Genomic DNA, 56571 nt, shown 5'->3' on the forward strand with positions numbered 1-56571 from the left:
AGTCGGTCGCCGCCAGGTCTGCAAATCGCAAGCGTGATAACTTCACAACAAACAATCAGCACACATCGCCATATCAACGAACGCCCCCGTCCTAAAAACGGGGGCGTTCGTGCGTCCGGATTCTGGAAATTAGCCGTGCCTGTGTCATGCGCGGCGGACAGCCGAGACCGGGCGAGGGCTCGGCTGCGGCGGTGTCGGTTCGGACGTCTGGCGAAGCCGACTCGTACAGCGGCGGCCGCCGTGTCGCCTGCCACTCTCAAGACTGCCGCGGTAACTGGGGCAGCGACGCACCCTGCCTGAAGAGGACTGATGGTTGCGGTGCGATCCGGGCCGCCACGCCGTGCCCGATCGGCCGCTGGCGCGCTTGCGGGCGGGTTTCTCGATTGACGTAAACGGAAACCATTGTCGTTCGCGTGCCGGTTCGGTTATCCCTAGCCTTCAAAACGGGAGGATAGAACCACATGGACAAACCCTGGCTGCAGCATTATCCCGCCGGCGTTCCCGCGGAGCTGCCGGCGTTCCCCTACCATTCGCTGGCCGAGCTTCTGGACGAGGCTTTCGCCAAGAACCGCGACAAGCCGGCTTTTCACTTTCTCGGCGCAACGATGAGCTTCGGCGAGATCGACGAAGCCTCCCGTGTCTTCGCCGCCTATCTGCAGTCGCTGGGGTTGAAGAAGGGCGACCGGGTCTCGCTGATGATGCCGAACGTCTTCCAGTACCCGGTCGCCGTGGCAGGGGTGCTGAGGGCCGGCATGGTGGTGGTGAACACCAATCCGCTCTACACGCCGCGCGAACTCGCGCACCAGCTCAGCGATTCCGGCGCCAAGGCGCTGGTGATCCTCGAGAACATGGCCAGGACCTTCCAGACGTGCCGGGCCGAGACCCCGGTCGAGCACGTCGTCGTGGCCTCGATGGGGGACATGCTGCCGAGGCTCAAGGGCCACATCGTCAATTTCGTGGTTCGCCGCGTGCGCAAGATGGTGCCGGCCTATGACCTGCCGAGCGCTGTAACGTTCAAGCAGGCGATGGCGAAGGGGCGCGCTGCCACCTTCCGGCCCGAACGGAGCGAGCTCAGCGATGTCGCGGTGCTGCAATATACCGGCGGGACGACGGGCGTCGCCAAGGGTGCTACGCTCACCCACGGCAATATCGTCGCCAATGTCCTGCAGTCGGAATTGTGGAACCAGCCGGCACTGCGCGGCCTGAAGCCGGGCGAGCAGCAGCTGACGGTCTGCGCGCTGCCGCTCTACCATATCTTCGGATTCACCGTGAACATGATGCTGTCGATGCGCAACGGCGGCTGCAACATCCTGATTCCCAATCCCCGGGACATCAAGGCGACGCTGAAGGAGCTGAAGAAGCATCGCTTCCACTCCTTCCCGGCGGTCAACACGCTGTTCGGCGCGATCGCCCGGCATCCCGATGCCAAGGATGTCGACTGGTCGGGGCTGAAGCTCTCCGTCGGCGGCGGCATGGCGGTGCAGGCGGCAACGGCCGAGCTGTGGCGCAAGACCACCGGGAGCTCGATCTGCGAAGGCTACGGCCTGTCGGAAACCTCGCCCTCGGCGAGCTGCAACCCGACCGATGCGACGGAGTTTTCCGGGACGATCGGCATGCCGCTGCCGTCCACCGAATTCCGCATCATCGACGACGCGGGCAACGATCTGCCAATGGGCGAACGCGGTGAGATCGCCATCAGGGGGCCGCAGGTGATGGTCGGGTACTGGAACCGGCCGGACGAGACCGCGCAGGTGATGACCCGCGACGGCTTCTTCCGCACCGGCGATGTCGGCATCATGGACGAGCGGGGCTGCTTCAAGATCGTCGATCGCAAGAAGGACATGATCAACGTCTCCGGCTTCAACGTCTATCCGAACGAGATCGAGGAAGTCGCGACGCGCATGCCCGGCATCGTCGAGGCCGCGGCGATCGCCGTCATGGACGCCAACTCCGGCGAAGCGGTGAAGCTGTTCGTCGTCGCCAGCGATCCGGCGATCACCGAGGACGCGGTGAAGGCGTTCTGCAAGGACAATCTCACCGGCTACAAGCGGCCCCGCGAGGTGGTGTTCCGGGACGAGCTGCCGAAAAGCGGCGTCGGCAAGGTGTTGCGGCGCGAATTGCGGGATTAAGGCGGCGACGCACGGCGCGGCGCGGCGCGGCGGCCGGGCGCTTCTCAGCCGAAGGAGGTTCTGCTAGCCTTCGCGCGTGCGATGACAGATCGGCTTGCGCGTCCGCTGGCCGAAGGAACGTTTTTGTTCCGGGTTTCGGCGAAGCCCCCCTTTTCATTCATCGTGCTGTCGCATATATCCCTCTCACCGGCGGCGCATTGAGTCGCACGGTCGTGACGCGGGGTGGAGCAGCCCGGTAGCTCGTCAGGCTCATAACCTGAAGGTCACAGGTTCAAATCCTGTCCCCGCAACCAAAATCGCCCGTGAAGCCCTTGGCTTCGCGGGCGTTTTCGTTTGTTGCGACAGGCGTCCTCGGCCCCTGGCATTTCGTCGTCTTTATGTCCCTCCTGCCGCCCACTTGGTGGCTCTGGTGGCTCGGCCTGGATATTTGGGTCAGGCCCAAGGAGGGCGCGGCTTGGAAGCGGATCGCCTGCGTCATGCCGGGGTCGTGAAGCAGCCCATGGCGGCGAAAGCTTCGCCTTGGCCACTCGTCAGGTGCGGCCAGCCGTGGCGCCAGACGCTCATCGCGCCCCTGAAGGCGTGAGTCCCATTTCCCAAGCCATCGAGCCGCGTCTCACCCGTTCGGAGCAGGCACCAGTTGCGGCACCAGCCACAGATAGACCAGCATGCCGAAGAGCTCGACGAGCGACTGGAAGACGATGACAACGGTCGCGGTCTGCCACTGTGGGGCCAGCGCCAGAGCCAGGGGCAGGACGAGAAACGAGTTCCGGGTGCCGAGGCTGAAGATCAAAGCGCGGCTGGCGGGGGCAGAGAGGCGCGCGAGGCGGCCGAGCGCCAGCCCGATCAGCAGGGCCGCGACGAGGAAGGCCAGAAAGGCGCCGAGCACCTGGCCAAGGACCGGCGTCGCGGCAAAGACAGCGTCGACCTGCGAGGCCGCGATCATGAACAGCACCAGCGCCAGCAGCGGCACAGGCAGCCAGCCGGTTGCCGCGATGCGCCCGGCACGCGATGCCTTGCGCCCGGCCCAGACTTCGGTGAGCCAAGCGGCCAGCAGCGGCAGGAGCAGCAGCGTGGCGAAGACTGTCGCGATCCGGTCCGCCGCCAGCAGATCGAGGAAGGTCTCGCCCATGAAGAGCCAGAGATAGGCAGGCAGGAGCAGGAGCTGGAGGATCAGGTTCACCGGCGTGACCGCGATGGCGCGGGGCGTGTCGCCGCCGCCGAGATGGGTGAAGGTGACGTACCAGTCGGTGCAGGGCATCAGCAGCACCAGGACGACGCCGAGCCGGATCGCCGGGTCGTCCGGGACGACCAGAAGCAGGCTCCAGACAAGAAGCGGGATCAGGACGAAATTGCCGGCCAGCACAGCGCCGATGAAGCGGCCATCGCGGAACCCGCGGGAAATTCCGGTGAGCGGCACCTGGGTGAAGGTGGTGTAGAGCAGGAATCCCAGGGCCGGCCAGAGCGTGGTTTCCAGGAACGGGGCGACGGCCGGTGCCGCGGTCCCGGCGCCGAGTCCCGTGATGATCGCGGCGAGATAGAGCCAGACCTGGTGCCGTTCGAGCTGCTGCCTTGTCACGTCACCAACTTCGCCTGCTTTCCTGCCTTCGAGCCCGAACCCGGCCGAACCTGGCGGATCAGGCCTTGCCGGCAAGCAGCGCCAGGCGCAACTGCTTTTCGACCTCGATGACGGCGAAGAAGACGATCCCGATCCCGACGATCAGTATGCCGTCCAGCGGCGACACGGCAACCGTGCCGAACGCGTCTTGCATGAAGGGCACATAGGTGAAGGCGAACTGGGCGGCGGTGACGCCGAGCACCGTCGCCCAGACCATCTTGGTGCCGCGCACCGCGGCCCAGGTCAGTGAGGTGCCGTAGAGGTTGCGGATGAAGAACAGGTGGAAGATCTCGAGAACCACGATCGTGTTGACCGCCATGGTACGGGCCAGGACGTCGGAATGGCCCTGGTCGATCGCGTAGGCATAGATGCCGAAGACACCGGCGAGGAACAGCAGCGAAACGAGGACGATGTGCCATGTCAGACCGGCGGAAAGCAGCGATTCGCCGCGCGGACGCGGCGGGCGGCGCATGGTGTTCTCCTCCGTCGGCTCGAAGGCGAGCGCGATTCCGAGCGTGATGCTGGTGACGAGATTGATCCAGAGGATCTGGATGGCGGTCACCGGCAATGCCATGCCGAGGAGCAGCGCGACGATGATCGTCAGCGCCTCGCCGGCATTGGTCGGCAGGGTCCAGCTGATCACCTTCTTGATGTTGTCGTAGACCGTCCGGCCTTCGCGGACCGCGGCGACGATCGACGCGAAATTGTCGTCGGCCAGCACCAGCTCGGCCGCTTCCTTGGCCGCTTCGCTGCCCTTCAGTCCCATGGCGATGCCGGCATCGGCGCGCTTGAGGGCGGGCGCGTCGTTGACGCCGTCGCCGGTCATGGCGACGGTCAGCCCGCGCGACTGCAGCGCCGTGACCAGCCGCAATTTGTGCTCGGGGCTGGTCCTGGCAAAGATGTCGGTCTCGGCAACGGCGTTGCTGAGCGCGGCGTCGTCCATCATGTCGAGATCGGTGCCGGTCAGCACCCTGTCGGGGTTCTGGAGGCCGATCTGCCGGCCGATGGCTGCCGCCGTCCCGGCATGGTCGCCGGTGATCATCTTCACGCGGATACCGGCCTCGTGGCATTGGACGACCGCCGCGATCGCTTCCGGCCGCGGCGGATCGATCAGCCCGACCAGCCCGACGAGGACGAGCTTTCCCTCCAGATCGGCATGGCCGAGCGCCGCGTGCCCATCCGCCATCGTGCGGGTGGCGATGGCGAGCACGCGCTGGCCCTTCGCGGCGATGGCTTCGGCCGCTTCGTTCCAGGCGTGTTCGTCGAGCGCCTCGCTGCCACCGTCCGGGCGGCGCTGCGTCGCGCACATCGCCAGGATGCGCTCCGGCGCGCCCTTGGCGCTGGCGAGGGTGGTGCCGTGCGTGTTGCGGTCAAGCGTGGCCATGTAGCGATGCCGTGCATCGAAGGAAATCTCGTCCACACGGCGCCACTCGGCGCGGGGTGAGGGGGTATCGCCGCCGATCTTGCGCGCCAACGCCAGCAGCGCGCCTTCCATCGGGTCGCCCTGGATCGTCCAGTTGCCGTTTTCGCCGTTGAGCACCGCGTCGTTGCACAGCGCGGCGGCGCGCGCGATTTCGCGCAGGGCCTGATTTTCCCCAGCATCGACGACCGTCTCGCCGCGGCGGATGGCGCCTTCGGGCGCGTAGCCTTCGCCCTCGACCATGAACGCGTCGCCGGCTGTGACCACCGAGGCGACCATCATCTCGTTGCGGGTCAGCGTGCCGGTCTTGTCGGTGCAGATCACCGAGACCGCGCCCAGCGTCTCGATCGCCGGCAGGCGCCGGACGATGGCGTTGCGCCGTGCCATGGCCTGTACGCCGACCGCCAAAGTGATGGTCAGGACGGCGGGCAGGCCTTCGGGGATCGCGGCGACGGACAGGCCCACCACGATCATGAACATGTCGGCGAAGGCGAAATGCTCGAGGAAATAGCCAAAGGCGAGGAGGATCGCGGCGATCAGCAGGATCAGTACCGTCAGCCAGCGCGAGAAGCGATCCATCTGCTGGACGAGCGGCGTCGTCAGCGTCTCCACCGACGACAGCATGCCGCTGATCCGTCCGATCTCCGTCGCCGGGCCGGTGGCGACCACGACGCCGCGTCCGGTGCCGGCGGCGACGAGCGTGCCGCTGAAGGCCATGGCCGTGCGGTCCCCCAGGGGGGCGTTGGCCGCGGCGGCGGCCGTGCTCTTTTCCACTGGCAGCGACTCCCCGGTGAGGATCGCCTCCTGGACGAGGAGCCCCTTCGTCTCGAAGAGACGGAGGTCGGCGGGGACCTTCTCGCCGGCTTCCAGAAGTACGATGTCACCGACGACCACGTCCGCGCTGTCGACGGTACGTCGCTCGCCGTCTCGCAGGACCGACGTGTGCGGCGCCAGCATGTCGCGGATGGCTGCCATCGCCTGTTCGGCGCGTCCCTCCTGGATGAAGCCGATGACGGCGTTGGCGATCACCACCACGAGAATGACGGCCGTGTCGATGAAATGGCCGAGCACGGCCGTGACGATCGCCGCGGCGATGAGGACGTAGATCAGCACGTTGTGGAAATGGCGAAGGAAGCGCAGGACCGGGCTGCGTTTCGGCGGCTCGGGCAGACGGTTCGGCCCGTGTTGGTCCAGGCGCCGGAGGGCTTCGTCCTGGCTGAGCCCGCCCCTTCCGGTATCGAAGGCGACGAGGGTGGCCTCCGCATCGAGCGCGTGATGCGGTATCGGCGTCGCGGCGTCGTTCATGGGGCATCCTGCAATGATCGGAGCGGGCCGGCCCCCACGAGGGAGCGCAGCCGGAAGAATGAGATCACGCACCGCTCGACGGCAACGCGCAGAGCGGCTGCACGCAGCTTCGCGCGGATCGGACCAGGGCGCCTTGTCCTCGATCAATCCGGGTCTGCCGACCCTGCCGGCCCGAGGCGGTTCCGGCGCGCAAGAATGTTCGGCGGGGTGCGTTGCCGACGCTCGACTGGCTCCCGCGCCCCGTCCGCGCTATCCCTGCGGCAACAGCCACGCAGGGGACTACATGAACCGACCGAATATCCTGATCATCATGGTCGACCAACTCAACGGCACGCTGTTTCCCGACGGGCCGGCAGACTTCCTGCACGCGCCGGTCCTGAAGGCGCTGGCGGCCCGGTCGGTGCGGTTTCGCAACGCCTATACGCCGAGCCCGCTCTGCGCGCCGGGACGCGCCGCGGTCATGTCGGGGCAGCTGCCGTCGCGCAACGGCGTCTACGACAATGCCGCGGAATTTCCCTCGGCGATCCCGACCTATGCGCATCATCTGCGGCGTGCGGGCTATTACACCTGCCTGTCCGGCAAGATGCATTTCGTCGGGCCGGACCAGTTGCACGGCTTCGAGGAGAGGCTGACGACCGACGTCTATCCGGCGGATTTCGGTTGGACGCCGGACTACCGCAAGCCGGGCGAGCGGATCGACTGGTGGTACCACAATCTCGGCTCCGTCGCGGGGGCGGGGGTCGCCGAGATCACCAACCAGATGGAATATGACGACGAGGTTGCCCACCACGCCGAGCAGAAGCTCTACGATCTGTCGCGGGGCGCCGACGACCGGCCTTGGGCGCTGACCGTGTCGTTCACCCATCCGCACGATCCCTATGTCGCCCGGCGGAAGTTCTGGGACCTCTACGAGGATTGCGATCAGCTGGCGCCGGCGGTGGGGGATATCCCCTACGAGCAGCAGGACCCCCACTCGCAGCGGCTCTACCGCGCGAACGACTCCACCAGTTTCGACGTCACCGAGAACGAGGTCCGCCGGGCGCGGCGGGGCTATTTCGCCAATATCTCCTATCTGGACGAGAAGATCGGCTCGATCCTCGACGTGCTCGCCCGCACGCGGATGGACGACAACACCATCGTCGCCTTCCTGTCGGACCACGGCGACATGCTGGGCGAGCGCGGCATGTGGTTCAAGATGAACTTCTTCGAGGGCTCGGCCCGCGTGCCGCTGATGCTGATGGCCCCCGGGCTCGATCCACGCAGCGTCGACGCGCCGGTGTCGACCATCGATCTGGCGTCGACGCTCTGCGATCTCGCCGGCATCGACCTCGAGGCAGTCGCGCCGTGGACCGACGGCCACTCGCTGCTGCCGGTGGCGCGCGGCGGCGCGTCGCCTGCGCCGGTCTACATGGAATATGCCGCGGAAGGCTCGGAGGCGCCGCTGGTGTCGATCCGGCGGGGACGCTTCAAGTTCAACCATTGCGAGCTCGACCCGCCGCAGCTCTTCGACCTAGACGCCGACCCGTACGAACTGGTGAACCTGGCGGCCGATCCCGCCCATGCCGAGACGCTGGCGGGCTTTGAGGCCGAGATGCGGGCGCGCTGGGACATGGGGCGTTTCGACGCCGACGTGCGCGAAAGCCAGGCGCGCCGCTGGGTGGTCTACGAGGCGCTGCGCAACGGCGCCTATTATCCCTGGGATCACCAGCCGCTGCAGAAGGCGTCGGAGCGCTACATGCGCAACCACATGGACCTCAACACGCTGGAAGAATCGCAGCGCTTTCCGCGCGGCGAATAGGCCGATTCGTGTCGCGATACGGCGCACCGTCTCGTCTACCTCCTCAAGGCGAGCGCATTTGGTGCGCTTGCTGACGAAAAAGCGGGCGATCGACGCGTTTCGAGGCTGTCATGAAAGCTTCATGATTGTGTCATGGACCGGTTTTGAAGCACTCTTACCAACAGCGGCTTGGACACGCTCGGCAACAGGGCACGAGAGTCGCTTCAACGGTGAGGAAACCAACATGACCCGCAACCTTCTCAAGGCCGCCGTCGCGGTCGGCGCGCTGATCGCCGGCGCCAGCCAGGCCTTCGCCGTCACCGAGCTGCAGTGGTGGCACGCGATGACCGGCGCCAACAACGAAGTCGTCGACACGCTGGCCAAGGAATTCAACGAGTCCCAGGACGCCTACGCGATCCAGCCGGTCTTCAAGGGCACCTACCCGGAGACGCTGAACGCCGGCATCGCCGCCTTCCGCGCCAACCAGCCGCCGGCGATCATCCAGGTCTTCGACGTCGGCACCGGCGTGATGATGGGCGCCGAGGGCGCCGTTATGCCGGTGGCCGAGGTGCTCGAGGCCGGTGGCTACGCGTTCGACAAGTCGAACTACCTGCCCGGCATCGTCGCCTATTACTCCAAGCCGGACGGCACCATGCTGTCCTTCCCGTACAACTCGTCCTCGCCGATCCTCTATTACAACAAGGACGTGTTCGAGAAGGCCGGGCTCGACGTCGATGCCCCGCCAGCCACCTGGCAGGAGGTCTTCGAGGCCGCCCGCACGATCAAGGAATCCGGCGCGGCCGAATGCGGCTTCACCACGACCTGGCTGACCTGGATCCATCTGGAGAACTTCGCGGCCTGGAACAATCTGCCCTACGGCACGCAGGAGAACGGCCTCGCCGGTACCGATGTCCAGCTCGAGGTCAATGCGCCGATCTATGTCGAGCATTTCCAGGCGATCGCCGATCTCGCCAAGGACGGCGTGTTCCGCTACGGCGGCCGCACCTCGGAAGCCAAGCAGCTCTTCCTGTCGGGCGAGTGCGGCATCCTGACCGAGTCCTCCGGCGGTCTCGGCGACGTGGTGAAGTCGGGCCTCAACTACGGCATCGGCCAGCTTCCCTATGACGCCAACGCCGAAGGCGCACCGCAGAACACCATCCCGGGCGGCGCCAGCCTCTGGGTGTTCGGCGGCAAGTCCGACGACGAGGTCAAGGGCATCGCGGAGTTCTTCAACTTCCTCTCGCAGCCGGAAATCCAGGCTCGCCTGCACCAGGTGTCCGGCTATCTGCCGGTCACCATGGAAGCCTACGAGCAGACCAAGGCGTCCGGCTTCTACGACGAGAACCCAGGCCGCGAGACGCCGATCAGCCAGATGATGGGCAAGGCGCCGACCGAGAACTCGAAGGGCGTGCGCCTGCCGAACCTGCCGCAGATCCGCGACATCCAGAACGAGCAGTTCGAGGCGATGCTGGCCGGCGACATCGACGCCCAGACGGCGCTCGACCGGATCGTCCAGCTCGGCAACGAGGCGATCGCCGAAGCGCAGTAAAATCCTGCGATCGTGCCGGGCGGCGTTCGCCCGGCACTTCTTTATCTGCCCGCGGCGATCACGCCGAGCGGGCCAGCATGAATGTCGCCCCTGGTGAAAGCCATCTTCCCGAACAAGTGGTTGCCCTATCTGCTGCTCGCGCCGCAGGTGGCGATCACGCTGGTCTTCTTCTACTGGCCGGCCAGCCAGGCAATCTACCAGTCGCTGCTCAGCCAGGACCCGTTCGGGCTGCGCACCCGCTTCGTCGGGCTCGACAATTTCCAGGCGGTGCTCTCCGACCCCGCCTATCTCAACGCCATCAAGGTCACCGCGATCTTCTCGATCGCGACGGCGGTGCTGGCCATGACGCTGGCGCTGCTGCTGGCGACGTCGGTGGAGAAGGTGCTGCGCGGCAAGACCTTCTACCGGACGCTGCTGATCTGGCCCTACGCCGTGGCGCCGGCCGTCGCGGGCATGCTGTGGCTGTTCATGTTCAACCCGGCGATGGGCACCTTCGCCTACATGATGCGGCGCAACGGCTATGACTGGGATCCGCTGCTCAACGGCGACCAGGCGATGGTGCTGGTGGTGGTCGCCGCGGCCTGGAAGCAGATCAGCTACAATTTCCTGTTCTTCGTCGCGGCATTGCAGTCGATCCCGAAATCACTGGTGGAAGCCGCGGCGATCGACGGCGCCGGCTCGACCAAGCGCTTCTGGACCATCGTCTTCCCGCTGATCGCGCCGACGACGTTCTTCCTGCTGGTGGTCAACACGGTCTACGCGTTCTTCGACACGTTCGGCATCATCGACGCGGTCACCGCCGGCGGCCCGGCGCGGGCGACCGAGACGCTCGTCTACAAGGTCTATATCGACGGGTTCGTGAACCTCAATCTCGGCAGTTCGGCGGCCCAGTCGGTGATCCTGATGGCGATCGTCATCGCCCTGACGGCGGTGCAGTTCCGCTACGTGGAGAAGAAGGTGCACTATGGCTGATGCCCTGACGAGGCTCGCATGATCGAGCGCGGCGGCATCGGCCGCCCCATCGCCCACCTGGTGCTGATCCTCGGCGTGCTGATCGTGGCGTTCCCGATCTACTACACTTTCGTCGCCTCGACGCAGACGCTGCAGACCATCCTGCGGCCGCCGCTGCCGCTGGTGCCGGGCGGCGAGTTCGTCGACAATTACAGCCAGGCGCTGTTCGGCGGCGTCGGCCGGATCGGCGGCGTCGGGGTGGGCACGCTGCTGTTCAACACGACGGTGATGGCGCTCGGCATCGCCATCGGCAAGATCGTCATCTCGATCCTGTCGGCCTTCGCCATCGTGTTCTTCCGCTTCCCGTTCCGCATGGCGTTCTTCTGGCTGATCTTCATCACCCTGATGCTCCCCGTCGAGGTGCGCATCCTGCCGACCTACAAGGTGATGGTCGATCTCGGCATGATCGACACCTATGCCGGGCTGATCCTGCCGCTGGTCGCCTCGGCGACCGCGACGCTCCTGTTCCGGCAGTTCTTCATGACGATCCCGCCGGAGCTGGTGGAAGCCGCGCGCATCGACGCGGCCGGGCCGATGCGGTTCTTCCGGGACATTCTCATCCCGCTGTCGAAGACCAACATCGCCGCGCTCTTCGTCATCCTCTTCATCTATGGCTGGACGCAGTATCTGTGGCCGCTGCTCGTCACCAACGACAACCAGATGAACACCATCGTCATCGCGCTGAAGAAGATGGTGTCGTTTGCCGACGCGGACACGCCGTGGCCGCAGGTGATGGTCACCGCGATCCTCGCCATCGCGCCGCCGGTCCTGGTGGTCGTCTTGATGCAGCGATGGTTCGTGCGCGGCCTCGTCGAATCGGAGAAATAGGCTTGGCTCGCATCGAACTCACCGACATCCGCAAGGTCTATCCCGGCGGCGTCGAAGCGGTGAAGGGCGTCTCGCTCGGCATCGACGACGGCGAATTCGTCGTGCTGGTCGGGCCGTCCGGCTGCGGCAAGTCGACCCTCCTTCGCATGGTCGCTGGGCTGGAATCGATCACTTCCGGCACGATCCAGATCGGCGAGCGGGTCGTCAACGAGCTGGAGCCGGCCGAGCGGGACATCGCCATGGTGTTCCAGAACTACGCGCTCTACCCGCATATGAGCGTGCGACAGAACCTCGAATACGGTCTGAAGAACCGCAAGATGCCGAAGCCTGAGATCGCCCGGCGGGTGGACGAGGCGGCGGGAATCCTCGAGATCGCGCCGCTGCTCGCCCGCAAGCCCGGGCAGCTTTCCGGCGGCCAGCGTCAGCGCGTCGCCATGGGCCGCGCCATCGTCCGCGAGCCCGCGGCCTTCCTGTTCGACGAGCCGCTATCCAATCTCGACGCCAAGCTGCGGGTGCAGATGCGCGCCGAGATAAGGCGGCTGCAGCGGCGGCTGGCGACCACCAGCCTCTACGTCACCCACGACCAGCTCGAGGCGATGACGCTGGCCGACCAGCTGGTGGTGATGAACGGCGGCAGGATCGAGCAGGCCGGCAGGCCAATGGATCTCTACGAGCGGCCGGCGACCCTGTTCGTCGCGACCTTCATCGGCTCGCCGGCGATGAATCTCGTGCCGCTGGATGCGGCCGGCGGGGCGGGCGAGGGCCTCGTCGGCCTCGACGGGCTGCCGGGCGGCGTCTCGGACGGCGTCGTGCTGGGCATCCGCCCCGAGCACATGCGGCTGGTCGAGGCTGATGCGCACGAGGCCGGAGAGTTCGTGGCGGATCTCACGGTTACCGGCGTCGAGGTTGTCGGGGCGGAGAGCTACGTCTTCGGCGCCCTGGCGGAGAAGGGGCCGGAGATCGCCGTGCGGGTGCCGGGATACAGCCATCTGGAGCCGGGCACCAAGGTCCGGGCAGCGGGGCGACTTGATGCGGTCCACCGTTTTGATGGCGCCAGCGGCCGTCGGCTCGACTGAGCCGAGCCAGATCAGCCTGCTTCAGGCGTTTCGAGCGTCTGGCGGCCAGCCCTGCGCTGGCAGCATGTATGCCCTCCTCAATCTGCATGGGTTCCCTGCTTTGGCACGGTCTGCCGCGTCTTGCGGCAGTGCACATAAGCGCCTACAAGGAAGGCACAGACGCATGCGGGAGAGACCAGCCGAGAGGCTGGCGCCGAAGGAGCAACCGCCCCGGAAACTCTCAGGCAAAAGGACCGCTGCGTCGGCGCGAATTCCGAAGAGCGACATTCCCTTGGGGATGTCCGCCGAAGGAGAAAGCGGCGCGAGGAATTCTCCGCGTTCCGTGAAACTCTCAGGCTCATGACGGGAGGGGCATGAACGACATCCCCGCTGCGGCGGGATGAGAGGATCGTCATGACTTCCATCGCCGTCATCGGTGCGGGCATCACCGGAATCACCACCGCCTACCAGCTTCTCCTTCGCGGCTTCGACGTCACGGTCTTCGACCGCAACGCCTATGCGGGCATGGAGACCTCCTTCGCCAATGGCGGCCAGCTTTCGGCGTCGAACGCCGAGGTGTGGAACCAGCCGAGCACCTTCCTGAAGGGGCTCAAATGGATGCTGCGCAAGGACGCGCCGCTGCTCGTCCATCCGGCGCCCTCATGGCACAAGATCAGCTGGATGCTGGAATTCGTGCTGGCGGCCCGCAGCTACGAGGCGAACACCATCGCCACGACGAAGCTTGCCATCGAGGCCCGGCGGCATCTCCTGGAGATGGCCGACAACGAGGGCTTCGACTTCGACCTCGAGAAGCGCGGCATCCTGCACGTCTACGAGACGCAGGGCGAATTCGAGCATGCCGCCAAGGTCAACCGGCTCCTGGAAAAGGGCGGGCTCGCGCGCCGGTCGGTGACGCCGAGCGAGATCGCCGCCATCGAGCCGGCGATCCGCGGCAATTTCATCGGCGGGTTCTTCACCGAATCCGACTTCACCGGCGACATCCACAAATTCACTCGGCGCCTCGCCGAGGCCTGTATCCGCAAGGGCGCGAGCCTGCAGTTCAACGCCGACGTGCGCTCCCTCGCGACGCGCGCCGGCGGCGGTGTCGACGTCGTCTGGCAGGGCGGCGCCATGCCCGCCAGGGAGCCGCGCCGCGACCACTTCGACGGGATCGTCGTCTGCGCCGGCGTCGGCAGCCGCCGCTTTGCCGCTCAGCTCGGCGACCGGGTGAACATCTATCCGGTCAAGGGCTACTCCGTGACGGTCGAGCTCGCCGATGCGGCGAGCCGCGAGGCCGCGCCGTGGGTCAGCCTGCTCGACGAACATGCCAAGATCGTCACCAGCCGCCTCGGCGCCAACCGGCTGCGCATCGCCGGGACGGCGGAGTTCGCCGGCGAGGATCGCGACATCAAGGCCTCGCGCATCCGTCCGCTGGTCGAATGGAGCCGCAGCCGCTTCCCGGGCGTGTCGACCGATTCCGTCGTGCCCTGGGCCGGCCTGCGCCCAATGATGCCGGACATGCTGCCGCGCGTTGCCCCCGGCAAGCGGCCGGGCGTCTTCTACAACACCGGCCACGGCCATCTCGGCTGGACGCTGGCGGCCGCCACCGCCGACATGATCGCCGACCAGGTCTCCGGCAGCTTTGCCGGTGCGCGGGCACCCGGCCACGCGCCGGCGCACGCTTCCCGGACGTTCGCTTCCAACGCCGCCTGACGTTCGGCACGCTGTCCCGACAAGGGGCGGCGTGCAGGAAACTTCTCCCCCTGCCCATCACCGCTGCGACACTCGACCCGACACGTTTGGGACGGGAGCGATGCATGGCGGTGGAGAAAATGGTGCTGGCGGCAGCGCGGCGCGCCGGCGAGGCGACCGGCGTCGATCCGAGGGTGCTGCTGGCGGTGGCGCTGGTCGAGACGCGGGCCGTCGCGCTGGCGGTGTTCGATGGCCGGGCAGAGCCGCTGATCCGCTTCGAAGGGCATTATTTCGACCGGCTGCTGGCCGGGCCGGCACGTCAGCGCGCGCGGGCCGAGGGCCTGGCGCACCCGCGCGCCGGGGCTGTCGCCAATCCCGGCGCCCAGTCGGCGCGCTGGCGGCTGTTCGAGCGGGCCGCAAGGATCGATCCGGCGGCGACGATCGCCTCCACGTCGTGGGGGCTCTGCCAGGTGATGGGCGCGCACTGGCAGGCGCTCGGCTTTTCCAGCGCCGAGGAACTGCGACGCACGGCCCGCCTGTCGGTCGACGGCCAGTTCGCGATAGGCGCGCGCTTCCTGACGCTTGGTCATCTCGACAGGCGGCTGGCGGATGGCGACCACGCCGGCTTTGCGCGGCGCTATAACGGCCCCGGCTACAAGCGCAACCGCTATGACGCGAAGATCGCGGCGGCGTGGCGCGAGGCGCACCGGTTGCTTGCGGCGCCCGCCGATGATGCACCCCTTGCGCGGGGCACGCGCGGCGCGGCAGTGAAGGACTTGCAGGCCGGCCTGCGCCAGCACGGCCACGCCGTCGCCGTCGACGGACTGTTCGGACCGCTCACGGAAGCGGCGCTGAGCGCCTTCCAGCGGTCGGTTTCGCTGGCTGCGACCGGCGTTGCCGATGCTGCGACCCTCGCGCGCCTCGCCCGCCCCCTCTAGTCCACGGCTGAGGCAATTTCTGGCTGCGAGGGAGCCGTTGCCTGTGTTAGGTCGGGTCATGTCGCAGCCGCCGCTCATCGATTCCCGCCGCCACGCCGTCTTCCTCGATTTCGATGGGACGCTCGTCGATCTCGTGGACGATCCGAGTGCGGTGGTCATCGCGCCTGCCGCGCTGGCGCGGCTCGAGGCGCTGCGGGCGGAGCTTTCCGGCGCCCTGGCGATCGTCAGCGGCCGCCGGATCGCGGATCTCGACCGCTTCCTGTCGCCGTTGCGCTTTGCCGCGGCCGGCGTCCACGGGCTGGAGCGAAGGCTCCACCCCGATGGCGCGGTCGAGCGGCTGGCCGGCCCGGAAACGCTGGACGCCCTCCGCGCGGCGCTGGCCCCGACGCTTCTGGCGGAAAGCCGGCTGACGCTGGAAGACAAAGGCACGGCGCTGGTCCTGCATTACCGGACGGCGCCGGATCTCAAGGATCGTGCGGAACAGGCCATGACCGAGGCGACGCAGGGGCGCGACGATCTGGTCGTCATGCTCGGCGACAACATCGTCGAGGTGCACCCGGCCGGCATGGACAAGGGTGTCGCCGTCGCCGAGATGCTGCAACAGCCGCCCTTTGCCGGAAGGGTTCCGGTGTATGTGGGGGACGACACGACCGATGAATTCGCCCTCAGGCATGTGCGTGACAATGGGGGTGTCTCGATCAAGGTCGGAACGAAGGAGAGCGTCGCGGCGCATCGCCTCGCCGATGTCGGGGCCGTGCACCACTGGCTGGGCGCCGCGACGTGAGCGACGGATTTTGCCCGATGGGACGAGGCGGAGCCGGCGCTTGCCGGTTCCAGGGTGGCGGGAAGGGATCGAATGGCTGACCGACAGCGACGACTGGTGGTGGTGTCCAACCGCGTGGGACCGCTCAACGACGAGGGCAAGGCCGGCGGTCTCGCCGTGGGCCTTTCCGACGCGCTGAAGCGCCGGGGCGGGCTGTGGTTCGGCTGGAGCGGCGACATCTCCGAGGAAGGTACGTTCAGCGCCGAGCATACCGAGGTTCAGGATCATGTGGCGATGACCACCATCGACATGAACCAGGAGGATATCGACGGTTTCTACTACGGCTACGCCAACCGCTCGCTCTGGCCGCTGCTGCACTACCGGCTGGATCTTGCGCATTTCGACCGCCAGTCCGACCGGGTCTATCGCTCGGTGAACCAGCGTTTCGCCTCGCGTCTCGCGCCGATGCTCGCCGAGGACGATCTCGTCTGGGTCCACGACTATCATTTCTTCTATCTCGGATCGGAGCTGCGCCAGTGCGGCTACGAGGGCCGGCTCGGCTTCTTCCTGCACATTCCGTTCTGCCCGCCGGAGATATTCACGGCGCTGCCGGCCAGCCACGACATCGTGCGCGCCATGCTCGCCTATGACGTGGTGGGCTTCCAGACCGAGACCGACCGGCGCAATTTCGTGGCGTTCTGCATCCGCGAACTGGGCGGCGAGAAGCTCGACGGCCGCCGCGTCCGGGTCGGCGACCGCACCGTGCTGGCCCAGACCTTCCCGATCGGCATCGACGCGCACGGCTATTCGCGCTTCGCCACGTCCCCGGAGGCCGGCGAGCACGAGGAGATGCTGCGCGATCTCGCCGGCGACCGCCTGCAGATCGTCGGCGTCGACCGGATGGATTATTCCAAGGGGCTGGTCGAGCGCTTCCGCGGCTTCGAGCGCCTGCTCGAGGACTATCCGGAGAATCGCGGCAACGTGCAGTTCCTGCAGGTCGCGCCGCTTTCGCGCTCGGAACTCGGCGCCTATGTCGACCTGCGGCGGGAACTGGAAGAACTCGCCGGGCACATCAACGGCCGCTTCGCGACGCTCGACTGGACGCCGATCCAAATCATGACGCGCGGCTTCACCCGCCGCGCGCTGGCGGGGATCTACCGCGCCGCGCGGGTCTGCCTGGTGACGCCGCTGCGGGACGGGATGAACCTCGTCGCCAAGGAGTTTGTCGCCGCGCAGGCAGCGGACGACCCGGGCGTCCTGGTGCTGTCGCGCTTTGCCGGCGCGCGCGCCGAACTGTCCGACGCGCTGATCGTCAATCCCTATTCGACCGACGACATTGCCCGCGCCCTGCAGCGGGCGCTGACGATGTCCTTCGACGAGCGCAGCCATCGCTGGGAGCACATGCGCGAAGCGGTCTTCGCCGGCACGGCGGCGCACTGGTGCGACGACTTCCTGGCGTCGCTCGAAAGCTTCGACCCGGTCACGCCGGAGACGGACGCAGCCTGACCGCCACCAGCAGCGCGATCAGGCCGAGAGCCAGCACGGATGCCGAGGCGGTGAGCGCCAGATTGTAGTCGGCGTCGCCGGCGACGAGAAAGCCGGCGACCAGCGGTCCGAGCATCTGGCCGAGCCCGAATCCGGCGGTCAGGACGGCAAAGCCGCGGCCGCCGAGCCCGTGGCGGCCGAGCGGCATGGTCAGCACGGTGATGGCCATGAAGGTGCCCCCGAACAGCAAAGCGGCAAGCAGGGCCGCCGTGGCGGAGCTGCTCAGCACCGGCAGCATGACCCCGAGAATCTGCGCGACGTAGGCAGAGGCGAGAGCCGCCGCAAAGCCGATGCGCTGCGCGATCATCGACCAGATCAGGCAGCTCGGCAGGCCGGCGAGGCCGACCATGATCCACACCCAGTCGCCCATCTCCGCCAGTCCCGGCCGGCTCTTGACGATCGCCACGATGAAGGTGGCGAAGACCGAATAGCCGAGGCCTTCGCAGGTGTAGTTGACGAGCAGCGGCCAGAACGGCAGCGGCCGCGGCACGCGCCGCCGCGGATCGGGCTGGCGCGTCAACGCCGGCAACTGGCGGTCGCGCACCTCGGCAATGATCACCGGCACCAGCGGCACGCAGATCAGGCCGGCGGCGATCCAGAGCCCTGATGCGTCGAGGGCCGGGGAGGCAGCGTGGACCAGCAGACCCGACACCGCGATCCCCGAGCCGACGCCGCCGAACACCCAACCGAGCTTGGCCTCGGCACCGATGCCCGCCAGCGCTTCGGCGATGATGCCGGCGGCGGCGATCATCGCGAAGGCGCTGGCGAGACCGGACACGCCGCGCAGCACCAGCCAGGCGGCGAGATCGTCGGTCAGGCCCATGCCGATCGTCGTTGCGACGCTGGCGACGAGGCCGATCTGCAGCGCCCGGCGCCGTGACGGCCCGGCCGGCACGAAGGAGGCGAGAATGGACCCTGCCAGATAGCCGGCGAAATTGGCCGCCGCGATGATCCCCGCGACGTCCGGCCCGAAGCCGTAGTCGCGCTGCATCAGCGGCAGCAGCGGTGTGTAGATGAAACGGCCTACCCCCATCACCACCGCGAGGGTGAGGAAGCCGCCGAGCAGCAGACGGTGGGTGGGGTTCATGGGGTGGGATCCGGTAAGGCGGCGGACGATGGTCACGCGACAATAGGCGTCGAAGCGACAAGGCGAGAGGATGCCGACGATACAGCCGCAAAGGTAAGGAGGCCAAACATTATCGGACCGTATCGCTGATGCCTTCGCAAGCCCTATGTGCAGCCCTGCAATCGAAGGATGACGGACATGTCCCACAAGAAGTCGCCCGTGCGCCTCGCCGATCTCGATCTGACGACGCGGATCGACGAGCAGGACTACGAGACACGGCTCGCCGACGCGCAGACCTGCTTCCAGCAGATCCACCAGGCCTACCTCAAGACGAGCGATGATGGCGTCGTGGTCTTCGAAGGGTGGGATGCGGCCGGCAAGGGCGGTGCCATCCGCCGCATGGCAAGCGTCATGGACCCGCGCGGCTTCCGGGTATGGCCGATCGGCGCGCCCACGGGGCGCGATGCGGAACGCCACTACATGGCCCGGTTCTGGGAAAGGCTTCCGGCCGAGGGCGAAATCGCGGTGTTCGACCGGTCCTGGTATGGCCGCGTCCTGGTCGAGCGGGTCGAGGGCCTCGCAACAGAGCCGGAATGGGAGCGCGCCTACGAGGAGATCAACGCCTTCGAGAAGCAGCTCGTCGACGGGGGAACGCGGATCGCCAAGGTGTTCCTCTACATCGACCGCGACGAGCAGCTGAAGCGCTTCGAGAAGCGGCTGCACGATCCGCTGAAGCGCTGGAAGCTCTCCTTCGAGGATTTCCGCAATCGCGACAAATGGGACGATTACGAGCGGGCCGCCGACGAGATGCTGGCGCGCACCGACACGGCCTGGGCGCCCTGGCACGTCATCCCGGCCAACCAGAAGAAGTTCGCCCGCGTGGCCGCCCTCGAGGCGATCGGAGCACGGCTTTCCACCGGTGTGGATCTGTCGCCGACGCCCCTCGACCCCGAATTGGAAGCGCGCTTCCTCCGCGAGACCGCTGGTTGACGATGCGGGCGCCGGCCCGGAAAAGGAGGCCGTATATCGAAAGCCCGGGCCGATCCTTCGATCAGCCCGGGCTCAAGCTTTCGAGTGCCCCGCGCGATCAGCGCGACGCGGCGACGATGCTGGCGATCAGCCCGGAGGCCGCGGCGACCAGCAGATAGTCGTTGTCGACGCGGACCCAGCGCTGGCCGTTGGCCGGTCGGCGCAGGCCCTGGCGCTGCCAGTCGTTGACCGCCCGGCCGCGATATTGCGCCGGGACCGGCCGCCGCGATGGCGCCAGTTTCGCTGCTGCTGACGGGCGTCGCGGCGATCGTGGCGAACGTCCTTGCCGCGATGGACGACGGTCTTCTGCTTGACGACCGTACGGTGGACTTCCTTGCCACCGGCGGCGCTGGCCGGCGAGGCGAAAGCCGGGAGCGCGACCGCGAGGCTGAGCGCGACGGCAAGTGATTTCATGAACATGGCTTGATCTCCTGACGTCCCTGTCGGTGAACTAACCGCGCCCGACGCCCATCGATCCGGTTACGAAACGTGTCTTTTGTTGCGGAGCCCGTCAGGCCGCCAGCGGCAGCCTCACGGTCTGCTCCAGCCCGCCGCCCGGCCGGTTGACGATGCTGATCGAGCCGCCGGCCCCGTCGATGATCTCCTTGGCGATGGCAAGCCCGAGCCCCGCACCCGGCTTGAACTGGCGCCGGCCGGGGTCGACCCGGAAGAAGGGCTCGAAGGCGCGGCCGATCACCGCCTCGGGGATGCCCGGTCCGTCGTCGGCGATGACGATCACCGCCTCCTTACTGTTGCGCCGGAGGCTGACATGGGCGCCGCCGCCATGCAGCGCGGCGTTGTCGATCAGGTTGCGCAAGGCGCGCTTCAGCGCGAACGGCCGGGCGGCGGCGGAGAGTGGCTCCTTGCCGGGGTCGACGTCTTCCACGATGCGCCCGATCTCGCGCAACTCGGCGGCGATCTCGCAGACCAGCGGCCCGAGCGCGATGGCCTCGCCGGGCGAGGGGTCGACCTCCTCGCGGACGAGACGGATGGCGCTGTCGGCGATGCGGTCGAGCTCAGAGAGATCCTTCAGCCAGACCTCGCGATCCTCGTCCGGCAGGAACTCGGCCCGCAGGCGCATCCTCGTCATCGGCGTGCGCAAATCGTGGCCGGCGGCGGCGACGAGGCGCATGCGGCTCTCGATCGCGTCGCGCACCCGGCTGGTCAGCCGGTTCAGCGCCGCGGCCGTGGCGCGGACTTCCGCCGGTCCGTCCTCCGGCACATGCGCCGGCAGGCCGTCTGTGCCGACCGTCGAGACTGCCTCGTCGAGCAGCCGCAGCGGCCGCGTGACCTTGGTCGCGGCAAACAGCGATACCGCCGCGGCGCCGGCGACGACGAGAGTCATATAGAAGACGAAGACCGGCCAATTGCGCGGCGGGAAGCCGGGATAGGGCAGATAGGCCCATTCGCCGGGCGCGAACTCGAACGCCAGCTGGCGGGTGCGCGCTTCCGGATCGCCGACGATGCGCACGGGGATGTCGAGACCGGCCTGCGTCAGGGAATCCTGGATGCCGCGCGCCTCGCGGACCATGAAGCCCGGCTCGCGCAGCGGCTCTCCGGCGGTGACGATGCCGTGCCGTTCGGCCGCGGAGGGGTCGTCTGCGAGCACCGAGGCGAGGATCCGCACCTCCTCCGAAAAGGTCTGGCGGAAGCTCTCGCGGTCGGGCCGCTCGATGACCTGGACCGAAACCGCCGCGGCGATGGCGACGACGCCGACGATCGCCAGGACCAGCAGGATCGCGAATCGCGCCCGCAGCGAGCTCATTGCTCGGGCTCCTCGCGCCGGTCGACCCGCGCGGCGAACTGGTAACCGCCGTTGCGGACGGTCTTGAACAGGCGGAACACGCCGCCGTCGCTGAACTTGCGGCGCAGGCGGCTCATCGTCACGTCGACGGATCGGTCGAAGGGATCTGCAGTGCGCCCGTGCAGGAGGTCCATCAGCACGTCCCGCGACAGCACGCGGCCGGGCCGGTCGAGGAAGATCATCAGCATGTCGAACTCGGCGCCGGTGAGGACGATCTCCTCGCCGTCCGCGGCCCGAACGATGCGGCGCTCCGGGTCGACGGAGAAGCCGTCGAAATGATAGAGCGCCGGCGCGCGCTCGGCGGGGGCCTCGCCGCCGCGCCGCAGCACTGCCCGGATCCGCGCCGCCAGCTCGCGCGGATTGAACGGCTTGCCGAGATAGTCGTCGGCGCCGAGCTCGAGGCCGATGATGCGGTCGACATCCTCCTTGAGGGCGGTGAGAAGGATGATCGCCATGTCCGGCCGGCGCTCCTTCATATCCCGGCACATGTCGAGGCCGGAGCCGTCGGGCAGCATCACGTCGAGCACGACGAGGTCGATGCGGGAATCGCCGATCTTCTGCTCGCAGGCCCGCCGGGACGCGGCGATCGAACAGCGAAATCCCTGGCTCTCGAGATAGCGCCCGAGAAGGCGGCCGATTTCCGGGTCGTCGTCGACGACGAGAATGTGGGGCTGGCTCATGCTGCGCATCCTGAGGCTCGTCATCTTTTCTCGCCGGGGCCGAGGCGCGAGGCGAGGGAATTCTTGTAACGCGAGGTTGCAGGGCGCGCTTTGGCAACGTTTTGCAACAACTCTCCGCCGCGTGGCCATGTTTCGCAACACTTGGCCGCAAGACGGCAACATCCGGCGCCTAGGTTCAGGGTCCACCAGTCATCGAACGAGAGGATATTCGCATGACCCGTCTTTCCATGAATTCCCGCCGCCCGTCGAAACTGATCGCGCTGCTCGGCGCGGCGCTTATGGCCGGCACCGGTGCCGCCTATGCCCAGGCACCCACACAAGGCCCGGCCGGCGCAACCCAGGCCGGTCCCGCGACGCCAGGCGCTGAGCGCGGCGACGGTCCCCGCATGGGACGTGAGCGCGGCGGTCGTCACCACATGCAGCGCGGCCATCATGGCCCGCGCGGCGGCCACCACGGCCAGATGATGCGGATGTTCTCGCCGGCCAAGGTCGCCGGTGCGCTTGCCGCCATCGAGACCGGGATCGGCGTGCAGCCGGACCAGATGGCCGCCTGGCGGACCTTTTCCGGCGCTCTCGTCGCCTTCGCCGATGGCGCGCAGCCGCCGTACATGGGTCCGCGTCGTGGCGGCCGCATGATGATGCCGAACGCCGGGGCGGCGCCTGAGGCGCCGGGCGCCTTCGAGGATTCGCAGCTCGAAGAGACGATCGAGGATCAGGTCGAACTGCCGGGCGACGATGCCGATGAAGGCGCAGACTCGGTCGACACCGCTGACGATGCCGACGACACCGTCGCGGCAGAGGCAGCCGGACCGGGCTTCATGATGCTCGACCGTATGGCCGACCGGGCGATCGAGCAGGGCGAGCGGGCCGAGACGCTGAAGGCCGCACTGGCCGACCTGCAGCAGACGCTGACCCCCGAGCAGATCGACACGGCGCGCAGCCTGGTGCGCTCGATGATGCGGGACGCGCGCAAGGAGCACCGCGCGGAGATGCGCGAGCGTCGCGGCGGCCGTGATGGCGAGATGCGGCACGGCAAGCCGGGTCACGGCGAGCATCACCGCAACCACGCCGAAGACGGCAAGGGCAAGGGCCCCAAGCACGATCGCGACTGACCGAAGGGCCATCGACTGATGCCAAACGGCTGGTCCCTCGCGGGACCGGCCGTTTCGGTTTGCGGGAGGATCAGTCCGGCATATCGAGAGCCACCGCGGTCGCCTCGCCGCCGCCAATGCAGATCGCGGCGATGCCGCGCCTTGCGCCGCGCTGGCGAAGTGCCGCGACGAGGGTCACCAGGATCCGGGCGCCGGAGGCGTCGATCGGGTGCCCGAGCGCACAGGCGCCGCCATTGACGTTCATGATGTCGTGCGAAATGCCGAGATCCTGCATGGCGATCATCGGCACCACCGCGAAGGCCTCGTTGACCTCGAAGAGATCGACGTCGCCGAGCCGCCAGCCGGCGGCGTCGAGCACGCGGCGGATGGCCTCTACCGGTGCGGAGGTGAACCGGGCCGGCTCGCCGGCGAAGCGGCTGGTCGCGACGATCCGCGCCAAAGGCGCGAGCCCTCGTTTCTCGGCAAAGGATTTGCGCGACAGGACCAACGCCGCCGCGCCGTCGGAGATCGACGACGAATTGGCGGCGGTGACGGTTCCGCCCTCCCGGAACGCCGGTCTCAGCAGAGGGATTCTGGCGGGGTCCGCCTTCCGGGGCTGCTCGTCATGGGTCACGGTCGACGTGCCCTTTCGGGTCGTCGTCGCCACGGGAACGATCTCGGTCGGCGTCTCCGGGCCTTCGGCGGCCAATGCCCGCGCCAGCGAGGCGGCGGCAAATTCATCCTGCGCCTGGCGGGAGAACTGGTACGCCTCGGCCGCGTCCTCGGCAAAGCTGCCCATCAGCCGCCCCTTGTCGTAGGCGTCCTCCAGCCCGTCGAGGAACATGTGGTCGAGGACCTCGCCGTGGCCGAGCCGGAGGCCGCCACGCGCCTTCGGCAGGAGATACGGCGCGTTGGACATCGACTCCATGCCGCCGGCAACCTGCAGCCCTTCGGGGCGGGCGATGAGGCCGTCATGTGCGATCATCACCGCCATCATGCCGGAGCCGCACATCTTGTTGACGGTGGTGCAGGGAACGGATGTCGGCAGGCCGGCACCGATCGCCGCCTGGCGTGCCGGGGCCTGGCCGAGGCCGGCGGGCAGGACGCAGCCCATCGTCACTTCCGCCACGTCACCCGGCGCGCCGCCGCAGCGCTCCAGCGCCGCGGCAATGGCGCATGCACCCAGTTGCGGGGCGGTCAGCGGCATGAGTTCGCCCTGAAAGCTCCCGAGCGGCGTGCGGGCGGCGGCGAGGATGACGACGAGATCCGGCACCGGCCTGCCTCCTCAGGCAGGCGGCCGCGTCGCGGCCAGCGACGGCCTGTCGGCGAACCGGTCGCGCAGTCCCCGCAGATGCGGCGTCGGCGGGATCCAGTCGGCGGCGGGAAAGCGCATGTCGACGTAGTCCAGCGCGACGATCGCGACGAGCTGCCCGAGATCGAGGTCTGCCAAGTCGCGGCCGACAAGGGCCGTGTCGACGACGCGCAGACCCTCGATGATCGCGTGGCGGCGCTTGCGGCCGAGATCCTGCTCGTCGAAGCCCGTGTCCTGAAAGCCGCCGCTGAGGATGCGGCGGCCGATCATGGTCTGAACCGCCGCGTCGCAGACGCCGAGTGCGGTGCCGGCAACCGCCAGGCAGGCTGGGTCCCACCCGCCGGCCCCGTCGTCGCCGGCCTGCCGCAGCTGTTCGGCATAGGCGGCGATCAGCAGGCATTCGGCGATGGCGGTGCCGTCGTCCAGCACCAGGCAGGGCACCCGGCCGGCGCTGTTGGCGGCCAGGAGCTCGGCAGGATCCGACCAGAGATCGACATTCCGAACGTCGAGATCGTCCACGCCCGCCTCGATCAGCGCGACATGGGCGATGCGGGCGAAGGGGGAGGTGGGGTTCTTGTAAAGACGCATGTCCTGCCTCGTGCTGGTGTTCGGCGCCCGAAGCTATCCGGCTCTAGCGATAGAGCAAGGTCGGCAGCCACATGGTGACCGCGGGAATGAAGGTGACGAGGCCCAGGACGAAGAACAGCGGCACCAGGAACGGCATGGTGGCGCGCATGCAGCGCTCGAACGGGACGCCGGAAACGCGCGACAGCACGTAGAGCACCATGCCGATGGGCGGCGTCAAAAGTCCGATCATCAGGTTCAGCACCATGATGACGCCGAAATGCACGGGATCGACGCCCATCTTGATGGCGATCGGCAGGAGCACCGGCGTCAGGATGGTGATCGCCGCGACCGTCTCCATGAAGCAGCCGACCACCAGCAGGATGAGGTTGATCAGCAAAAGGACGATAATCGGATTTTCTGACACGGTCAGGATCAGCGAGGCGAAATGCTCGGGCGCCCGGTTGGAGGTGAGTATCCAGGCGAAGATCGAGGCCGCCGCGACGATGAACAGCACCACGGCCGTCGTCTCGATCGTGTCGAAGGAGACCCGCAGGAAGCGCTTCAGCGACAGGCTGCGATAGACGAAGAGGCCGAGGATGAGGGCCCAGGCACAGGCGGCGATCGCCGCCTCGGTCGGGGTGAAGGCACCTGACAGGATGCCGCCGACGATGATCACCGGCGTCAGCAGCGACAGGAAGGCGCGCTTGAAGGTGAAGCCGAGGATCGACAGGCGGAAGGGCTGGTCGATCGGATAACCCCGCATGCGCGCATAGACGGCGATCATCACCATCAGCGACACCGCCATCAGGAGACCGGGGATGAAGCCGGCGGCGAAGAGCTGGCCGATCGAGGCGCCGGCGACGACCCCGTAGATCACCATCGGCAGCGATGGGGGGATGATCGGGCCGATGGTCGAGGAGGCGGCGGTGATGCCGACGGCGAAATCCGGCTCGTAATTGGCGTCGCGCATCGCCTTGATCTCGATGGCGCCGAGGCCGCCCGCGTCGGCGACGGCGGCGCCCGACATGCCGGCGAAGATCACCGATGCGCCGACATTGACGTGGCCAAGCCCGCCGCGCATCCAGCCGAAGATCGCCTTGGCGAAGTCGAAGATCCGCTCGGTGATGCCGGCGGCGTTCATCAAATTGCCGGCGAGGATGAAGAACGGGATGGCCAGCAGCGGGAAGGAATCGACGCCGTTGATCATGCGGTGGATGACGACGACGTCCGGCACCCGGCCCTCGACCAGGATGAAGATCGCTGACGAGCCGGCGAGTGCGATGGCCACCGGCACGCCGAGGATGATCATCCCGAGAAGGGAGGCAAAGAGGAGGATCAGGAGCATGGGGACCTGTCGACGTGGGACGACGGGCGGCGGTCGCGCAGGGCTTCCGCCGGCGGTTGCGGTGGGCGGCGTCGCGGAGCGGCAGGTGTCGGCGTCAAAGGCCGGTACCGGTGAGAGCGAAGCGTTCCGGGTCGATCAGCCGGCTGGTGCCGGTGCGCAGGTGCCGCACGAGGGCAAGAAGCGCGTAGAGCGCCATGAAGGCGAAGCAGGCGGTGACACCCCAGTAGATCCAGGATTTCGGCACGTCGATCGAGACCATCATCTGCTGGGTCTTGGTCGCCAGTTCGGCGCAGAACCAGCCCATCGTCGCGAAGAAGACGAGGGAGATGACGTCGACCGTCAGCTGCGCCACGTAGCGGCCGCGGCGCGAGAGATAGCGGTAGAACAGCTCGACCGCGATGTGGCTTTCCTTGCGAGCCGCCATGACCGACCCGATGAAGGTGACGCCGATCAGCAGGAAGCGCGCCACTTCCTCGGTCCAGCCGAGCGAGTTGTTGAGCACGTAGCGCGTGAAGAACTGCAGGAAGACCACGAAGGACAGGAGCCAGAAGACGAAGAGCACCAGCCCGTCGCTCCATCGGATGTCCGACAGGTCGACCGGCTCGGAGCTGAGCGCGCTCGGCTCTTCCGCCCGGATGCCCGCTTCGGGCTCCGGTCTCTGGGCGTCTGATGCCATCGTCGTCTCCGCTGCCTGCGTGAGGCCGGGCGGCGGCAGGGCCGCCCGGGATGATCCAGCCGAAGCGCCTATTCGATGGCCTGGAGGCGATCGTAGACCTCCTGTTCCCAGGTGGCGTCGGGGCCGTTGTGCAGTTCCATTGTCACCTCGCGGAAGGGCGCGACGTCGACCTCGTGGACGTTGACGCCCTGCTCCTTGAACCAGGCGGCGAGTTCCGCCTCGGTTTCGCGAACCTGCGTGGTGGCGCAGTCGGAAGCTTCCTTCAGAAGGCCGGTCAGGGCTTCGCGGTCGGCCTCGTCCATCTGGTCCCAGGTCGGGCCGCCGATAATGGTCAGCAGCGCGTCGTTGATATGGGCCGTCAGCGAGATGTCCGACTGGACCTCGTGGAACTTCTTCGCCTGGATCGTCGGCAGCGGGTTTTCCTGCCCGTCGACCGTGCCTTGCTGCAGTGCAAGGTATACTTCGGCAAAGGCGATGGGGGTGGGGTTTGCGCCGACCGCCTTGGGAAACATCATGTAGAGCGGCGCGTTCGGCACGCGGATCTTCATGGCGGCCATGTCCTCGGGCTTCAGGACCGGCTTGTTCGCCGTCACATGCCGCTGGCCGTAATAGGTGGTGGCGACGATGTGGTTGCCAGAGGCCTCGCGATAGCCCTCGGCGAGCTCGGCGAAGAGGTCCGACGAGCGGAACTTGTCCCAGTGGTCGTAGTTGCGGAACATGTAGGGTGCGCCGCCGATGGCCACCGCGCCGAAGGCACGGCCGGCAAAGAGCTGGCCGGTATAGATGATGTCCACCGTGCCAAGGCCGAGCCCCTCGTTGATGTCCTCCTCCTTGCCGAGCGAGGACGCCGGGAACACCTCGATGGCGTATCGATCCTCGGTGGCTGCCTTGAGCTTGTCCGACGTCTCGACGGCGCAGGTGTGGTAGGGCTCGCTGGCCTCGTAGACATGGGCCCATTTGAGCACCGTCTCCGCCGAGGCGGCGTTGGCGGACATCGCTAGCGCGGCCGCCGACGCGAGCAGCACGAACTTCTGGCGCGTATGTTTCATGTTCTTCCTCCCTAATGTATACACTGTTTTTTTGGCCATCATATTGGCTGCGCGTCGAAGCGCAATGGCGCGATGTGGTATTCTTCGGCGCGCCGCTTTGGCGGGCGCAGCCCATCCGCGGATGGCGATACCCACCATCACCGATCGCACCGGCGCCGGGGCGACCGCGAATGCAGGAACTCCCCGACCATGACCACGCCGACGGTCCGCCTCGACCCATCCGACAACGTCGTCACTGCGCTGCGCGCCCTGGAGGCCGGCACGGCGGTCGAGGAGACGCTGACGCTCGGGCTGATCCCGCGCGGCCACAAGATCGCGACCCGGACGATCCCCGCTGGCCAGCCGGTGATGAAATACGCGCAGATCATCGGCTACGCCGCCGAGGACATTGCCGCCGGCGCGCATGTCCACACCCACAATGTCGCGTTCCGCGGCACGGCGCATAATTACGACTTCGCCACGGATCTGCGGCCTGTCGCGATGGTGCCCGAGGCGCCGCGCGACACGTTCATGGGCTATCGCCGAGCCGACGGGCGGGTCGGGACGCGCAACACCATTGCCGTCCTCACCTCGGTGAACTGCTCGGCGACGGCCGCCCGCAAGATCGCCGAGGCCTTCAGGCCGGAGGAACTGGCGGCCTTCCCGAACGTCGACGGCGTCACGGCCTATGTCCACGGCACCGGTTGCGGCATGGGCGGCGACGGGGAGGGGTTCGACGCGCTGCAGCGGGTAATGTGGGGCTATGCGCGCCACCCCAACGTCGCCGGCGTGCTGATGGTCGGGCTCGGCTGCGAGGTCAACCAGATCGACTGGCTGCTCGAGGCCTACGGCATCGAGAAGGGCCCGATGTTCCAGGCGATGAACATCCAGGACGTCGCGGGCCTGCGCCGCACCGTCGAGATCGGCATCGAGAAGATCCGCGCCATGCTGCCGATCGCCAATGCCGCGACGCGCGAGCCATGCCCGGCCTCGGAGCTGATGGTCGGGCTGCAATGCGGCGGCTCCGACGCCTGGTCCGGGATCACCGCCAACCCGGCGCTCGGCTATGCCTGCGACCTCCTGGTCGCGCAGGGCGGCACCGGGGTGCTGGCGGAGACACCGGAGATCTACGGCGCCGAGCACCTGCTGACCCGCCGCGCCATCGACGAGAAAACCGGGCAGAAGCTCGTGAGACTGATCGAGTGGTGGGAGGACTACACCGCGCGCAACAAGGGCTCGATGGACAACAATCCCTCGCCCGGCAACAAGAAGGGCGGGCTGACGACGATCCTCGAGAAGTCGCTCGGCGCCGCCGCCAAGGGCGGCACCTCGCCGCTGACCGGGGTCTTCCGCTACGCCGAGCCGATCACGGCGCGGGGCTTCGTTTTCATGGATTCGCCCGGCTACGATCCGGCTTCGGTGACCGGCCAGATCGCGTCGGGCTGCAACCTCGTGGCGTTTACCACTGGGCGCGGGTCGGCGGCCGGCTTCAAGCCGGCGCCGTCGATCAAGATCGCGACGAACAGCGAGATGTACCGGCGGATGACAGAGGACATGGACTACGACGCCGGGCGCATCGTCTCCGAGGGCATGTCGATCGAGACGGCCGGCCGCGAGATCTACGAACTGCTGCTGCGCGTCGCCTCGGGCGAGGCGTCGAAGTCAGAGGCCCAGGGCCTCGGCGACTACGAGTTCGTGCCCTGGCAGATCGGCGCGACGATGTGAGGCGGGGCTCGCCCGGTCAGTTGCGGTGGAACGTGCCGAGGCCGGCCCGGTCGTAGAATTCCAGCGTCACGCTGTTGGCGCTGCCATCGCCACCCGATCGAAACCGCACCGCGGATAGCGGCGCGGCATTCTCGCCGATCGGCTCGAAGGTGAAGACGTCGCCATCGTAGGGGGTGAGCGGGAAGCGCTTGGGCGCGTCGGCGGGGCCCAGTTTCATCGACAGCATTCCATCGTCGGCCTCGACCACAAGCGGGCCGTAATAGCTGTTGTCATAGGTGCCGGCATAGGCGTCGTCGGTGCGCGGCGGTGCGGCGCGGGCGGGCGGTTCGGCATAATCGGGTCCGTCCCGCTCCGCGGCCATCATCTGGGCGAAGAAGCCGCCGATGAAGCTCAGCCAGTCGACGGTCTGCTCGCCATGTTGGGCGATGTCCATGAAGGTCGAGCCGATCGCCTCGGGCACGCCGATCGGCTCGCCGTTGGTGACGGCGGCGATGCCGAGCGCCTCGCCCGGCAGCAGCAGGATCGCCGTCGAGGTGCCGAGGACGAATGCACCGGAATGGCCGAGCGTCACGCGGCCGAGATCGTCATAGCCGACATTCCACCCCAGCCCGTAGAAGCCGGCCCGCTCGGTCGGGTCGGCCGGCAGGCGCCCCGCGATATGCGGCAGATGGGTGGTCGCCAACGCACCGGCACCGACGATGGGCTCGCCCTCGAAGGTGCCTGCGCCCAGCTGCAGGCGCAGATATTGCGCAAGGTCCAAGATCGAGCCGCTGGCACCGCCGGCCGGTGCCTGGGCATCCGGCATGCGGTCGTAGCGCGCTTCCCAGCGCCGCTCGGCCGGATCGCCGACGCGGACATGGATCCGCGCCCGGTTCGCATGGCTCAAATAATCCGCGTGGCGGAAGCTCGATCGGCTCATGCCGAGCGGCTCGAACAGAAGTCGCTGGGCCAGATCCTCGAATGGCTCGCCGGCAGCCTTGGCCGCCGCGACCGCGCCTGCGGTATAGCCGTAATTGCTGTAGTGGTAGGTGGAGCGGAACGGGTCCAGCGGCTGCTGATCGAGCCGCGACAGGATGGTCTCGCGGTCGAAGCCGAGATCCTCCAGGAGATCCCCGGCTCCGGTGTTCAGCCCCGAGCGATGCGACAAGAGGTCGGAGAAGGTCGCGTTTTCGGTGACATAGGGATCGGACAGCGCGAAGGACGGATCGTGGCCGCGCACCGGATCATCCCAGTCGAACAGCTCGTCGCCAACGAGACGGGCGAGGATCGTCGAGGTGATCGGCTTCGATACCGACGCGAGCATGAACACCGTGTCGGTGTCCACAAGCGCCGGCTGTCCGATCTCGCGCAGGCCGAAGCCCTTGGCATAAAGGATCTCGTCCCTGTAGACGACCGCGACCGCGACGCCGGGGATCCCGGTTTTCGCCATCGCGGCCTCGACGACGTCGTCGAGTCGGCCGACGGCGGCCTCCACGTGCTGCCGGTCAAGAAGCGGCGGCACCGGCGCGATGGGGGCGGGGAGGAGCGTCGCTGGCGACGATTCCGCATCGTCGGCGCCGGCAGGCGCCGGCACGAGACCGATGAAGGCGCCGAGGAGAGGCCAAAGCAGCCTTGGGGATATTGCCAGAACAGCCAACCGGATCATCGCGGTGCTCCCTCGCGTCAAGCCGGCTGAAAGCTGCCGGCCGCGGAAGCTTACGCTAGGTCAGACGGATGGGGAAATCCCGCCGCCGGGAGGCAGGGTTTGCCGCGTCAGCGGATCAGCGCGCCATAGTGGCGGACGACTTCGCCGGCCAGCGCATGGCCGCGGCGGACGGCGTCGGGCGCCGGGACGCCAGCGAGCCGCGCCGCGAGATATCCGGCGTTGAAGCTGTCGCCGGCGCCGGTCGTGTCGACAGCGTCGGTGATCGTCGCGGGCTGGATGCGCTCGCGGTGTTTGGGGGTCGCGACCAGCGCCGGATCGGCGCCGTCCTTGACCACCACTTCGCCGACGCCGCAGCCAAGATATCGCTCCGCCGTCGCATCAGGCGAAGCGTCGCCGAAGGCCGCTTCCTCGTCCGGGAAGCTGGGCAGGCAGATCGTCGAGACCGACGCGCCGGCGGTGATCGCATCGCGCATCTCGGCCGGGTTCGGCCAGAGCCGCGGCCTTATGTTCGGATCGAAGGCGACGGTCTTGCCGGCGGCCTTGGCCGCGCCGAGCGACTCGATCAGGCGTTGCCGGTCGGGCGCGGGCAGGATCGCCAGCGTGATGCCGGAGAAGTAGAAGGCGTCGCCCGCCGCGAAGGCCCGGGCGAGATGCGCCGGATCGGCGGCCAGCAGCCTGGCTGCGGCGCTGTCGCGCCAGTAGGAGAAGCTGCGCTCGGCACCTTCCAGATGGATCATGTAGAGGCCTGGCATACGCTCCGGTATGCGGCGGACGTGATCCGTCACGAGTCCGGCGTCGGCGAAGAAGGCCTGCATCTCGTCCGACGTGCCATCGGTGCCGAGGGCGGTCAGATAGGCGACGGCCCAGTCCGGGCCGAGTTCGCGGCGCAGATACCAGGCGGTGTTCAGCGTGTCGCCGGCAAAGCCCTTGCGGTAGAGCCCGTCTCCGGCGGAGGCGAGCTCCACCATGCACTCGCCGATCGAGACGATGATTGTCTTCGGCATGCTCACGCGGCGGCACCGTCGATGGCGTTCACCGCGGCGATCACGCCGCGCAGTTCGGCGAGGCCGCGCAGCCGTCCGATCAGCGGATAGCCGGGATGCGTGCCGCGGCCGACGTCGGAAAGCAGTTCGTGGCCGTGGTCGGGTCGCATCGGAATCTCCCAGTCGGCGCGGCCGGCGGTCTTGCGCCGGCGCTCTTCCGCAAGCAGGACGCGTATCAGCGCCACCATGTCGTTGTCACCACCCAGATGATCGGCTTCCTCGAAGGAGCCGTCTTCTTCCTTGGCGACATTGCGCAGATGGGCGAAATGGATGCGCTCGGCGAAACGCGCGGCGATGGCCGGCACGTCGTTGGCCGGGTTGGCGCCGAGCGAGCCGGCGCACAGCGTCAGGCCGTTCGCCGGCGAGTCGACGCAGTCCATGACGAAGGCGATGTCGTCGGCATTGGAGACGACGCGTGGCAGGCCGAAAAGCGGCCGCGGGGGGTCGTCCGGGTGGACGCAGAGCCGGATGCCGACCTCCTCGGCCGTCGGGACGACCTCTTCGAGGAAGCGCCGGAAATTCGCCCGGACGTCGTCGCGGCTTACGCCGTCATAGCGCTTCAGCACCTCGCGCAGGCCCGGCACGTCGTAGCGCTCGTAGGCGCCGGGCAGGCCCGCCATTATGGCGCTAAGCAGGCGCTCGCGCTCGGTCTCGTCCGAGGCATCGAACCACGCCTTGGCGCGGGCCAGCAAATCGGGCGCGAGACCGTCGGCGGCGCCCGGCCGCTCCAGCATGAAAACATCGAAGGCGACATATTCGTGCATGTTGAAACGCAGGCTGCTGCCGCCGCCGGGCAGGGGCTGGGCCAGTTGCGTGCGCGTCCAGTCGAGCAGCGGCATGAAATTGTAGCAGACGATCTCGATGCCGCAGGCGGCGAGATTGCGCAGCGACTGGCGATAGGCGTCGAAGATGCGCGACAGGTCGCCGTCGCCGAGCTTGATGCCCTCGTGCAGCGGCAGGCTCTCGACCACCTGCCAGCGCAGCCCGAGGGTCGGATCGGCCTCGATGATCGCCTGGCGGTCGCGGATTGCCGCTTCGCTCCAGATTTCGCCATAGGGGATTTCGTGCAGTGCGTTGACGATTCCCCGTGCGCCGGTCTGGCGAATCTCATGAAGCCCTATCCGGTCCTGCGGGCCGAACCAGCGCCACGTTTCCTGCATGTCTTCCCCCGTCTTCCGGCCCGGTCTCGCGGTGCCTCAGTCAATATTGGCGACGATCAGGCTTGTTCCGCGTCGTCGAAAAACTGCTCGAACTCGGCCTTCAGGCGCACGAGATGCTGGTTGAGGCGGCCGAGATGGGTGCGCATCGCGACCTCCGCCGCGGCCGGGTCGCCGGCCCTGATCGCCTCGTAGATCGCCATGTGGTCGTCGTAGACGGCCGGCTGGCCGAAGGCGAGGGAGAGGAAACGCATCCGGTCCATCTGCGCCTTCTGCTCGTCGATCAGCGTCCAGGCGAAGCCGCAGCCGGCGCCTTCCGCGATGAGGCGATGGAACATGTCGTCGAGCTGGTGGAATTCGCGCCGGTCGTCGGCGGCCTGGGCGGCGCGCTGCAGCTGCAGGTTCGCGCCCAGCTTCTCCACCAGCGCGGCGCGCTCGCCCTCGCAGGCCTCGCGAACGACCGCGACCTCGAGAGCTTCCCGGATGAAGCGGGCATTCAGCACTTCGCGGACGGAGATCTTGACGACTTCCGTGCGGCGCTGCGGCTGGATCTTGAGGTAGCCGGTCCGCGCCAGGCGGATGAACGCCTCGCGCACCGGCTGGCGCGAAACGCCCATGCGGCGGGCGATCTCCGCCTCCGAAATGCCGGTCCCCGGCGGCAGGCGCAGCTCGAGAATGGCCTGACGCAGCTCGGCAAACACCGCATCCGCGATCGTGCCGCGGGCAGGCAAAACAGGTGCTGAAAGAGCGGGTTGGTGCGGCATGGCCATCCTCTTGACACCCTTCGCATACTACCATACCAGTCCACACACAAGCTGAGGGTGAGGAGAACCATGGCGCTTCTGGCGGACGACAGGCTGTTTCCCACTGAAGCGCGCTCGCGGGCTATGGCCCGGTCGCTCTACGAGACCGTGAGGTCCCTGCCGATCGTCAGCCCGCATGGCCACACCGATCCGCGCTGGTTCGCCGAGAACCAGCATTTTCCCGACCCGGCGCACCTGATCGTTGTGCCCGACCACTACATTTTCCGGATGCTGGTCTCGCAGGGCGTGCCGTTGGCGGCGCTGGGCGTGCCCTCCGCCGACGGTTCGCCGGTCGAGACCGACGGGCGGGTGATCTGGCGGCGCTTCGCCGAGAACTACCATCTGTTCCGTGGCACGCCAACGCGGCTCTGGCTCGACGACGCCTTCCAGAACCTCTTCGGTATCGATGAGCGCCTCTCGGCCGAGAATGCCGACAGGGCCTATGACCGCATCGCAGAGTGCCTGGCGCAGGAAGACTTCCGCCCGCGGGCACTTTTCGAGCGCTTCGGCGTCGAGGTCATCGCCACCACCGAGGGGGCGCTCGACGATCTGGCTTTCCACCGCGCCATCAAGGAGAGCGGCTGGAGCGGCCGCGTCGTCACGACCTATCGCCCGGACGCGGTCGTCGACCCGGACTTTCCCGGCTTTGCCGCCAACCTCGTCCGGCTCGGCGAGCTGACCGGCTGCGACACCGGCACGTTCGCCGGCTATCTTGACGCGCATCGGGCGCGGCGGCGTTTCTTCCGTGAGCATGGCGCGACGGCGACGGACCACGGTCATCCGACCGCGCGCACCGCCAGTCTTTCCGCTGCCGAGGCTGCTGCGCTCTACGACCGCGTGCGCGACGGCCACGCTTCGGCCGACGAGCGCGAGCAGTTCCGGGCCCTGATGCTGACCGAGATGGCCAAGCTCTCGGTCGAGGACGGCATGGTGATGCAGATCCATGCCGGCTCGTTCCGCAACCATTCGGGTCCGGTCGCCGCCGCGTTCGGCCGCGACAAGGGCTTCGACATCCCCATGCCGACGAACTACGTCGACGCGCTCAAGCCGATGCTGGACGTGGTGGGAATGGAGCCGGGGCTCACCATCATCCTCTTCACCCTCGACGAGACCGTCTATGCCCGCGAGCTCGCGCCGCTGGCCGGCGTCTATCCGGCGCTGCGGCTCGGGCCACCCTGGTGGTTCTACGATTCCTTCCAGGGGATGAAGCGGTTCCGCGAACAGGTCACCGAGACAGCCGGCTTCTACAACACCGTCGGCTTCAACGACGATACCCGCGCCTTCTGCTCGATCCCCGCCCGGCACGACGTCGCGCGGCGGGTGGACTGCGGCTATCTCGCCGAGCTCGTGACGACAGGACGCCTCGACGAGGACGAGGCGTTCGAGGTCGCGCACGATCTCACCTATCGCCTGGCCAAGGAGGCCTACAGGCTCTAACGGCGGCATCGCCGCTGCATTCTGGGAGGAAGCACAACATGGGCATGATCAGAACTATCGCCACACGGCTCGCCGTCGCCACCGCGCTCGCCGGTCTCGCGTCTTCGGCCTTCGCGCAGGAAATCGTCCTGCGCTCGTCGGACACGCATCCGGACGGCTACCCGACCGTGGAGGCGGTCGAGTTCATGGGCGAACTCATCAAGGAGCGCACGGACGGGCGCATCGCGGTCGAGGTCTATCATTCGGCGCAGCTCGGCGAGGAAAAGGACACGATCGAGCAGACGCAGTTCGGCGTCATCGATCTCAACCGCGTCTCGATGGGCACGATGAACAACGTCGTCGAGGCGACGCGGGCGTTCTCGCTGCCCTACATCTTCCGCTCGACCGACCATCTGCATGCGGTCACCGACGGGCCGATCGGCCAGGAAGTGCTGGAGTCCTTCGCGCCGCACAACATGATCGGACTGGCGATCTACGACGCCGGCTTCCGCTCCTTCTACAACTCCAAGAAGCCGATCAACTCGATGGAAGACCTGGCGGGCATGAAGTTCCGCGTCATCCAATCCGACGTCTTCGTCGACATGGTCAATGCGCTCGGCGCCAACGCAACGCCGATGCCCTACGGCGAGGTCTATTCGGCCATCCAGACCGGCGTCATCGACGGCGCGGAGAACAACTGGCCGAGCCTGGAATCCTCCAAGCACTACGAGGTCGCCAAGTACTACACGCTCGACGAGCACATGAGCGTGCCGGAGATCCTCGTGATGTCGAAGATGAGCTGGGAGAAGCTCACGCCGGAAGACCAGGAGATCATCCGGACCGCGGCGCAGGACAGCGTCGCCGAGATGCGCAAGCTCTGGCAGGCGCGCGAGGCGGAATCGGAGAAGGTTGTCACCGACGCCGGCGTCGAGATCGTCCGCGAGATCGACAAGCAGCCCTTCATGGACGCGATGAAGCCGGTCTACGAGAAGCACGTCACCAGCGACGTCCTGAAGGACATGGTCGCCCGCATCCAGGCGACCGAGTAGGCCCCAGAACCGGGCACCCGCCGGCGCGAGCCGGGGGTGCCCGTCATCCATTCCCGCAACGAACGAAAGCCGCACGCACATGCGTGACGCACTGCTCGCGATCGACCCCTTCATTCGGCTCCTCGCGAAAGCCGCGCTCTACGCCGCCGGCGTCGGGCTCGTGGCGATGACGCTGGTCATCTTCTGGCAGGTCTTCGGCCGCTACGTGCTCAACAGCAGCCCGAGCTGGTCGGAATCCGTCGCCGTCATCCTGATGGCCTGGTTCATCTTCCTGGGCGCCTCGGTCGGCATTCGCGAGGGTTACCACCTCGGCTTCGACGTGCTGATGTACGTCATGCCGCCGACGGGAAAAATCGTCCTGCGCACGATCTCGGACCTCGCGGTACTCGGTTTCGCGCTCGCGATGATGATCTACGGGACCCAGCTGCTCCAGGGCACGTGGGGCGCTGTGATCCCGACGCTCGGCCTGTCCGTCGGCCTCAGCTTCCTGCCGCTCATCGTCGGCGGCGGCCTGTCCATCCTGTTCACCGTCGAGCGCATCCTGCGCCGCTTCAGCGGCCTCGAGAACGCCAACGCCTTCGCGATTGCGGACTGAAGCCACCATGGAACTCACCATCCTCTTCGGGACCTTCGTGTTCCTGTTGCTGATCGGCACGCCGATCGCCTTCTGTCTCGGCATCGCCTCGCTGGCGACGGTCATGTATATCGGCATCCCGCCGCTGATCGTCTTCCAGCGGCTGAATTCCGGCCTCAGCGTCTATGCGCTGCTCGCCATTCCGTTCTTCATCTATGCCGGCGACCTGATGGTCCGCGGCGGCATCGCCGGAAGGCTCGTCGCCTTCGCCGGCTCGCTCGTCGGCCACGCCCGCGGCGGCCTCGGGCAGGTGAACGTCGCGGCGTCGACGCTGTTCGGCGGCGTGTCGGGCTCGGCGGTCGCGGATGCCTCGGCCATCGGCGGCCTGATGGTGCCGCAGATGGAAAAGCGCGGCTACGGCGCCGACTACGCGGTGAACATCACCGTCGTCTCCTCGATCATCGCGCTGATGATGCCGCCGTCGCACAACATGATCATCTATTCGATCTCGGCCGGCGGCACGATCTCGATCGCCGACCTGTTCACAGCCGGCGTCGTGCCGGGGCTGCTGCTCGCCGCGAGCCTGATGGTCGTCAGCTGGTGGGTGGCGGTCCGTCGGGGATACCCGACCGAAAGCTTCCCCGGCTGGCGGATGGTGGCCATCCTGTTCGTCGGCGCCATTCCCGGCCTGCTGTTGATCGGCATCATCTTCGGCGGGGTGCGCTCGGGCGTCTTCACGGCGACGGAAAGCTCGTGCATCGCGGTCGTGTACGCCGTGGTGGCGACGATCATCTGCTATCGCTCGCTCAGCTTCCATGATTTCACCCAGGCAACCCTCGGGGCGGTCCGCACGACGGCCATGGTCCTGCTGATCATCGGCATGGCGGCTGCCTTCGGCTGGCTGCTCGCCTATCTGCGGGTGCCGGCCGAACTCGTCGCCTTCATGAAGAGCGTGTCGGACAACCCGTTCGTCATCCTCCTGATGGTCAACGTGATGCTGCTCGGCCTCGGCTCGTTCATGGACATGTCGCCGCTGATCATCATCACGACGCCGATCTTCCTGCCGGTTGTCACCGCCTATGGCGTCGACCCGGTGCAGTTCGGGGTGATCATGGTGCTCAATCTCGGCATCGGCCTCTGCACGCCGCCGGTCGGCGCGGTGCTCTTCGTCGGCTGCGCCATCGGCAAGATCTCGGTCTGGCAGGCGATGCGCTCGATCTGGCCGTTCTACGGCGCCGCGGTCTTCGTGCTGGCGCTGGTCACCTACGTCCCGGCCGTGTCGCTCTGGCTGCCGTCGCTGTTCCGGTGATCGCATGAATAGACTGTCGCTCCGGACGCTGCCGGACCTGGATCGCCAGGTCCGGAGGCCCACCTACGATCCGCGCACGACGGCGGCCGGCATCGTGCATCTCGGCGTCGGGGCGTTCCACCGCGCCCATCAGGCGGTGTATCTCGACGACATCCTCGCCGACGACCCGCAATGGGCGATCGTCGGCGCCTCGCTGCGCCGAGCCGACATGCGCGACGCGCTAGCCGCGCAGGACAATCTCTTCACGGTCGCCATCCGCTCCGGCGACGAGACCAGGCTGCGCGTCGTCGGCTCGCTGAAGGCGATCCACGTCGCGCCGGAGAACCCTGAAGCGCTGCTGGCCGCGATGTGCGACCCTGCGGTGCGCATCGTCTCGATGACCGTCACGGAAAAGGGCTATTGCCACGACCCGGCGACCGGCGATCTCGACCCGACGCATCCCGATGTTGCCGCCGATCTCGCCCGGCCGCGTGCCCCGATTTCGACGCCCGGCCTGCTGGCGGAGGCGCTGCGGCGGCGACGCGAGGCGAAGATCGTCCCGTTCACGGTGATGCCTTGCGACAATCTGCCGGAAAACGGGCCGACCGTGCACCGGATCGTCGCGCAATACGCCGCGCTGATCGATAGCGGCCTCGCGCGCTTCGTCGAGAACGACGTCGCCTTCGCCGGAACGATGGTCGACCGGATCGTGCCGGCGACGAGCGAGGCGGATATCGCCGAGATTGCGGCGACACTCGGCGTCGCGGATGCCTGGCCGGTGATGACCGAGCCGTTCACCCAATGGGTGATCGAGGATCGCTTTCCGACCGGACGCCCGGACTTCGCTTCCGTCGGCGTCGAGATGGTCAGCGATGTCGAGCCGTTCGAGCGGATGAAGCTGCGGATGCTCAACGGCTCGCACTCGACGCTGGCCTATCTCGGCTATCTCGCCGGCTACGAGACGGTGTCAGAAACCATGGCCGATCCGGCCTTCGAGCGGCTGGTCCGAGACCTCATGAGCGAGGAGGTCATCCCAACGCTCGACGTGCCCGGCGCCGACCTCGGGGCCTATCGCAACGCGCTCGTCCAGCGCTTCAACAACCCTGCGCTGAAGCATCGGACCTGGCAGATCGCCATGGACGGATCGCAGAAACTGCCGCAGCGGTTGCTCGGCACGGTTCGCGACCGGCTCGCCGCCGGGGCGCCGATCGGCCGGCTGGCGCTCGGCGTCGCCGCCTGGATGCGCTATGTCACCGGCATCGACGAGAAGGGCGCGGCGATCGACGTCAGGGACCCGCTGGCCGACCGGCTGAAGGCGATCGGCGAGGCGGCCGGCCGCGATCCCGAGAAGCTCGCTGCGGCCTATCTCGGCGTCGAGGAGATCTTCGGTCGCGACCTGGCGGGCTCGGATGCTTTCGTTCGCCCCGTCGTCGCCGCACTCGCGGCGCTTCTCGATCGCGGCGCCGCGGCAACCGTTTCGGAATACGGCCGCGGCGGAGCCGCAACGGCCTGAAGGAGAGAACATGAGCAATGCTACCGCACAGACCGCCGGCGCGTGGACGCAGGTGGACGAGAAGGTCCGGCGGCGGATCCTGTCGCACACGCCGGAGATGATGGTCGTCGAGGTCGAGTTCCAGCCCGGCGGCTACGGTCCGCCGCACGCCCACCCGCATCTGCAGTCGACCTACGTGAAATCCGGCAGCTTCGACTTCACGATCTCAGGCGAGATGCGGACGATCGGCGAGGGCGACAGCATCGTCGTGCCGTCGAACGCCGTGCATTCCTGCCAGAGCGCCAGTGGTGGTGGACTGATCGACGTCTTCGCCCCGGCGCGGGAAGACTTCCTCACGCCCTGACATCCGGCCTGCCACCGATTTACCCACGGCACCGCGGCGCCGTGGGTGCACCTACCAGACACCTGAAGGACGAGACCCCATGAAGATCGAAACACGCCAGGCGATCGACCCGCGCCACGCCAAGACCCTCGACACCGAAGGGCTGCGCGCTGAGTTCCTGATGGCGGGGCTGTTCCAGCCAGGCGAGATCAGCCTCGTCTACAGCCATTACGACCGGCTGATCGTCGGGGGTGCCGTGCCGGCCGGCGGCGAACTCGTGCTGGACAGCGCCAAGGAGACCGGCACGCCGGGCTTCCTCGACCGGCGCGAGGCGGTGGTGGTCAATGTCGGCACGGCGGGCAACGTGCGAACGGGGAGCGGCGCCTACGATCTCGGACATCGCGACATGCTCTATGTCGGGCTCGGCGACGCGCCGCTGACCTTTTCCGGCGAGGGCGCCCGCTTCTACATCCTCTCGGCGCCGGCGCATCGCCGCTTCGACACGCGGCTGGTGACGATCGACGCCGCCAAGCGGGTCGATCTCGGCGCCGCCGAGACGTCCAACGACCGCTCGATCTTCCAGTTCGTGCATCCCGACGTGATGGAGAGCTGCCAGATCGTCGTCGGCATGACGACGCTGCACAACGGCTCGGTCTGGAACACGATGCCGGCGCATCTCCATGACCGCCGCTCGGAAGCCTATCTCTATTTCGACCTGCCGGAAGAGGCGCGGGTGTTCCACATGATGGGCGATCCGGCCGAGACGCGGCATCTGGTGGTCAAGAACGAGGACGCGGTGCTGTCGCCGCCCTGGTCGATCCATTGCGGCGCCGGCACCGCCTCCTACACCTTCATCTGGGCGATGGCCGGCGACAATGTCGACTATCGCGACGTCGACATGGTCGCCATGAGCGACCTCAAATGAGCGGACGCTTCGACCTTTCCGGCAAGCGCGCCTTCGTCACCGGCGCCAATACCGGCATCGGGCAGGGCATCGCCGTCGCGTTGGCCGCGGCCGGCGCGACGGTGGCCTGCGCCGGTCGTTCGCCGATGGCCGAGACGCAGGCGGCGATCGCTGCCGCCGGCGGTGCGGCGAGCGAATGGCTGGGCGATCTCGCCGACAAGGACGTCGCGGTCGGCCGGTTCGAGGCGGCAGCCGCCGAGCACGGGGCCTTCGACATCCTGATCAACAATGCCGGCATCATCCGCCGGGCCGACGCGGTGGACTTCACCGAGGCGGACTGGGACGACGTGCTCGATCTCAACCTGAAGACGGCTTTCTTCCTGTCGCAGGCCTTCGGCAAGGCAGCGATCGCGGACGGGCGGCGCGGCTCGATCGTCAACATCGCCTCGGTGCTGACCTTCCAGGGCGGCATCCGCGTTGCCAGCTACACCGCCTCCAAGCACGGCATCGCCGGTGTCACCAAGCTGCTCGCCTGCGAGTGGGCCGGCAAGGACATCAACGTCAACGCCATCGCGCCGGGCTACATCGTCACCAACAATACAGCTGCCTTGCGCGACGATCCCGACCGGACCGCCGCGATCCTGTCGCGCATTCCGGCCGGTCGCTGGGGCGAGGCCTCCGACATCGGCGGCGCGGCGGTGTTCCTGGCGTCGGATGCGGCGCGCTACATCCACGGCGCCGTGCTGCCGGTGGATGGCGGCTGGCTCGCCCGCTGAGCAGCGGCTACAGCAGCACCTTCGGCTCGTGCCGGCCCTTGACCGGCAGGTCGAGCACGAAGGTCTTGCCGGCATCGGGGTCTTCCCGACGTTCGGCATCGGACAGCCCGCTCCAGGCGGAGGTGACGATCAGCCGGTCGGCGCTCTGGCCGACGAAGGCCGGACAGGTGACCCGGCTTGCGCCGATGGCGATGGAGCCGATGCGGGTGCCGCCCGGCGCGTAGGTGTCGAGCATGCCCGAGCCCCAGCGGGCGTTCCAGACCTGCCCCTCGGCGTCGCAGACCGAGCCGTCGATGCCGCCCTCGCGGCTCGTGTGATCGAAGAACAGCTGCGGTTCGCCGATCGGCAGGCCGTTATCCGGGTCGATGTCGACGCGCATCAGCCGGTAGTTCTTGGTGTCGGTGAAATAGGCGATGCACCCGTCCGGCGAGAAGCAGATGGAATTCGGAATGCCGATGCCGGGATAGAGCTGGCGCATTTCGCCGGCCCGGTACCAGTAGATGGCGCCGAGCCCTGCCTCGCCGTCGATGCCCATCGTGCCGACCCACAGCGCGCCGGAGGGATGCACGCGGCCGTCATTCGAGCGCGTGGCGGCGTTTTCCGCCTCCATCGGCCTGTGCAGCGACAGCCGGCCGCTGCGCCGGTCGCGGACGTAGAGCCCGTCCTGCGCCGCCATCAGCTGGCGGTCGCCGTCGATGACCGCCAAGACGCTCGCCATGAAGGGCAGGGGATGGACAGTCGCCTCGTCGGCATCCGTCGGCTTCTCGAGCAGCGCCTTGCCCTCGATGTCGAACCACCAGGCGGTGCCGGTCGCCGGGTCGTAGGTTGCGCCCTCGCCGAGCCGGCAGGCGATGCTGGAAAACACGCCGACCTTCACATCCGTCATTTCGATTCCTCCCGGTCAGGACAGTCTGCACGAGGCAAGAACGGCAGCACGTGGCAAGTCAAGCGACAAGCGCGCCCGCGACCTCCGTCCGGTCGCGACGGGGATCGAACGGATGCATCGAATGCAGCCGGAACGGCGCGCCGGGCTCCGGCTCGACGAAGATCGCCAGCCGGTCGATCGCGATCGGGGCGCCGTCGAGCGCGCCGAAGTGCTTGGCGAGCCGCTTCCCGACCTTGGCCTGGTCCTTCGCATCGACGGACCCGGTCAGAGTCATGTGGAAGCGGAAATCGTTGAACACGTAGGGATAGCCCCATTCGGCCAGCTGTTCGCGCTGGCGCTCGCTCAGCTTGTCCGGATTACGGCGCCGGATGTCCTCTTCGCTCATCGGCGCCCGCATCGGCTCGAACGTCCGCACGACTGCGGCGGCGAGTTCCACGAGCGCCACCGGCGGTGTTTCGGGGACGAAGGCGAAGAACGATCCCAGCCGGTCGATGACCAGCGCATCGATCGCGACGGCGTCGCGGGAGGCGCAGAAGGCGGCCAGGCGGGCATCGAGATCGGCGAGATCGGTATCGTCGGCGAGGTGGAACGGCGCCTTCATCGTGGCGTGGAAGCCGTAGCGCGCCGGCTGCTCGACGAGGGGATCGAGGCGCTTGTCGCGCGGCCGCGTCGGCTCCCCGTCGAAGGCGCCGCGGCCAAGCCATTCCGCCGCCGCCCGTGTCAGGGGGGCTCCGGCGGGCGGCGTAAAGTAGATGGCGGCGCGCATGGGCGGGGTCACAGTCAGCTTGGTGGGGCGGCGGCCGCAGGAGGCGCCACGGGGAACCGCATATTGTCTTGCGGCGGGGCGGACATAGGCCCCTCGACGCGATTTGCCCAGCGCTGGCCGGTCCGCGTGGCGGGCTCAGAGCCAGATCGGGTTCGACCAGGCGCGGTGGCCGGCGGCATCGGTCACCACCACCCGGCACCAGTCGCCGGCAAACCGCGACAGCGGCAGGGTGGCTCTGGTCAGCTGGCGGCCGGTCGCGCATTCGGCCCGCGAACCGCGCCCGACGAGCGAGACCGTGACGGCCGGCGAGGAGGTGATCTCGATCTGGTCGGCTTCGACGACGATATCGAGGATCGCCGGCCCTTGCGTCGAGTAGTAGGCGCCGGCCTTCATCGCCGCGAGCAGCGCCTCGGGCTCGTTTGCCTCGGCCTTCACCATCATCCAGCCGCCGTTGTAGTCGGCCAGCTTGAAATGCGCGTCGTCGGCGGCGTAGCCGGTCAGGCGATGGCCTTCGTTGAGCAGCGCGTCGAGCAGCATCGTGCCGTCGCCGCGGGCGCATTCGACGTCGCAGCCGGTGTTCCAGATCTCGACTGCATGGGCGATGCCGGCCATCTGGCGTCCGTCCTCGATGGTCAGAGACGACCATTGCGGATGGGCGATTCCGAGGAAGGCGCCGGCGGCCACGGCCCGCGCCGCCAGCGCGACGGCATCCTCGTCCGGCTCGAGCGGCGCGAAGTCGAGCGGCAGGCCGCAGGCCAGGAGGTGCCAGATCTCGCCGTGGCTGTTCTCGGGCGCGTGGATCTCGGCGCCGAAGATGGTCGTCAGCCGGTTGCTGCGGAAGGCCGTCGTGTCGGTGACGGGAAAGCCGAAGCGCTCGAGGAAATGGTCCGACAGGCAGAGAAAGTCGTAGCCGGCCTCCTCGTAATGGCGGCAGACCGATTGCGGCGAAAGCGCGCCGTCGGAGCGATCCGAATGTGTGTGGATGTTGCCGCGATGGAAGCGGCCGGCAGCCGTGAAGGCGGACAATCCGGTCATCTTTTTTCCTGCTCTTGCCGGATAACGGGTTACCGGTGCTTAATATCGGATTGATGACGGATCGTCGCCGAAGCATCTCGCCGATCACCAGTGGATTGCGGCGAGAGAGCGACATCCAAGTGTCATGTGCCGGTGCTAACGCACCGGCGCTCCGAGTGAGACGACTGGGGTTGACCGCCTTCGCCGATCCGGCGGAAGGCCAGAGAGGGTTTCCGCATGAACAGCTCCTGCAAACGCGTCGCGGCATTGACCGCGATCCTGTCGCTTTCCACCAGCGCGGCCTTTGCCCAGACGGCCGACGGCGCGGCGATGTCGATGGACGAACTTGTCGCCGCGGCCAAGGAAGAAGGCCAGCTGACGACGATCGCCCTGCCGCACGACTGGTGCAATTACGGCGAGATGATCGCGGGCTTCAAGGAGAAGTACGGGATCGCCATCAACGAGCTCAACCCGAATGCAGGCTCCGGCGACGAGATCGAGGCGATCAAGGCCAACCAGGGCAATACCGGCCCGCAGGCACCGGACGTCATCGACGTCGGCCTCTCCTTCGGCCCGGCGGCGCAGGCCGAGGGCCTGCTGATGCCCTACAAGGTCTCCACCTGGGACGAGATCCCGGACGACGCCAAGGATGCCGACGGCCACTGGTACGGCGATTATTACGGCGTTCTTTCCTTCCAGGTGAACAAGGACATCGTCGACGAGGTTCCGCAGGATTGGGACGACCTCCTGAAGCCGGAATTCGCCAATTCGGTCGCGCTTTCGGGCGACCCGCGCTCGTCGAACCAGGCAATTCAGGCTGTCTACGCCGCCGGCCTGGCTGCCCAGCCGGACGGTGACGGCGCTGCCGTCGGACAGGCCGGTCTCGACTTCTTCAAGCGGCTCAACGAAGCCGGCAATTTCGTGCCGGTGGTCGGTTCGACCGCGACCTTGGCACAGGGCACGACGCCGGTGCTCATCCACTGGGACTACAACGCGCTTTCCTCGCGCGACACGCTGGGCGATAACCCGCCGACCGAAGTCGTCGTGCCGGCTTCCGGCGTCGTCGCCGGCGTCTACGTTCAGGGCATCAGCGCCTACGCGCCGCATCCGAACGCCGCCAAGCTCTGGATGGAGTATCTCTACTCGGACGAGGGCCAGCTGACCTGGCTGAAGGGTTACTGCCACCCGATCCGCTTCAATGCCATGTCGGCCGCCGGCAAGATCCCGCAGGACCTGCTCGACGCGCTGCCGCCTGCGGCCTCCTACGAAGCCGCGAAGTTCCCGACCCTCGAGGAACAGGACGCGGCCAAGACGGCAATCACCACGCAGTGGGACAGCGTCGTCGGCGCCACCGTTCAGTAATCTGAACATGGGGGCCGCCGTCTCGCGGCGGTCCCTTCATGCAGGCGTTTCGAGCGGGGAAGCATGGCGTCAGTCGTCGACGGAGTTCTGCCCGATGCAAGGTCGGCGTCTGTCGCGGGTCCGCCCGTGAAGGGGGCTCCGTTCTCGCTCGCTTGGCTCGGGATCGTCCCGTTCTTCCTGTTCGCGCTACTCTTCCTGGTCGGCCCGACGGTGTATCTCGTCTTCGGCGCCTTCCAGGATCCGAGCGGCGCGCTGACGCTCGCGAACATAGAGGGCCTGTTCACGCCGCAGATCATGGCGGCCTACTGGATCTCGATAAAGATCAGCGTCGCCTCGGCCGCGCTCGGCGCGCTGATCGGCTTCTTCATCGCCTATGCGATCGTCCATGGTGGGCTGCCTGCCTGGATCCGCCCCAGCATCCTCACCTTCTCCGGCGTTGCCTCGAACTTCGCCGGCATTCCGCTCGCCTTCGCGTTTCTCGCGACGCTCGGGCGGCTGGGTCTCGTCACGGTGTTCCTGAACGAGAGCTTCGGCATCAATATCTACCGGCTCGGCTTCAACCTCCTGTCGTTCTGGGGCCTGACGATCACCTATCTCTATTTCCAGATCCCGCTGATGGTGCTGATCATCGCGCCGGCGCTGGACGGCCTGAAGAAGGAATGGCGCGAGGCGTCCTCCATTCTCGGTGCCACCAGCTGGCAATACTGGCGCATGGTCGGGCTGCCGGTGCTGGCGCCGTCGATCCTCGGCTGCTTCCTGCTGCTCTTCGCCAACGCCTTCGGGGCGATCGCCACCGCCTATGCGCTGACCGGCTCGTCGCTCAACATCGTGCCGATCCTGCTCTACGCCCAGATCCGCGGCGACGTGCTCTACAACCCCAATCTCGGCTATGCGCTGGCCTTCGGGATGATCGTCATCACCGGCTGCTCGAACCTTCTCTATCTGTGGCTGCGGGCTCGTGCCGAACGGTGGCAGCGATGAAAGCGTCGACCGTCGGCCCCTATCTCGTCGTCCTCCTCGGCGGGCTGTATTTCCTGCTGCCGCTGGTGGCGACCTTCGAGTTCTCGTTGTCGATGCTGCGCGGCATCTGGAGCTTCGAGGCCTACCGCGTCGTCTTCGCCGACCCGCGTTTCCGCGAGACCTTCACCTTCTCGATCGTCGCGGCATCGGCGACGATCGTGCTCGGCGCGCTGCTGGTGGTGCCGACCGCCTACTGGGTGCGGCTGAGATTCCCGAAGCTGCGGCCTGTGGTGGAATTCATCACGCTGCTGCCGCTGGTGATCCCGCCGATCGTGCTCGTCTTCGGCTATCTGCGGCTCTACAATTCCTCGTCCTTCCTGCCGTTCACGGCGACCGCGAACGGCACCAACCTGCTGCTCGTCTTCGGCTATGTCGTCCTGTCGCTGCCTTACATGTTCCGCGCGGTCGACACTGGCATGGCGGCGATCGACATCCGCACGCTGACCGAGGCGGCCGAGAGCCTCGGGGCCAGGCGCAGCACCATCTTGTTCAAGGTCATCCTGCCGAATGTCCGAGCCGCCGTGCTCTCGGGCGCCTTCCTCACCTTCGCGATCGTCATCGGCGAGTTCGTGCTGGCGAGCCTCCTCAACCGTCCGGCATTCGGCCCCTATCTCGCGCTGGTTGGCGCCGACCGGGCCTACGAGCCTGCGGCGCTGGCGGTGATCGCCTTCGCCATCACCTGGGCCTGCATGGCGCTGATCCAGCTCTCCGGCCGCAAGGCGACCGGCGGGCGCCGCTTGCCCCGTTCTCTGTTCACCCTGTCCAGGCGTGCCGCAAGATGAGCTTTCTCGACATTGCCGGCGTTACCAAAAGCTTCGGCCCGAACACCGTGGTGCATGGCTTCGACCTCGCCATCCAGAAGGGCGAGTTCGTCTCGTTTCTTGGCCCCTCCGGCTGCGGCAAGACGACGATGCTGCGCATGGTCGCGGGCTTTGAGCTTCCCACCGCCGGCACGATCCGGATCGACGGCGAGGACGTCACCCACCAGCAGCCGAACCGCCGGCGGATCGGCATGGTGTTCCAGGCCTATGCACTGTTTCCCAATCTCTCGGTCGCCGACAATGTCGCCTTCGGGCTGAAGGTCGCGGGCCGGCCGAAACGGGAGATCGCCTTGCGGGTCGAGGAGATGCTGCAGCTGATCAAGCTGCCGCATCTGGCCGACCGTTATCCCTACCAGCTCTCCGGCGGCCAGCAGCAGCGCGTGGCGCTCGCCAGGGCACTGGCGCCGAGCCCGCGGGTTCTCCTCCTCGACGAGCCGCTCTCGGCCCTCGACGCCAAGATCCGCCTGTCGCTGCGCGAGGAAATCCGGGCCCTGCAGCGCGAGCTCGGGATCACCACGATCTTCGTCACCCACGACCAGGAAGAGGCGCTGTCGATGTCCGACCGCATCGTGGTGATGAGCGAGGGCCGCATCGAGCAGTGCGGCGCGCCGTTCGAGATCTACAACCGGCCGAACAACCGTTTTGTCGCCGGTTTCGTCGGCACGCTCAGCCTGATCGAAGGGGTGAGGGCGGCCGGCGGCAGCGTGACGGTCGATGGCAGCCCGGTGACGCTCGCCGAGCCGAGCCCGGGCGCCGCCGGCTCGCCGGTGACGCTGGCGCTGCGGCCGGAGGCGGTGAAGCTCGAGCCGTCGCCGGAACGGGTCAACTGCTTACGCGGCCGCGTCGAGGACGCGCATTTTTTGGGGTCAGTGGTGCGGCTGCGGCTGTCCGTCGCCGGCGGCACGATCCTCGCCGACACGTTCAACCGCCCGACATCGCCGCCGCCCGTCCGCGGCACGGTCGTCGACCTGTTCTTTTCGCCACACGACGTGTTCGCGCTTCAGCCGGGCGCGACGCCGGCGACGATGGCGGCGGTGGCCTGAGGCCTGGCTCGGGCGGCCGGACAGGCCGCGCCTTTACTTAAACACTACCGTGCGGTGGCCGTTGATCATCACCCGCTGCTCCAGATGCATCTTCACCGCGCGGGCAAGCACGCGGCTCTCGACGTCGCGGCCGACGGCGACGAAATCGTCGGGCGACATCGCATGAGTGACGCGCTCGGTCTCCTGCTCGATGATCGGGCCCTCGTCGAGGTCGGCGGTGACGTAATGCGCCGTCGCGCCGATCAGCTTGACGCCGCGCTCATGCGCCTGGTGGTAGGGCTTGGCGCCCTTGAAGCTCGGCAGGAACGAGTGGTGGATGTTGATGATCTTGCCGGACAGGCGCCTTGAGAGATTGTCCGACAGGACCTGCATGTAGCGGGCGAGCACCACGAGATCGGCATCGCTCTCGCGCACCAGCGTCAGGAGCTTCTCTTCCTGCTCGGCCTTGGTCTCGCGGGTCACCGGCCAGTGATGGAATGGCACCCCCTCGTACTCGGCGGTGCGGCGGGAATCCTCGTGGTTCGAGACGATGGCGACGATCTCGGCGCGCAGCCAGCCGACGCGTATCTGGTAGAGCAGATGCAGCAGCGCGTGGTCGAATTTCGAGACCAGGAGCACGATCCGCGGCATGCGCGACAGGTCGGCGATCGTCGTCTTCAGGTCGAAGCGCGAAACGACCGGCGCGAGCTGCCGCTCCAGCGCGTCGCGCTGCGTTCCCTGCGGCGCCGTGAAGGCGATCCGCAGGAAGAAGCGGTCGCTCTGGCGGTCCCAGAACTGCGCGCTCTCGGCGATGTTCGCACCGGCGTCGGCAAGTTCGGTCGTCACCGCGGCGACGATGCCGGGCTGGTCCCTGGAGGACAGCGTCAGGATGAAGGCTTGGTCGGTCATGGCAGGCCTGTCGGTCTCGTCTGCGGGATGCACGGATTCGCCGAGGCAGGAGCCAGCGGGCGAATCGCGCTGGTGCCTGCAGCATAGGCGGTGCAGTGCAGCAACGCATCGCGCGGCTGCGACACGGCGTTGCGCAGGCCGGACAGCGGTTGGCGCCCACGTCCGAGAGCTCAGGCGAATTGTGCCCGTCGGGGCACACAGAGCGTTAAGCAAGCCTGAAGGGGATGCTGTCAGTTTGACAGGCCAAGCCGGGCGCGCCTAGCTCATTGAAACCACACCGAGGTTCGCCCCGTGAACGGAAACCGCCTTCGCCGGTTCTGCCTGATCGACGCCCCCAGAGCGGCGGTCGTCGCCTTCCTTGCTTTGTCGCTCGTCGCCTGCCGCTCGACGGAGCTGACGTCGGCGGGGCTGCTGCCCTATGCCCAGACCGGGACCCCTGCGATCGCCCTCGGTGAGCCGGAGATCCGCGGCGCCTCGACGCTCGTGCTCGACTATCAGAGCGGCCGGACGCTCTACGCCGACGCGGAGGACGGGCTGCGCTATCCGGCGTCGCTGACAAAGATGATGACCCTGTATCTGCTGTTCGAGACGGTCGAGAGCGGCAAGCTGTCGCTCGGCAGCGAGCTGGTCGTCAGCGAGAATGCCGCCGCGCAGGTGCCGTCGAAGCTGGGGCTGAAGCCGGGGTCGACTATCCGCGTCGTCGATGCGGCGCAGGCGCTGGCGGTGAAGTCGGCCAATGACGTGGCGACGACGATCGCCGAAAATCTCGGCGGATCGGAACCGGCCTTCGCCGCGGCGATGACCGCGAAGGCGCGGTCGCTCGGCATGCGGCACACGAACTTCGCCAACGCCTCCGGCCTGCCCCATCCGCTGCAGGTCTCCACGGCGCGCGACATGGCCACGCTCGCCCGCGCGCTGCTTGCCCGCTTTCCGGCCTATGCGCCGATGTTCTCGAAGACCGGGTTTGACTATGGCGGCCGGCACTACCAGGCGACCAACAAGCTGCTCGGCAAGGTGCCGGGCGTTGACGGCCTGAAGACCGGCTACATCCGCGATTCCGGGTTCCACCTCATCGCCACCGCGAAGCGGGGCGGACGGCGTATCCTCGTCGTCGTGATGGGTGGAAAGACCGGGCGCGAGCGGGATGCCTACATGGTCGAGCTGATCGATCGGTATCTCGGCGCGGCACCGGTCGTGGCGTTCTCGGGCGCCCCGTCGTATGCGCCCGGCATCGCGGTCGAATAGGCGCGTCGATCCTAACGCGGGGTGCGGCGCGCGACCGCGTTGTAGCCATCGACGAAGCGGCGGTCGTTCCAGTCCTTCCAGCGCCAAACCCAGCGCCCCTCGGTGGAGAGGCCCCATTTGTCGGCGACGGCGCTTCCGTCTGCGGTCGACAGCAGCGACAGCCAGTGGCGCTGCGGCCGGTAGGGCCCGAGCGGCGTGTCCTCCAATGCGTGCCTGATGTTGCGGGCGAGGATCGGTCCCTGCCGGACGGCGAAGACCCCGGCCTTGGGGCGCGGATCGGGCAGGGCGGCGATGTCGCCGGCGGCGAAGACCGACGGATGCGAGAGCGAGCGAAGCGTCGCGTCGACGGCGATGAAGCCGCCTGCGTCCAGCGCCAGCCCGGTGTCGCACAGCCAGGGCGCCGCGGCGCTTTCGGTCGCCCAGAGCACCGTGTCAGCCATAATACGTCGCCCGTCGGCGGCGCGGAGTTCGCCGTCCTCGAAGCCGATCACGTCAAAACCCGTCGCGAGCCGTATGCCCTTGTCGGCTAAAGCTCGGGTCAATCGCCTGCGGGTCCGGGGGCTACGCTCGGACAGGATCTCCGGATCGCGGCCGACGAGAATGATCGTCGCCCCCCTGCCGCCGCTCCGCAGGCGCATGGAGAGGGCGAAGGCGAGTTCGACGCCGGCCGGCCCGGTGCCGACGATCGCGACGGTGAAGCCTTCACCGTCGGCAGCCGCCGCGCGGCCGAGCACATCCAGGCGGTCGACGAAATCGCCGATCGGCTTGACCGGAATCCCGGCCGCGCCCGGCGCGCGGTTGGGCACCGAGCCGATATCGACCGACAACAGGTCGTAGTCGACCGCGCCCTGGCCACGAACATCCAGCGTCTGCGCCTCGGGGTCGATCCCGATGGCCTCGCCGCGCATGAGCGTCGCGCCAGCGTAGCGGGCCAGGCCGGCCGCGTCGATCAGCAACTCGTCATAGGCATAGAGGCCGGCGACGAAGCCCGGCAGCATGCCGGAATAGGGCGTATGGACGTCGCGGGTCACCAGGGTCAGCCGGACGCCGGGCATCGGCCGATCGCCGAAAGCCTTCAGCACGGTCACATGGGCATGGCCGGCGCCGAGCAGCACGACATGGCGGGGGGAGTCGGATCGGGGCAGGCGGCTGTTCCTCATCGGCGGCAGGCAGGAGCGCCCGTCAACCGCGTCGTCGACAAGATAGGGGCATGCCGCGCCGGTTCACAGCATGGCATCAGGGGGCGGGCGTCGCTTCCGGCCAGGCTGGGCGTTCGCCGTGCCAGAGCGCGACGGTGACCGGCTGTCGCCGGCCACGGATATCGACCTGTCCGACCGAGTCCGGCTCGCCGAAACCGGCCCTGTCCTTGTCCAGGGCGTCGAGAAGCTCCGACGACACGGCCAGCGTCGCGCCATGCGCCTTGGCGACCTCCATCAGCCGGCTCGCGACATTGACGTTGTCGCCGCTGACGGTGATCTGCTGGTGGGCGTCGTGGCCGAGCCGGGAGAGCACGACGGTGCCGTAATGCAGGCCGAGCCGGACTCCGTTCCCATCGCTGGCGCCGGCCGCCGTCCGCAACCATGCGCCGACGTGTCGCGCCAGAGCGAAGGCAGCCGCCAACGCTTCGGAAGCCGTGTCCGGCGCCGCATCCGGCACGCCGAAAACCGTCATGGCGCCGTCGCCCATGAAGTTCAGCACTACGCCATGGTGGGCGGCCATTTCTTCGACGACGATCGTGTGAAACTCTTTCAGGAACGTCCGCGTGCGCAGCGGACCGAGCTCCTCGCTGCGGGTGGTGAAGCCGGAGAGATCGACGAAGAGGATCGCCGCCGGTTGCTCGATTGGCTCGCGCAGGAATTGCGGATCACGGGCGATGCGCTGGGCGAGCGCCGGCGGCTGGAAGCGGCGCAGGGACTGCTCCGCTTCCGCCAGCCGTCTGGTCAGGCGCCGCTCGTAGATCTGCCGGGCAAGGACGGCCACGCCGATCGGCGGAAGCGCGGCCGCGAGGGGCAGGCTGGCGCTCAGCCAGAAACCCTGGTCGAACAGCACGAAGGTCGCCGCGACCCAGAGCAGCAGGGCACCGGTCGCTGTGACCAGCCCGACGGTGAGCGGCAGCAGCGACACCAGCGCGACGCCGCCGACCGCCAGGACCAACGCCGCCGACGTGTCGATCCGGCGGATCGACCCGTCACGCACGAGTCCGGTGCCTTCGAGAAGGTTGGCGATGCCGTTCGCCAGGATCTCGACACCGGGCGTGACGGGATCGAAGGGCGTCGAGAAGGTGTCGCCGACCGCCGTCGCGGTGACGCCGAGGACCGCGAGGCGACCGATGAGGGCTGCACTGTTTCCTGCCAGCACGTCGGCGGCGCTGACCGTCTCGATGCTGCGCGCCGGGCCGGAAATCCGCAGCGGCAGGTTCCAGCCGAGATCCAGCGGCACGGCCACGCCAGCGATTGTCACAACGTCGCGGCCCAATACCGGATCGGTGCCGTCGTAGAGCCCGACGGCCCGCAGCGCGAAGCCCGGCATCGGGCCGCGCGAGGTTTCGAAAAGAAGGGGAAGGTGACGCGGCGTGCCGGCGGCGTCGGTCGAGACATTGGCGAAACCGACCGACGCCGTTGAAGTAAAGGCGGGCAGGGGCCACAATTCTTCTGCCGTCACCGGAAACGCGTTCGTCACCGTGTTGCCGCGATCGAACCGGCCGGCAGCGGCGATGACGGTCGGGATCGTCGCGAGCGCTTCTGCCAGGGCGGCATCGTCGCGTGGCGTGGTCGGATCGACCAGCAAGAGATCGATGGCCAGCGCGCGGGCGCCCGCCGCATCGGTAGCCCGGATCAGGGCGGCAAGCCGGCTGCGTGGCAGCGGGTAGCCGCCCTCGGACGCCACGGTCCCGTCATCTATCGCGACGATGACGACCTTATCAGGCGAGGGCAGCGGCCCTGCGACGAGCAGCCGGAGGTCGGCCAGCGGATTCTCGATCCGGTCGACGAGGCTGCGCTCTCCGGCAAGGTGCATGGTCGCCAGCCAGCCCGCCCAGGCAGCAGCGAGGAGGAGGGCGACGGCGGTCCACAGCAGCAAGCCGCCGGGCCGCCGCAGCATCATTGCCCGAAGCGGGCGAGCAGCCGCGCGACGCGCTCCTGCGGCCAGCGGCGCACGACGAGCGGCTCGCCGGGGCGGACGTCGACGCCTTCGCCGGGCCCGAGCGTTACGGTGCCGGAGCCCTGCCGGGCCGCTACCTGCACCGCGCCGCGCGAGACGAACACCGCGGTGGCGCCGGCCTCGACATCGACCGCGTAGATGGTGCCCCGCACCGAGGCGATCGCGTGCGGCGTCTGGATCTGGAAGCTGCGGGGCGGCGTCAGGTCGATCAGCACCGCTCGGCCGGAGAGGGCAACGCTGGTGGGAGCGGCACCGGCGGCAGGCGCGCGGATCGTGATGGCGGCGGCGGCTTCCGCCTCGATCACCAGTCCGCCGGGACATCGGATCATCGCGCGGGGCGGATTGCCCAGGGTGGAGGACGTGCAGCCCGAAGCCTGCTGGGCCGCCGTCGCTCCGACTGAGAGGCAAAGGAAGGCCAGGATAGCCGCCATTCTGGCCGCAGATACCGTTATCATGCGTCACTCCTCGAACCCGGCGGCCGTCAGTGGCTACCACTCGACTGCCAGTATGCGCTTGTCTCGGGCGTGCCCCAACGGCTCTGCGCCGGCGCTCCGACGCGTCAGCCGGCGAGGAAGCGGGCGTAGCTCGCCAGGTCGACATTGCCGCCGCTGACGATCACCCCCACCCGGCGGCCTTCGCATGCCACCGCGCCGCTGAAGGCGGCGGCTGCCGCGAGGGACCCGGTCGGCTCGACGACCATCTTCATCCGCTGGGCAAAGAAGCGCATGGCCTCGACCAGCGCCTCATCGGGCACCGTGACGATGTCGCTCGCCAATTCCCGGACGATCGGGAAGGTAAGTTGGCCGAGATGGGTGGTCAGCGCGCCGTCGGCGATGGAGCGGGGCACGGGAATGGTGACGATCTCGCCCCTGGCCAGCGACTGCCGGCCGTCGTCGCCGGCTTCCGGCTCGACGCCGATCACCTGGCAGCCGGGCGACATCGCGGCGGCGGCCAGGGCGCATCCGGACAGGAGGCCACCGCCGCCAAGGCAGACGAGGAGCATGTCGAGCGGGCCGGTCGCCTCGATCAGCTCGGCGGCCGCCGTGCCCTGGCCGGCGATGACCTCGAGATGGTCGTAAGGCGGGATCAGCGTCAGCCCGCGCTCGGCGGCGAGATCGCGGGCCAGTGTCTCGCGGTCCTCGGTGTAACGATCATAGGTGACTACCTCGGCGCCGTAGCCTCGCGTCGCCGCCATCTTCATCGCGGGCGAATCGATCGGCATCAGGATCGTCGCCGACACGTCCAGCAGCCGGCTCGCCAGGGCGATCGCCTGGGCGTGGTTGCCGGAGGAATAGGCCATGACGCCGCGCCGGCGTGCTTCGGGCGGCAGCGCGGCGATGGCGTTGTAGGCGCCGCGGAACTTGAAGGCGCCGGCCCGCTGCAGATTCTCGCATTTGAAGAACAGCCGGCCGCCGGTGCGCTCGTCGGCGAAGCGCGAGGTCAGCACGGGGGTGCGATGCGCGATGCCGTCGAGGCGCCCGCGCGCCGCTTCGATGTCGGCGAAAACCGGCAGGCCGGTGCTGCTGCCGGCTTCCAGAACCGAAACTGCCATAGGTGTGCGTTCTCCGCGCATTGCGAGGTGCCCGTTCAACGGCATCTCGCGTTGTGGTGCATGATAGCCGCGCCTGGCATATTGCCAAGCACCGCGATCACAGCGAAGCGCGGCTGGCGAGTCCTTGCTTTTCCTCCTCTTGCCGCTTCGGCTATGGATGCGCCAGTCTTTCCGGTTACCGCTGTCGGCAAACAGCCGTTGGCACCGCGACGCCGCCAGGGAGTTCCACCGATGCCGCGCTTTTCCGCCAATCTCGGATTCCTGTGGACGGGGATGAGCCTGCCCGATGCGATCCGTTCTGCTCACCGCGTCGGCTTCTCGGCGGTGGAGTGCCACTGGCCCTATGACGAGGATGTCGGCGCGGTGCGCGACGCG

The 56571-nt window shown here is 67.8% G+C and carries 51 protein-coding genes, 1 tRNA gene and 1 riboswitch (1 of these 53 only partly in view); of the genes, 29 read left to right on the forward strand and 23 right to left on the reverse strand.

The window, feature by feature from the left end; all coding sequences use genetic code 11:
- Window positions 1–461: 461 nt before the first annotated feature.
- Window positions 462–2129, forward strand: coding sequence for a long-chain-fatty-acid--CoA ligase (locus tag GTW51_RS17150; RefSeq protein WP_163045268.1), 1668 nt, complete (start codon window positions 462–464; stop codon window positions 2127–2129).
- A gap of 216 nt (window positions 2130–2345) precedes the next feature.
- Window positions 2346–2422, forward strand: a tRNA-Met gene (locus tag GTW51_RS17155).
- 320 nt (window positions 2423–2742) lie between these two features.
- On the opposite strand, the gene GTW51_RS17160 is transcribed toward GTW51_RS17155, so the two are convergent.
- Window positions 2743–3705, reverse strand: coding sequence for a bile acid:sodium symporter (locus GTW51_RS17160; RefSeq protein WP_163045269.1), 963 nt, complete (start codon window positions 3703–3705; stop codon window positions 2743–2745).
- A 58-nt stretch (window positions 3706–3763) separates the two neighbouring features.
- Window positions 3764–6469, reverse strand: coding sequence for a cation-transporting P-type ATPase (locus GTW51_RS17165; protein ID WP_163045270.1), 2706 nt, complete (start codon window positions 6467–6469; stop codon window positions 3764–3766).
- A gap of 283 nt (window positions 6470–6752) precedes the next feature.
- On the opposite strand from GTW51_RS17165, the gene betC reads away from it, so the two are divergent.
- The 9 genes from betC (at window position 6753) to GTW51_RS17210 (ending at window position 17588) form a co-directional block, all read left to right on the forward strand.
- Window positions 6753–8267 carry a choline-sulfatase gene (betC, locus tag GTW51_RS17170; protein ID WP_163045271.1) on the forward strand — a complete coding sequence of 505 codons (1515 nt, stop codon included), beginning with the start codon at window positions 6753–6755 and terminating at the stop codon, window positions 8265–8267.
- A gap of 223 nt (window positions 8268–8490) precedes the next feature.
- Window positions 8491–9795 (forward strand): sn-glycerol-3-phosphate ABC transporter substrate-binding protein UgpB, encoded by a 1305-nt coding sequence (gene ugpB, locus GTW51_RS17175; RefSeq protein WP_163045272.1) that lies wholly within the window; start codon window positions 8491–8493, stop codon window positions 9793–9795.
- Between the two features lie 81 nt (window positions 9796–9876).
- Window positions 9877–10767, forward strand: coding sequence for a sn-glycerol-3-phosphate ABC transporter permease UgpA (gene ugpA / locus GTW51_RS17180; RefSeq protein ID WP_425483274.1), 891 nt, complete (start codon window positions 9877–9879; stop codon window positions 10765–10767).
- Between the two features lie 18 nt (window positions 10768–10785).
- Window positions 10786–11634, forward strand: coding sequence for a sn-glycerol-3-phosphate ABC transporter permease UgpE (gene ugpE, locus GTW51_RS17185; protein ID WP_163045273.1), 849 nt, complete (start codon window positions 10786–10788; stop codon window positions 11632–11634).
- A gap of 2 nt (window positions 11635–11636) precedes the next feature.
- Window positions 11637–12710 (forward strand): sn-glycerol-3-phosphate import ATP-binding protein UgpC, encoded by a 1074-nt coding sequence (locus GTW51_RS17190; protein ID WP_163045274.1) that lies wholly within the window; start codon window positions 11637–11639, stop codon window positions 12708–12710.
- A gap of 156 nt (window positions 12711–12866) precedes the next feature.
- Window positions 12867–12955: riboswitch (glycine riboswitch) on the forward strand.
- Between the two features lie 148 nt (window positions 12956–13103).
- On the forward strand, window positions 13104–14402 hold the full coding sequence (locus tag GTW51_RS17195) for a D-amino acid dehydrogenase (protein WP_163045275.1): 1299 nt from the start codon (window positions 13104–13106) through the stop codon (window positions 14400–14402).
- Window positions 14403–14506: 104 nt separating this feature from the next.
- Complete coding sequence (locus GTW51_RS17200) at window positions 14507–15319, forward strand: N-acetylmuramidase domain-containing protein (RefSeq protein WP_163045276.1); 813 nt, start codon at window positions 14507–14509, stop codon at window positions 15317–15319.
- A gap of 58 nt (window positions 15320–15377) precedes the next feature.
- Window positions 15378–16103 carry a trehalose-phosphatase gene (gene otsB / locus GTW51_RS17205; RefSeq protein WP_163045277.1) on the forward strand — a complete coding sequence of 242 codons (726 nt, stop codon included), beginning with the start codon at window positions 15378–15380 and terminating at the stop codon, window positions 16101–16103.
- 72 nt (window positions 16104–16175) lie between these two features.
- Window positions 16176–17588 carry an alpha,alpha-trehalose-phosphate synthase (UDP-forming) gene (locus GTW51_RS17210; protein ID WP_163045278.1) on the forward strand — a complete coding sequence of 471 codons (1413 nt, stop codon included), beginning with the start codon at window positions 16176–16178 and terminating at the stop codon, window positions 17586–17588.
- Here GTW51_RS17210 and GTW51_RS17215 read toward each other — a convergent pair.
- Window positions 17563–18714: a YbfB/YjiJ family MFS transporter gene (locus GTW51_RS17215; protein WP_163045279.1), complete on the reverse strand. Its 1152-nt coding sequence runs from the start codon at window positions 18712–18714 to the stop codon at window positions 17563–17565. The two genes, GTW51_RS17210 and GTW51_RS17215, sit on opposite strands and share 26 nt — an antisense overlap.
- 177 nt (window positions 18715–18891) lie before the next feature.
- Here GTW51_RS17215 and GTW51_RS17220 point away from each other — a divergent pair, with 177 nt between their 5' ends.
- A complete protein-coding gene (locus GTW51_RS17220) occupies window positions 18892–19683 on the forward strand; it encodes a polyphosphate kinase 2 family protein (RefSeq protein WP_246233237.1) in 792 nt (263 codons plus the stop codon).
- A 97-nt stretch (window positions 19684–19780) separates the two neighbouring features.
- Here GTW51_RS17220 and GTW51_RS24635 read toward each other — a convergent pair whose 3' ends face one another.
- Entirely contained in the window at window positions 19781–19960 is a 180-nt protein-coding gene (locus GTW51_RS24635; protein WP_203566152.1) for an RcnB family protein, read from the reverse strand.
- Between GTW51_RS24635 and GTW51_RS23595 the strand changes: the two genes are divergently transcribed.
- Complete coding sequence (locus GTW51_RS23595; protein WP_203566147.1) at window positions 19951–20130, forward strand: hypothetical protein; 180 nt, start codon at window positions 19951–19953, stop codon at window positions 20128–20130. The genes GTW51_RS24635 and GTW51_RS23595 overlap by 10 nt on opposite strands.
- Before the next feature lie 103 nt (window positions 20131–20233).
- Here the strand turns inward: GTW51_RS23595 and GTW51_RS17230 are convergent, their stop codons facing one another.
- Window positions 20234–21487, reverse strand: a complete 1254-nt coding sequence (locus GTW51_RS17230) for an ATP-binding protein (RefSeq protein WP_163045281.1) — start codon at window positions 21485–21487, stop codon at window positions 20234–20236.
- Window positions 21484–22206 (reverse strand): response regulator transcription factor, encoded by a 723-nt coding sequence (locus GTW51_RS17235; protein ID WP_246233238.1) that lies wholly within the window; start codon window positions 22204–22206, stop codon window positions 21484–21486. Before GTW51_RS17235 ends, GTW51_RS17230 begins: the two co-directional genes overlap by 4 nt.
- 212 nt (window positions 22207–22418) lie before the next feature.
- On the opposite strand from GTW51_RS17235, the gene GTW51_RS17240 reads away from it, so the two are divergent.
- On the forward strand, window positions 22419–23318 hold the full coding sequence (locus tag GTW51_RS17240; RefSeq protein WP_163045283.1) for a hypothetical protein: 900 nt from the start codon (window positions 22419–22421) through the stop codon (window positions 23316–23318).
- 70 nt (window positions 23319–23388) lie between these two features.
- Here GTW51_RS17240 and GTW51_RS17245 read toward each other — a convergent pair whose 3' ends face one another.
- The 5 genes from GTW51_RS17245 to GTW51_RS17265 form a co-directional block, all read right to left on the reverse strand.
- Complete coding sequence (locus tag GTW51_RS17245) at window positions 23389–24570, reverse strand: acetyl-CoA C-acyltransferase (RefSeq protein WP_163045284.1); 1182 nt, start codon at window positions 24568–24570, stop codon at window positions 23389–23391.
- Between the two features lie 12 nt (window positions 24571–24582).
- On the reverse strand, window positions 24583–25197 hold the full coding sequence (locus GTW51_RS17250) for a glutathione S-transferase family protein (protein WP_163045285.1): 615 nt from the start codon (window positions 25195–25197) through the stop codon (window positions 24583–24585).
- Window positions 25198–25240: 43 nt separating this feature from the next.
- Window positions 25241–26521, reverse strand: coding sequence for a TRAP transporter large permease (locus GTW51_RS17255; protein ID WP_163045286.1), 1281 nt, complete (start codon window positions 26519–26521; stop codon window positions 25241–25243).
- A 94-nt stretch (window positions 26522–26615) separates the two neighbouring features.
- Window positions 26616–27197 carry a TRAP transporter small permease gene (locus GTW51_RS17260; RefSeq protein ID WP_163045287.1) on the reverse strand — a complete coding sequence of 194 codons (582 nt, stop codon included), beginning with the start codon at window positions 27195–27197 and terminating at the stop codon, window positions 26616–26618.
- A 68-nt stretch (window positions 27198–27265) separates the two neighbouring features.
- A complete protein-coding gene (locus GTW51_RS17265; protein WP_163045288.1) occupies window positions 27266–28246 on the reverse strand; it encodes a sialic acid TRAP transporter substrate-binding protein SiaP in 981 nt (326 codons plus the stop codon).
- 189 nt (window positions 28247–28435) lie between these two features.
- On the opposite strand from GTW51_RS17265, the gene GTW51_RS17270 reads away from it, so the two are divergent.
- The gene (locus tag GTW51_RS17270) at window positions 28436–29950 is read left to right on the forward strand and encodes a UxaA family hydrolase (RefSeq protein ID WP_163045289.1); all 1515 of its coding nucleotides are present in this window, start codon (window positions 28436–28438) and stop codon (window positions 29948–29950) included.
- A 16-nt stretch (window positions 29951–29966) separates the two neighbouring features.
- On the opposite strand, the gene GTW51_RS17275 is transcribed toward GTW51_RS17270, so the two are convergent.
- The 4 genes from GTW51_RS17275 to GTW51_RS17290 all read right to left on the reverse strand — a co-directional run bounded on the left by GTW51_RS17275 (window position 29967) and on the right by GTW51_RS17290 (window position 34559).
- Window positions 29967–31595, reverse strand: a complete 1629-nt coding sequence (locus GTW51_RS17275) for a serine hydrolase (RefSeq protein WP_163045290.1) — start codon at window positions 31593–31595, stop codon at window positions 29967–29969.
- Between the two features lie 107 nt (window positions 31596–31702).
- Entirely contained in the window at window positions 31703–32599 is an 897-nt protein-coding gene (locus tag GTW51_RS17280) for a sugar kinase (RefSeq protein ID WP_163045366.1), read from the reverse strand.
- 2 nt (window positions 32600–32601) lie between these two features.
- Entirely contained in the window at window positions 32602–33798 is a 1197-nt protein-coding gene (gene uxuA / locus GTW51_RS17285; protein WP_163045291.1) for a mannonate dehydratase, read from the reverse strand.
- Between the two features lie 56 nt (window positions 33799–33854).
- A complete protein-coding gene (locus GTW51_RS17290) occupies window positions 33855–34559 on the reverse strand; it encodes a GntR family transcriptional regulator (RefSeq protein WP_163045293.1) in 705 nt (234 codons plus the stop codon).
- A 69-nt stretch (window positions 34560–34628) separates the two neighbouring features.
- On the opposite strand from GTW51_RS17290, the gene uxaC reads away from it, so the two are divergent.
- The 8 genes from uxaC to kduD all read left to right on the forward strand — a co-directional run bounded on the left by uxaC (window position 34629) and on the right by kduD (window position 42440).
- Entirely contained in the window at window positions 34629–36035 is a 1407-nt protein-coding gene (uxaC, locus tag GTW51_RS17295) for a glucuronate isomerase (RefSeq protein ID WP_163045294.1), read from the forward strand.
- Window positions 36036–36079: 44 nt separating this feature from the next.
- A complete protein-coding gene (locus GTW51_RS17300) occupies window positions 36080–37063 on the forward strand; it encodes a TRAP transporter substrate-binding protein (RefSeq protein ID WP_425483275.1) in 984 nt (327 codons plus the stop codon).
- A 79-nt stretch (window positions 37064–37142) separates the two neighbouring features.
- Window positions 37143–37658, forward strand: coding sequence for a TRAP transporter small permease (locus tag GTW51_RS17305; protein WP_163045296.1), 516 nt, complete (start codon window positions 37143–37145; stop codon window positions 37656–37658).
- 7 nt (window positions 37659–37665) lie between these two features.
- Entirely contained in the window at window positions 37666–38946 is a 1281-nt protein-coding gene (locus tag GTW51_RS17310) for a TRAP transporter large permease (protein ID WP_163045297.1), read from the forward strand.
- A 4-nt stretch (window positions 38947–38950) separates the two neighbouring features.
- On the forward strand, window positions 38951–40438 hold the full coding sequence (locus GTW51_RS17315; RefSeq protein ID WP_163045298.1) for a mannitol dehydrogenase family protein: 1488 nt from the start codon (window positions 38951–38953) through the stop codon (window positions 40436–40438).
- Between the two features lie 10 nt (window positions 40439–40448).
- Window positions 40449–40781, forward strand: a complete 333-nt coding sequence (locus GTW51_RS17320; RefSeq protein ID WP_163045299.1) for a cupin domain-containing protein — start codon at window positions 40449–40451, stop codon at window positions 40779–40781.
- Between the two features lie 79 nt (window positions 40782–40860).
- On the forward strand, window positions 40861–41685 hold the full coding sequence (gene kduI, locus GTW51_RS17325; protein ID WP_163045301.1) for a 5-dehydro-4-deoxy-D-glucuronate isomerase: 825 nt from the start codon (window positions 40861–40863) through the stop codon (window positions 41683–41685).
- Window positions 41682–42440 carry a 2-dehydro-3-deoxy-D-gluconate 5-dehydrogenase KduD gene (gene kduD, locus GTW51_RS17330; RefSeq protein ID WP_163045302.1) on the forward strand — a complete coding sequence of 253 codons (759 nt, stop codon included), beginning with the start codon at window positions 41682–41684 and terminating at the stop codon, window positions 42438–42440. The genes kduI and kduD overlap by 4 nt, the downstream gene beginning before the upstream one ends.
- A gap of 7 nt (window positions 42441–42447) precedes the next feature.
- On the opposite strand, the gene GTW51_RS17335 is transcribed toward kduD, so the two are convergent.
- The 3 genes from GTW51_RS17335 to GTW51_RS17345 all read right to left on the reverse strand — a co-directional run bounded on the left by GTW51_RS17335 (window position 42448) and on the right by GTW51_RS17345 (window position 45127).
- Complete coding sequence (locus tag GTW51_RS17335) at window positions 42448–43326, reverse strand: SMP-30/gluconolactonase/LRE family protein (protein ID WP_163045303.1); 879 nt, start codon at window positions 43324–43326, stop codon at window positions 42448–42450.
- Between the two features lie 58 nt (window positions 43327–43384).
- Window positions 43385–44092 carry a DUF1045 domain-containing protein gene (locus tag GTW51_RS17340; RefSeq protein ID WP_163045304.1) on the reverse strand — a complete coding sequence of 236 codons (708 nt, stop codon included), beginning with the start codon at window positions 44090–44092 and terminating at the stop codon, window positions 43385–43387.
- Between the two features lie 135 nt (window positions 44093–44227).
- Window positions 44228–45127: a CehA/McbA family metallohydrolase gene (locus GTW51_RS17345; RefSeq protein ID WP_163045305.1), complete on the reverse strand. Its 900-nt coding sequence runs from the start codon at window positions 45125–45127 to the stop codon at window positions 44228–44230.
- A 216-nt stretch (window positions 45128–45343) separates the two neighbouring features.
- On the opposite strand from GTW51_RS17345, the gene GTW51_RS17350 reads away from it, so the two are divergent.
- From GTW51_RS17350 to GTW51_RS17365, 4 genes are all read left to right on the forward strand, one after another.
- Complete coding sequence (locus GTW51_RS17350) at window positions 45344–46468, forward strand: ABC transporter substrate-binding protein (protein ID WP_163045307.1); 1125 nt, start codon at window positions 45344–45346, stop codon at window positions 46466–46468.
- A gap of 126 nt (window positions 46469–46594) precedes the next feature.
- Window positions 46595–47449, forward strand: coding sequence for an ABC transporter permease (locus tag GTW51_RS17355; RefSeq protein WP_343034046.1), 855 nt, complete (start codon window positions 46595–46597; stop codon window positions 47447–47449).
- Window positions 47446–48270, forward strand: a complete 825-nt coding sequence (locus GTW51_RS17360; RefSeq protein WP_163045309.1) for an ABC transporter permease — start codon at window positions 47446–47448, stop codon at window positions 48268–48270. The genes GTW51_RS17355 and GTW51_RS17360 overlap by 4 nt, the downstream gene beginning before the upstream one ends.
- Window positions 48267–49352 (forward strand): ABC transporter ATP-binding protein, encoded by a 1086-nt coding sequence (locus tag GTW51_RS17365; RefSeq protein ID WP_163045310.1) that lies wholly within the window; start codon window positions 48267–48269, stop codon window positions 49350–49352. The genes GTW51_RS17360 and GTW51_RS17365 overlap by 4 nt, the downstream gene beginning before the upstream one ends.
- 33 nt (window positions 49353–49385) lie before the next feature.
- On the opposite strand, the gene purU is transcribed toward GTW51_RS17365, so the two are convergent.
- Window positions 49386–50240 carry a formyltetrahydrofolate deformylase gene (purU, locus tag GTW51_RS17370; protein WP_163045312.1) on the reverse strand — a complete coding sequence of 285 codons (855 nt, stop codon included), beginning with the start codon at window positions 50238–50240 and terminating at the stop codon, window positions 49386–49388.
- Window positions 50241–50531: 291 nt separating this feature from the next.
- On the opposite strand from purU, the gene GTW51_RS17375 reads away from it, so the two are divergent.
- The gene (locus tag GTW51_RS17375) at window positions 50532–51485 is read left to right on the forward strand and encodes a D-alanyl-D-alanine carboxypeptidase family protein (RefSeq protein WP_343034047.1); all 954 of its coding nucleotides are present in this window, start codon (window positions 50532–50534) and stop codon (window positions 51483–51485) included.
- 11 nt (window positions 51486–51496) lie between these two features.
- Here the strand turns inward: GTW51_RS17375 and GTW51_RS17380 are convergent, their stop codons facing one another.
- The 4 genes from GTW51_RS17380 to GTW51_RS17395 form a co-directional block, all read right to left on the reverse strand.
- The gene (locus tag GTW51_RS17380) at window positions 51497–52645 is read right to left on the reverse strand and encodes an FAD-dependent oxidoreductase (RefSeq protein ID WP_163045313.1); all 1149 of its coding nucleotides are present in this window, start codon (window positions 52643–52645) and stop codon (window positions 51497–51499) included.
- A gap of 76 nt (window positions 52646–52721) precedes the next feature.
- Window positions 52722–54563: a CHASE2 domain-containing protein gene (locus GTW51_RS17385; protein WP_246233239.1), complete on the reverse strand. Its 1842-nt coding sequence runs from the start codon at window positions 54561–54563 to the stop codon at window positions 52722–52724.
- A gap of 20 nt (window positions 54564–54583) precedes the next feature.
- Complete coding sequence (locus GTW51_RS17390; RefSeq protein ID WP_246233240.1) at window positions 54584–54973, reverse strand: FecR domain-containing protein; 390 nt, start codon at window positions 54971–54973, stop codon at window positions 54584–54586.
- A gap of 230 nt (window positions 54974–55203) precedes the next feature.
- Window positions 55204–56196 (reverse strand): threo-3-hydroxy-L-aspartate ammonia-lyase, encoded by a 993-nt coding sequence (locus GTW51_RS17395; RefSeq protein WP_163045316.1) that lies wholly within the window; start codon window positions 56194–56196, stop codon window positions 55204–55206.
- Between the two features lie 231 nt (window positions 56197–56427).
- On the opposite strand from GTW51_RS17395, the gene GTW51_RS17400 reads away from it, so the two are divergent.
- Window positions 56428–56571, forward strand: partial view of a hydroxypyruvate isomerase family protein gene (locus GTW51_RS17400; RefSeq protein WP_163045317.1) — the beginning only. Its footprint extends 627 nt past the window's final position; only the first 144 of its 771 coding nucleotides appear in the window; it begins with the start codon at window positions 56428–56430; its stop codon lies off the right edge, out of view.

This window comes from Aurantimonas aggregata (genome assembly GCF_010500835.1).
GTDB lineage: Bacteria > Pseudomonadota > Alphaproteobacteria > Rhizobiales > Rhizobiaceae > Aurantimonas > Aurantimonas aggregata.

What these genes read in the sequence shown, in the direction of transcription:
- GTW51_RS17150 (WP_163045268.1), top strand. Translation starts at nt 462, where the DNA reads ATGGACAAACCCTGGCTGCAGCATTATCCCGCCGGCGTTCCCGCGGAG.
- GTW51_RS17165 (WP_163045270.1), bottom strand. Translation starts at nt 6,469, where the DNA reads ATGAACGACGCCGCGACGCCGATACCGCATCACGCGCTCGATGCGGAG.
- betC (WP_163045271.1), top strand. Translation starts at nt 6,753, where the DNA reads ATGAACCGACCGAATATCCTGATCATCATGGTCGACCAACTCAACGGC.
- ugpB (WP_163045272.1), top strand. Translation starts at nt 8,491, where the DNA reads ATGACCCGCAACCTTCTCAAGGCCGCCGTCGCGGTCGGCGCGCTGATC.
- ugpA (WP_425483274.1), top strand. Translation starts at nt 9,877, where the DNA reads ATGTCGCCCCTGGTGAAAGCCATCTTCCCGAACAAGTGGTTGCCCTAT.
- ugpE (WP_163045273.1), top strand. Translation starts at nt 10,786, where the DNA reads ATGATCGAGCGCGGCGGCATCGGCCGCCCCATCGCCCACCTGGTGCTG.
- GTW51_RS17195 (WP_163045275.1), top strand. Translation starts at nt 13,104, where the DNA reads ATGACTTCCATCGCCGTCATCGGTGCGGGCATCACCGGAATCACCACC.
- GTW51_RS17200 (WP_163045276.1), top strand. Translation starts at nt 14,507, where the DNA reads ATGGCGGTGGAGAAAATGGTGCTGGCGGCAGCGCGGCGCGCCGGCGAG.
- otsB (WP_163045277.1), top strand. Translation starts at nt 15,378, where the DNA reads ATGTCGCAGCCGCCGCTCATCGATTCCCGCCGCCACGCCGTCTTCCTC.
- GTW51_RS17210 (WP_163045278.1), top strand. Translation starts at nt 16,176, where the DNA reads ATGGCTGACCGACAGCGACGACTGGTGGTGGTGTCCAACCGCGTGGGA.
- GTW51_RS17215 (WP_163045279.1), bottom strand. Translation starts at nt 18,714, where the DNA reads ATGAACCCCACCCACCGTCTGCTGCTCGGCGGCTTCCTCACCCTCGCG.
- GTW51_RS17220 (WP_246233237.1), top strand. Translation starts at nt 18,892, where the DNA reads ATGTCCCACAAGAAGTCGCCCGTGCGCCTCGCCGATCTCGATCTGACG.
- GTW51_RS23595 (WP_203566147.1), top strand. Translation starts at nt 19,951, where the DNA reads ATGGCGCCAGTTTCGCTGCTGCTGACGGGCGTCGCGGCGATCGTGGCG.
- GTW51_RS17230 (WP_163045281.1), bottom strand. Translation starts at nt 21,487, where the DNA reads ATGAGCTCGCTGCGGGCGCGATTCGCGATCCTGCTGGTCCTGGCGATC.
- GTW51_RS17235 (WP_246233238.1), bottom strand. Translation starts at nt 22,206, where the DNA reads ATGAGCCAGCCCCACATTCTCGTCGTCGACGACGACCCGGAAATCGGC.
- GTW51_RS17240 (WP_163045283.1), top strand. Translation starts at nt 22,419, where the DNA reads ATGACCCGTCTTTCCATGAATTCCCGCCGCCCGTCGAAACTGATCGCG.
- GTW51_RS17250 (WP_163045285.1), bottom strand. Translation starts at nt 25,197, where the DNA reads ATGCGTCTTTACAAGAACCCCACCTCCCCCTTCGCCCGCATCGCCCAT.
- GTW51_RS17255 (WP_163045286.1), bottom strand. Translation starts at nt 26,521, where the DNA reads ATGCTCCTGATCCTCCTCTTTGCCTCCCTTCTCGGGATGATCATCCTC.
- GTW51_RS17260 (WP_163045287.1), bottom strand. Translation starts at nt 27,197, where the DNA reads ATGGCATCAGACGCCCAGAGACCGGAGCCCGAAGCGGGCATCCGGGCG.
- GTW51_RS17265 (WP_163045288.1), bottom strand. Translation starts at nt 28,246, where the DNA reads ATGAAACATACGCGCCAGAAGTTCGTGCTGCTCGCGTCGGCGGCCGCG.
- GTW51_RS17270 (WP_163045289.1), top strand. Translation starts at nt 28,436, where the DNA reads ATGACCACGCCGACGGTCCGCCTCGACCCATCCGACAACGTCGTCACT.
- GTW51_RS17275 (WP_163045290.1), bottom strand. Translation starts at nt 31,595, where the DNA reads ATGATCCGGTTGGCTGTTCTGGCAATATCCCCAAGGCTGCTTTGGCCT.
- GTW51_RS17280 (WP_163045366.1), bottom strand. Translation starts at nt 32,599, where the DNA reads ATGCCGAAGACAATCATCGTCTCGATCGGCGAGTGCATGGTGGAGCTC.
- uxuA (WP_163045291.1), bottom strand. Translation starts at nt 33,798, where the DNA reads ATGCAGGAAACGTGGCGCTGGTTCGGCCCGCAGGACCGGATAGGGCTT.
- GTW51_RS17290 (WP_163045293.1), bottom strand. Translation starts at nt 34,559, where the DNA reads ATGCCGCACCAACCCGCTCTTTCAGCACCTGTTTTGCCTGCCCGCGGC.
- uxaC (WP_163045294.1), top strand. Translation starts at nt 34,629, where the DNA reads ATGGCGCTTCTGGCGGACGACAGGCTGTTTCCCACTGAAGCGCGCTCG.
- GTW51_RS17300 (WP_425483275.1), top strand. Translation starts at nt 36,080, where the DNA reads ATGATCAGAACTATCGCCACACGGCTCGCCGTCGCCACCGCGCTCGCC.
- GTW51_RS17305 (WP_163045296.1), top strand. Translation starts at nt 37,143, where the DNA reads ATGCGTGACGCACTGCTCGCGATCGACCCCTTCATTCGGCTCCTCGCG.
- GTW51_RS17310 (WP_163045297.1), top strand. Translation starts at nt 37,666, where the DNA reads ATGGAACTCACCATCCTCTTCGGGACCTTCGTGTTCCTGTTGCTGATC.
- GTW51_RS17315 (WP_163045298.1), top strand. Translation starts at nt 38,951, where the DNA reads ATGAATAGACTGTCGCTCCGGACGCTGCCGGACCTGGATCGCCAGGTC.
- GTW51_RS17320 (WP_163045299.1), top strand. Translation starts at nt 40,449, where the DNA reads ATGAGCAATGCTACCGCACAGACCGCCGGCGCGTGGACGCAGGTGGAC.
- kduI (WP_163045301.1), top strand. Translation starts at nt 40,861, where the DNA reads ATGAAGATCGAAACACGCCAGGCGATCGACCCGCGCCACGCCAAGACC.
- kduD (WP_163045302.1), top strand. Translation starts at nt 41,682, where the DNA reads ATGAGCGGACGCTTCGACCTTTCCGGCAAGCGCGCCTTCGTCACCGGC.
- GTW51_RS17335 (WP_163045303.1), bottom strand. Translation starts at nt 43,326, where the DNA reads ATGACGGATGTGAAGGTCGGCGTGTTTTCCAGCATCGCCTGCCGGCTC.
- GTW51_RS17340 (WP_163045304.1), bottom strand. Translation starts at nt 44,092, where the DNA reads ATGCGCGCCGCCATCTACTTTACGCCGCCCGCCGGAGCCCCCCTGACA.
- GTW51_RS17345 (WP_163045305.1), bottom strand. Translation starts at nt 45,127, where the DNA reads ATGACCGGATTGTCCGCCTTCACGGCTGCCGGCCGCTTCCATCGCGGC.
- GTW51_RS17350 (WP_163045307.1), top strand. Translation starts at nt 45,344, where the DNA reads ATGAACAGCTCCTGCAAACGCGTCGCGGCATTGACCGCGATCCTGTCG.
- GTW51_RS17360 (WP_163045309.1), top strand. Translation starts at nt 47,446, where the DNA reads ATGAAAGCGTCGACCGTCGGCCCCTATCTCGTCGTCCTCCTCGGCGGG.
- GTW51_RS17365 (WP_163045310.1), top strand. Translation starts at nt 48,267, where the DNA reads ATGAGCTTTCTCGACATTGCCGGCGTTACCAAAAGCTTCGGCCCGAAC.
- purU (WP_163045312.1), bottom strand. Translation starts at nt 50,240, where the DNA reads ATGACCGACCAAGCCTTCATCCTGACGCTGTCCTCCAGGGACCAGCCC.
- GTW51_RS17380 (WP_163045313.1), bottom strand. Translation starts at nt 52,645, where the DNA reads ATGAGGAACAGCCGCCTGCCCCGATCCGACTCCCCCCGCCATGTCGTG.
- GTW51_RS17390 (WP_246233240.1), bottom strand. Translation starts at nt 54,973, where the DNA reads ATGATCCGATGTCCCGGCGGACTGGTGATCGAGGCGGAAGCCGCCGCC.
- GTW51_RS17395 (WP_163045316.1), bottom strand. Translation starts at nt 56,196, where the DNA reads ATGGCAGTTTCGGTTCTGGAAGCCGGCAGCAGCACCGGCCTGCCGGTT.